This is a genomic window from Mucilaginibacter sp. BGA-UO-ETr-C110, assembly GCF_059567985.1.
Window position 1 is genome coordinate 863,909 of record NZ_JCAQPB010000002.1, and the last position, 57,671, is coordinate 921,579.

The 57,671-nt window shown below is 44.0% G+C and carries 39 protein-coding genes (1 of these 39 cut by a window edge); 31 read left to right on the forward strand and 8 right to left on the reverse strand.

Annotation, left to right across the window (positions count from 1 at the left end; genetic code table 11):
• From AC57BQ_RS05050 to AC57BQ_RS05070, 5 genes are all read left to right on the forward strand, one after another.
• Window positions 1-1,852 carry the 3' portion of a SusC/RagA family TonB-linked outer membrane protein gene (locus tag AC57BQ_RS05050; protein WP_496405227.1) on the forward strand. It extends 1,460 nt beyond the left edge of the window, so 1,852 of the gene's 3,312 nt are visible here — the last part of the coding sequence; the start codon falls outside the window, past its left edge; its stop codon occupies window positions 1,850-1,852.
• Between the two features lie 16 nt (window positions 1,853-1,868).
• Window positions 1,869-3,635 carry a RagB/SusD family nutrient uptake outer membrane protein gene (locus tag AC57BQ_RS05055; protein WP_496405228.1) on the forward strand — a complete coding sequence of 589 codons (1,767 nt, stop codon included), beginning with the start codon at window positions 1,869-1,871 and terminating at the stop codon, window positions 3,633-3,635.
• Window positions 3,636-3,745: 110 nt separating this feature from the next.
• Entirely contained in the window at window positions 3,746-4,567 is an 822-nt protein-coding gene (locus AC57BQ_RS05060; RefSeq protein ID WP_496405229.1) for a glycoside hydrolase family 16 protein, read from the forward strand.
• Between the two features lie 136 nt (window positions 4,568-4,703).
• Window positions 4,704-6,953 (forward strand): glycoside hydrolase family 2 protein, encoded by a 2,250-nt coding sequence (locus AC57BQ_RS05065; RefSeq protein ID WP_496405230.1) that lies wholly within the window; start codon window positions 4,704-4,706, stop codon window positions 6,951-6,953.
• A 540-nt stretch (window positions 6,954-7,493) separates the two neighbouring features.
• Window positions 7,494-11,585, forward strand: a complete 4,092-nt coding sequence (locus AC57BQ_RS05070) for a hybrid sensor histidine kinase/response regulator transcription factor (protein WP_496405231.1) — start codon at window positions 7,494-7,496, stop codon at window positions 11,583-11,585.
• Window positions 11,586-11,644: 59 nt separating this feature from the next.
• Here AC57BQ_RS05070 and AC57BQ_RS05075 read toward each other — a convergent pair whose 3' ends face one another.
• Window positions 11,645-11,971: a YegP family protein gene (locus AC57BQ_RS05075; RefSeq protein WP_496405232.1), complete on the reverse strand. Its 327-nt coding sequence runs from the start codon at window positions 11,969-11,971 to the stop codon at window positions 11,645-11,647.
• A 520-nt stretch (window positions 11,972-12,491) separates the two neighbouring features.
• Between AC57BQ_RS05075 and AC57BQ_RS05080 the strand changes: the two genes are divergently transcribed.
• The 7 genes from AC57BQ_RS05080 to AC57BQ_RS05110 all read left to right on the forward strand — a co-directional run bounded on the left by AC57BQ_RS05080 (window position 12,492) and on the right by AC57BQ_RS05110 (window position 24,550).
• Window positions 12,492-13,112 (forward strand): hypothetical protein, encoded by a 621-nt coding sequence (locus AC57BQ_RS05080; RefSeq protein WP_496405233.1) that lies wholly within the window; start codon window positions 12,492-12,494, stop codon window positions 13,110-13,112.
• A gap of 313 nt (window positions 13,113-13,425) precedes the next feature.
• Window positions 13,426-16,002 carry a BamA/TamA family outer membrane protein gene (locus AC57BQ_RS05085; RefSeq protein ID WP_496405234.1) on the forward strand — a complete coding sequence of 859 codons (2,577 nt, stop codon included), beginning with the start codon at window positions 13,426-13,428 and terminating at the stop codon, window positions 16,000-16,002.
• Between the two features lie 275 nt (window positions 16,003-16,277).
• Window positions 16,278-16,871 carry an RNA polymerase sigma factor gene (locus AC57BQ_RS05090; RefSeq protein ID WP_496405235.1) on the forward strand — a complete coding sequence of 198 codons (594 nt, stop codon included), beginning with the start codon at window positions 16,278-16,280 and terminating at the stop codon, window positions 16,869-16,871.
• Window positions 16,872-17,048: 177 nt separating this feature from the next.
• On the forward strand, window positions 17,049-18,014 hold the full coding sequence (locus AC57BQ_RS05095) for a FecR family protein (RefSeq protein WP_496405236.1): 966 nt from the start codon (window positions 17,049-17,051) through the stop codon (window positions 18,012-18,014).
• A gap of 6 nt (window positions 18,015-18,020) precedes the next feature.
• Window positions 18,021-21,467 (forward strand): SusC/RagA family TonB-linked outer membrane protein, encoded by a 3,447-nt coding sequence (locus AC57BQ_RS05100; protein ID WP_496405237.1) that lies wholly within the window; start codon window positions 18,021-18,023, stop codon window positions 21,465-21,467.
• A gap of 11 nt (window positions 21,468-21,478) precedes the next feature.
• Entirely contained in the window at window positions 21,479-22,978 is a 1,500-nt protein-coding gene (locus AC57BQ_RS05105) for a SusD/RagB family nutrient-binding outer membrane lipoprotein (protein WP_496405238.1), read from the forward strand.
• Window positions 22,979-23,017: 39 nt separating this feature from the next.
• The gene (locus tag AC57BQ_RS05110; protein WP_496405239.1) at window positions 23,018-24,550 is read left to right on the forward strand and encodes a DUF5689 domain-containing protein; all 1,533 of its coding nucleotides are present in this window, start codon (window positions 23,018-23,020) and stop codon (window positions 24,548-24,550) included.
• A 56-nt stretch (window positions 24,551-24,606) separates the two neighbouring features.
• Here the strand turns inward: AC57BQ_RS05110 and AC57BQ_RS05115 are convergent, their stop codons facing one another.
• Window positions 24,607-25,380 carry an HAD-IIA family hydrolase gene (locus AC57BQ_RS05115; RefSeq protein ID WP_090469088.1) on the reverse strand — a complete coding sequence of 258 codons (774 nt, stop codon included), beginning with the start codon at window positions 25,378-25,380 and terminating at the stop codon, window positions 24,607-24,609.
• A 413-nt stretch (window positions 25,381-25,793) separates the two neighbouring features.
• On the reverse strand, window positions 25,794-26,396 hold the full coding sequence (locus AC57BQ_RS05120; RefSeq protein ID WP_496405240.1) for a class I SAM-dependent methyltransferase: 603 nt from the start codon (window positions 26,394-26,396) through the stop codon (window positions 25,794-25,796).
• Between the two features lie 57 nt (window positions 26,397-26,453).
• On the opposite strand from AC57BQ_RS05120, the gene AC57BQ_RS05125 reads away from it, so the two are divergent.
• From AC57BQ_RS05125 to AC57BQ_RS05215, 19 genes are all read left to right on the forward strand, one after another.
• Window positions 26,454-26,891, forward strand: coding sequence for a hypothetical protein (locus tag AC57BQ_RS05125; protein WP_496405241.1), 438 nt, complete (start codon window positions 26,454-26,456; stop codon window positions 26,889-26,891).
• A 7-nt stretch (window positions 26,892-26,898) separates the two neighbouring features.
• On the forward strand, window positions 26,899-27,228 hold the full coding sequence (locus AC57BQ_RS05130) for a hypothetical protein (RefSeq protein WP_090469076.1): 330 nt from the start codon (window positions 26,899-26,901) through the stop codon (window positions 27,226-27,228).
• Window positions 27,229-28,461: 1,233 nt separating this feature from the next.
• Window positions 28,462-28,635, forward strand: coding sequence for a hypothetical protein (locus tag AC57BQ_RS05135; RefSeq protein WP_496405242.1), 174 nt, complete (start codon window positions 28,462-28,464; stop codon window positions 28,633-28,635).
• Window positions 28,632-28,820 (forward strand): hypothetical protein, encoded by a 189-nt coding sequence (locus AC57BQ_RS05140; RefSeq protein ID WP_496405243.1) that lies wholly within the window; start codon window positions 28,632-28,634, stop codon window positions 28,818-28,820. Before AC57BQ_RS05135 ends, AC57BQ_RS05140 begins: the two co-directional genes overlap by 4 nt.
• Before the next feature lie 11 nt (window positions 28,821-28,831).
• On the forward strand, window positions 28,832-29,797 hold the full coding sequence (locus AC57BQ_RS05145) for a sterol desaturase family protein (protein WP_496405244.1): 966 nt from the start codon (window positions 28,832-28,834) through the stop codon (window positions 29,795-29,797).
• Window positions 29,798-29,899: 102 nt separating this feature from the next.
• Window positions 29,900-31,048: a formylglycine-generating enzyme family protein gene (locus tag AC57BQ_RS05150; protein ID WP_496405245.1), complete on the forward strand. Its 1,149-nt coding sequence runs from the start codon at window positions 29,900-29,902 to the stop codon at window positions 31,046-31,048.
• Window positions 31,049-31,233: 185 nt separating this feature from the next.
• Window positions 31,234-31,407: a hypothetical protein gene (locus AC57BQ_RS05155; protein ID WP_176852066.1), complete on the forward strand. Its 174-nt coding sequence runs from the start codon at window positions 31,234-31,236 to the stop codon at window positions 31,405-31,407.
• Window positions 31,404-34,493 carry a SusC/RagA family TonB-linked outer membrane protein gene (locus AC57BQ_RS05160; protein ID WP_496405246.1) on the forward strand — a complete coding sequence of 1,030 codons (3,090 nt, stop codon included), beginning with the start codon at window positions 31,404-31,406 and terminating at the stop codon, window positions 34,491-34,493. The genes AC57BQ_RS05155 and AC57BQ_RS05160 overlap by 4 nt, the downstream gene beginning before the upstream one ends.
• A gap of 10 nt (window positions 34,494-34,503) precedes the next feature.
• Window positions 34,504-36,060, forward strand: coding sequence for a RagB/SusD family nutrient uptake outer membrane protein (locus AC57BQ_RS05165; RefSeq protein ID WP_496405247.1), 1,557 nt, complete (start codon window positions 34,504-34,506; stop codon window positions 36,058-36,060).
• 75 nt (window positions 36,061-36,135) lie between these two features.
• Window positions 36,136-36,612 (forward strand): DUF6841 family protein, encoded by a 477-nt coding sequence (locus AC57BQ_RS05170; protein WP_496405248.1) that lies wholly within the window; start codon window positions 36,136-36,138, stop codon window positions 36,610-36,612.
• Between the two features lie 16 nt (window positions 36,613-36,628).
• A complete protein-coding gene (locus tag AC57BQ_RS05175; protein ID WP_496405249.1) occupies window positions 36,629-37,039 on the forward strand; it encodes a rhodanese-like domain-containing protein in 411 nt (136 codons plus the stop codon).
• A gap of 25 nt (window positions 37,040-37,064) precedes the next feature.
• Window positions 37,065-38,945 (forward strand): arylsulfatase, encoded by a 1,881-nt coding sequence (locus AC57BQ_RS05180; protein WP_496405250.1) that lies wholly within the window; start codon window positions 37,065-37,067, stop codon window positions 38,943-38,945.
• Between the two features lie 151 nt (window positions 38,946-39,096).
• Window positions 39,097-40,971, forward strand: a complete 1,875-nt coding sequence (locus AC57BQ_RS05185; RefSeq protein ID WP_090469055.1) for an arylsulfatase — start codon at window positions 39,097-39,099, stop codon at window positions 40,969-40,971.
• A 5-nt stretch (window positions 40,972-40,976) separates the two neighbouring features.
• Window positions 40,977-41,708 carry a thioredoxin domain-containing protein gene (locus AC57BQ_RS05190; protein ID WP_496405251.1) on the forward strand — a complete coding sequence of 244 codons (732 nt, stop codon included), beginning with the start codon at window positions 40,977-40,979 and terminating at the stop codon, window positions 41,706-41,708.
• Between the two features lie 263 nt (window positions 41,709-41,971).
• Window positions 41,972-43,555 carry an arylsulfatase gene (locus AC57BQ_RS05195; RefSeq protein ID WP_496405252.1) on the forward strand — a complete coding sequence of 528 codons (1,584 nt, stop codon included), beginning with the start codon at window positions 41,972-41,974 and terminating at the stop codon, window positions 43,553-43,555.
• A gap of 73 nt (window positions 43,556-43,628) precedes the next feature.
• On the forward strand, window positions 43,629-45,008 hold the full coding sequence (locus tag AC57BQ_RS05200; RefSeq protein WP_496405253.1) for a sulfatase-like hydrolase/transferase: 1,380 nt from the start codon (window positions 43,629-43,631) through the stop codon (window positions 45,006-45,008).
• Between the two features lie 11 nt (window positions 45,009-45,019).
• Complete coding sequence (locus AC57BQ_RS05205; RefSeq protein WP_496405254.1) at window positions 45,020-46,258, forward strand: DUF2264 domain-containing protein; 1,239 nt, start codon at window positions 45,020-45,022, stop codon at window positions 46,256-46,258.
• Between the two features lie 102 nt (window positions 46,259-46,360).
• A complete protein-coding gene (locus tag AC57BQ_RS05210) occupies window positions 46,361-47,188 on the forward strand; it encodes an MBL fold metallo-hydrolase (RefSeq protein ID WP_496405255.1) in 828 nt (275 codons plus the stop codon).
• A gap of 70 nt (window positions 47,189-47,258) precedes the next feature.
• Window positions 47,259-47,726 carry a hypothetical protein gene (locus AC57BQ_RS05215; protein WP_496405256.1) on the forward strand — a complete coding sequence of 156 codons (468 nt, stop codon included), beginning with the start codon at window positions 47,259-47,261 and terminating at the stop codon, window positions 47,724-47,726.
• Window positions 47,727-47,777: 51 nt separating this feature from the next.
• Here AC57BQ_RS05215 and AC57BQ_RS05220 read toward each other — a convergent pair whose 3' ends face one another.
• Genes AC57BQ_RS05220 through AC57BQ_RS05240 form a run of 5 tightly spaced genes read right to left on the reverse strand, consistent with a single transcriptional unit; the run spans window position 47,778 to window position 57,289 of the window.
• A complete protein-coding gene (locus AC57BQ_RS05220) occupies window positions 47,778-48,953 on the reverse strand; it encodes an alginate lyase family protein (RefSeq protein ID WP_496405257.1) in 1,176 nt (391 codons plus the stop codon).
• Between the two features lie 3 nt (window positions 48,954-48,956).
• Complete coding sequence (locus AC57BQ_RS05225; protein WP_496405258.1) at window positions 48,957-51,416, reverse strand: glycoside hydrolase family 2 TIM barrel-domain containing protein; 2,460 nt, start codon at window positions 51,414-51,416, stop codon at window positions 48,957-48,959.
• An 18-nt stretch (window positions 51,417-51,434) separates the two neighbouring features.
• Window positions 51,435-52,631: an alginate lyase family protein gene (locus AC57BQ_RS05230; RefSeq protein ID WP_496405259.1), complete on the reverse strand. Its 1,197-nt coding sequence runs from the start codon at window positions 52,629-52,631 to the stop codon at window positions 51,435-51,437.
• Window positions 52,632-52,637: 6 nt separating this feature from the next.
• Window positions 52,638-54,104, reverse strand: a complete 1,467-nt coding sequence (locus AC57BQ_RS05235) for a RagB/SusD family nutrient uptake outer membrane protein (RefSeq protein WP_496405260.1) — start codon at window positions 54,102-54,104, stop codon at window positions 52,638-52,640.
• Between the two features lie 26 nt (window positions 54,105-54,130).
• On the reverse strand, window positions 54,131-57,289 hold the full coding sequence (locus AC57BQ_RS05240; protein WP_496405261.1) for a SusC/RagA family TonB-linked outer membrane protein: 3,159 nt from the start codon (window positions 57,287-57,289) through the stop codon (window positions 54,131-54,133).
• Window positions 57,290-57,671 lie beyond the last annotated feature (382 nt).

The following is a 57,671-nucleotide window of genomic DNA, read 5'->3' on the forward strand; positions in this document are numbered from 1 at the left end:
GAACAATTCCTACCCCATTCCTTTTGAAAAATGGGATTTTTCGACCAATACCTTAAAACAAGCCGCCACCGCGCCATCGCAATTGAGCACTTATTATGATTTCAATAAGAATTACCTGATCACGCTCGATGCGGTTTTAAGATATAATACCACTATTGCTAAAGATCATACTATTGGGGCCTTAGTAGGTTATGACCAGTACGATTATAAATATTACTACTTCGATGCCACCAAATTAGGATTGATCGACCCCTCAATTACCACCCTAAACTCGGCAACAACACCAACAGCCGCAACCGGTGATGCTTATAATTATGCCTTACGATCATTCTTCGGGCGTTTGAACTACGACTATAAATCACGCTACCTGTTGGAGGCCGTATTCAGGTACGATGGATCGTCAAAATTTGCGCCTGCTAACCGCTGGGGCTTTTTCCCTGCCTTTGCCGCGGGCTGGCGTATCTCCGAAGAGCCTTTTATGCAAAACGTAAATGAATATGTAGGTAACCTAAAGCTGCGTGCTTCCTGGGGACAAACCGGTAATAACGTACTGAACTCTAATGCCGCTTTGGGTAATTATGATTACCTGGCGACTTACAATCCGACCGCTTATTCATACAACGGGGCTGCTGTAACGGGCCTGGCTCAAACAAAATTTGCCAATCAGAACCTGAAATGGGAAACTACCACTACCAGCAACATCGGTTTGGATGGAACCTTGTTTAAAGGGAAAATGAATTTTGAGATCGATGCCTATCGTAAATATACCACAGGTATCTTATTCACACCAACCATTCCATTAACCGTAGGTACGGCAACAGCGGCGACACAAAACATTGCCGAGGTATCAAACAAAGGTATTGAGGTTACCCTTGGCTATCGCGGCCAGGCTGGTGGTTTGAATTTTAGCGTATCGGGCAATTTTGCCTACAACTTTAACCGGGTCGAAAAATATAAAGGCACCTTGCAGGAAGGTTACACCACCGATGCCAGCGGAAATCGCGTTTATTCATCAAACATCGGCCAGGTTTCAAGCGGTGGTACTACAAGGGTTATCCAGGGGCATGCTATCAATGAGTATTATCTGTATCCGGTGTATAAAGGAAATGGAACCTATAATAATGCAGATGGTTCGGTGAATAAGAATGGCGGTCCTAAAGATGGTATGATCCGCACGCCACAGGATATGGCCTGGTTGCAAAGCATGATGAACGCCGGATACCAGTTTCAGCCAGCCAATGGCATCAGCAAAACCAAGATCTATTATGGCGACCTGATCTATGGCGATAGCAACGGCGACGGTATCTACGGCAATAGCTACGATGCTCAGCTTACCAATAAATCGTCAACACCAAAATACAATGCCGGTTTACAGTTCAATGTATCTTACAAAGGTTTTGACTGCTTTATGATATGGGCCGGAAGTTTTGGCATGTATTATTATTGGAACGATAGGGGCTATAACAATTCCATCGTTCAGTTGGGTTATGCAGTAAACAACCTGGTGGCGAATGATCACTATTATTATAATGATGCCAACCCATCAGACCCGGCCAATAATATTAACGGGCATTACCCACGCTTAAAAAATACATCCGATGCACAGAATAACTTAGCTAGCAATTTCTATTTGTACAATGCGTCCTACGTGAAATTGAAGAATGTTCAGTTAGGCTATACACTCCCAAAAAGCTTAACCCAGAAATGGTCTTTAAGTAAAATAAGGATCTATGTTGCAGCCGAGAATTTATTTACGATAACCAAGTATCCGGGACTTGATCCTGAAATAGGTGCGAGTGCTGGTTACCCAACCATGCGTCAATACTCTGTTGGTTTAAATGCTGCCTTTTAAGCTTAAATAAAAAACGATGAAAAAGATATTTATATTAATATTAACTGTGGCCATAGTAACGGGCTGCAAGAAAAACCTGCTCGATACATCGCCTTATTCTTCGGTTCCATCCACCAACATGTGGACAAACGATAATTTAACCGACCTGGGTGTTACCGGGGTATACCAGGCATTAAGATTAGGCGAAAACTCCGGTACCGATTCTGGTCTGGAGCTATATATGCTGGACCGTTTTGGTTTTACCGGCCAAACCCGCAATCTGGAATCCATGTTATCCGGTACCATAACTACCGGTAATGGAATTTACAGCAGTATATGGCAAAATTTGTATGAAGGTGTACAACGCTCCAATGATGCCATCAAAAACATACCCTTGAAATCGCCTTCCGATCCGGCAAAAAAAGCCCGTTATGTAGCAGAGTGTAAATTTTTGAGAGCCTATTTTTACCTGCGCTTAAACCAGCTATGGAAAGGTGTACCTATTTACCTGGAACCCTTTACTGCAGATCAGGCTATAAAAGCCAGGTCGTCCGAAACGGATGTATGGAATCAGGTAGTGGCCGATTTGACCGATGCCATCAACGAGCCGAGCCTGCCTTCTATCTACGCGGCCGGCGCGGGCAACTACGGCCATGTGACCAAAGGCGCGGCTTATGCGCTGCGTGGCAAAGCCTATATGTATTTACAAAAATGGGATCTGGCTGCGGCGGATTTCGCTATGGTAAAATCTGCCGGATATGCCCTGTTTGCTAATTATACCGCTTTGTTTAAAGCTGCAAATGAGCAATGCAGCGAAATGATATTTTCTATCCAGAACGTAGCTGTAGCCGGTGGCGGAACCACGGGATATGGTTCAACTACCCAATGGTTCTGCGGTACACGCTCATCTTTTGGTTCATGCTGGAATGATTACCTGGTATCGCCCAACCTAGTTGATCTTTATCAAAATCTGGATGGTTCGGCTTTTAACTGGGATTCGGTTTTACCAGGATATTCCGGCTTAACTCCGGCTCAGCGGGAAGTGTTTTTCTTAAGGAACAATCTTACCGATAAAGAAATAGCTGCCGCTACATCCCGGGGCGCCCAAATGAGCTTGTATTTACCAACGGGTAACGAGGCCCGGATATTGCAGGCATACACTAACCGCGACCCGCGTTTGGCCGCCAATGTGATCACTCCATATGCTACTTATAATGGGGTATTTGGTTCTATTAATGCCACGGTAACCGCACGCTGGCCATACCGGGGCGAGGCTGCTTTAGGTGGCGACCTGCGTACCGATACACAAAGCTATTTCTACTACCTGTACCGGAAATTCGTTTACGAGGGCAACGCCGAAATCGTAAACAGATCATACGGACCTACCGATTTTCCGCTGATCAGGTATGCGGATGTGCTGTTGATGTGGGCCGAGGCATTGAATGAGCAGGGCTTAACAGCCGATGCTGTAGCCAAAGTTAACGAGGTTAGGGCCAGGGCAGGTGTCGCTTTATTAAATTCAAGCACAGCTACCATGGTTGCCGGGCAGGCTGATCTGCGCGAGCGTATCAGGAATGAGCGCCGTGTAGAGTTCCCGAACGAAGGCATCAATTATTTTGATGAGCTCAGGTGGAAATCATGGAAAGATAAAGTGTTCTACACCGGTAATGGGGTAAAACAAGTTTGGGGTGCCAATGTGTATACCTATTCTTTCCAGGGCGATTATATCTATACCTGGCCCATCCCGCTGGTAGAAACACAAAGAAATCCCAACCTGAAACAAAATGCAGGTTGGACTAATTAAGCCGGTCTAAGTGGTTTTATGCTGGTTTAAGTGGTGTATAATGTATCCTGTCCGGTTCATCCGGGCAGGTGCATTGTACTTGTTTTAATGTATCTTGTAATACACATCCAATGAAAAAACTATTTTTATTAATTATCATCATCTTATCGGGACATATCATTTACGCCCAGGGATACAAAAAACTGGTTTGGGCCGATGAGTTCAATTACAAAGGTTTGCCCGACAAAAATAAGTGGACCTATGAAAATGGTTTCGTGCGTAACAACGAGCCCCAGTACTATACCATCAGCCGTTTGGAAAATTGCCGGGTTGAGGATGGTATGCTGGTAATAGAGACGCGTAAGGAGGAATATCCCAATGCTAAATACAAAGCCAGCTCGGAAAACTGGTTCGAAAAAGATCAGTTCGCGCATTATACCTCTGCAAGTTTGATCACCCAGGGCAAAGCCGATTGGCAGTACGGCAGGGTAGAGGTTCGTGCCAAAGTGCCTGGTGGGGCAGGTTCATGGCCCGCTATCTGGATGCTGGGTGCTAACCATGGCCAAACCAAATGGCCCGATTGCGGCGAGATCGACATTATGGAATACCTGGGCCGCGATCCATCAAAGGTTTATGGTACCGTGCATTATGCCGATTCGCTGGACAAAGACCAGCACCAGGGCGAAAGTCCGGCGGTAGGCGCACCTGCCGATGGTTTCCATATTTACGCCCTGGAATGGTACCCCGACCGGCTGGAATTTTATTATGACAACCTTAAATATATGGTTTTTGACATCAAAAAAGCACAGCAAAAACAAGGTAATATATTTCAGAAACGGTTTTATTTGTTGCTGAACCTTGCCTTAGGTCACCAGGGATCATGGGCAGGTCCGTTTAGCGACAATTTGCTGCCCTTAAAGTATTACGTTGATTATGTACGGGTTTATCAATAAAAAAGAGAGTCAAGCATTGAGCGTCAGGAATCAAGAAAAACACCCAGGTTGATCTTTATTCTTTGGCTTAAATCGGTAAATGATCTTGATTCTGGGTTCTTGACTCTTACTTCTAATCCTCTCTTTCTATCTTTTTATGAATAAATTACTATCGGGATATTTTTATCTCTTTTTTCTGGTGTTTGTTGGTACGGGTAATGCTATTGCGGGGGCCTTATCATTAGATGTGGCTCATCATATCGCGCGTTCGACTCACCCGACCATCGCTGCGCTCGGTCACCCTCTCTTCGCCTTTGGCGGAAAGAGGGGATTTAAAGAAAATAAAAGTTTTTCCTACCCTCTATGCGGCGAAGCCGGAGAGAGGGTCGTCCAGCGCAGCGCAGGCGGGGTGAGTCGAACCCGCGAAACCATCAGCTTTAACACCGGCTGGAAATTCCATCTGGCTTACGATGTACGCAAACAACCGGAAACTATCAATGTAACGTTACCCCATACCTGGAACGCGAAGGACGTATTATCCGGCAATGGCAATTATCAGAGGGAAAGCGGCATTTATGAAAAAAACTTTACGCTTGATCCCACCTGGAAAAACAAACGCCTGTTTTTATATTTTGAAGGCGCGAACTCCGTGGCAACCGTGTTAGTGAACAAGCATTTTGTTGCTGAACATAAAGGGGGCTATACAGCCTTTTGTGTAGAGATCACTGATTTTGTGAAGCCCGGCGAAGTAAACCAGGTAGAGGTGCAGGTGAGTAATGCATCCCGGACGGATGTATTGCCACTATGCGGCGATTTTAACGTGTATGGCGGAATTCACCGGCCTGTTTCCTTATTGGTTACGGCAAAGGATTGTATCTCGCCTTTAGATCATGCCTCGTCAGGCATTTATCTTACACCTCGTTCGGTATCTGAGCAGTTGGCCACGGTGAATATTTTAACCAAACTTTCGGTAACAGCTACAACTGGTTTAAAGATCAGGTCGGACGTTATTGATGCCCAACAACATGTTGTTGCTTCGGCCACAAACGTCGTAAGCAATAACCGGGATGCTACGCAAACCGTCAGCCTCCAAAAGCCACATTTGTGGAACGGAAAGGCTGATCCTTATTTATACACGGTACAGGTGAGTTTACTCAAAGGCGGGCAAGTGATCGATCAGGTGGTACAGCCTTTGGGTTTAAGATACTACCATGTAGATGCTGGCAAGGGTTTTACTTTGAATGGTAAATATCTTGATCTGCACGGCGTAGGTTTTCATGAAGATGTGGAAGGCAAGGGCTCGGCATTGGATACTGCAGATTATGATCAAGACATGCAATTGATCAAAGAGATTGGCGCTACCGCGCTCCGTTTAACGCATTATCCACATGGTAAATATTTTTATGACCTGTGCGACAGGAACGGCATGGTGGTATGGTCCGAGATCCCATTTGTTGGTCCCGGTGGTTATACCGGTGCCGGGTATCTGAAGAACCCGGAACTGGAACAGCAAGCCCGGCAGGTGCTGACCGAGATGATCCGCCAGAATTATAACCACCCATCGGTTTGTTTCTGGGGACTCTTCAACGAGTTGAAACTGGATCATGATGACCCTGTACCTTTTATAAAAGAATTGAACACCCTGGCTAAAAAAGAAGACCCAAGCCGGCCAACCACCTGCGCCACCTTTTTAGATAGCGACCGCTTTAATCAGGTATCCGATCTTATCGCCTGGAACAAATATTATGGCTGGTACGGTGGCGAATTTAAGGAGATAGGTGCCTGGGCTGATAAAACCCATCGCAACTATCCGCAAAAACCATTTGCCGTAAGTGAATATGGGGCAGGCGGTAGTCCGTTTAAACATACCGAGAATAATATTAAGCCGGATGCCGACGGAAAGTTCCACCCGGAAGAATGGCAAACGAGCTATCACGAAATGAACTGGTTGGAATTGAGCAAACGTCCATTTATCTGGGGCAAGTTTGTTTGGGCACTGGCCGATTTTGGCTCTTCTATCCGTACAGAAGGGGACACCTCCGGCATCAACGATAAAGGCCTGGTTACTTATGACCGGAAGGTGAAAAAAGATGCCTTTTATTTCTACAAAGCCAACTGGAACCCGGAACCCATGCTGTATATCACTGACCGCCGGAATGAGGTACGTACACAGCAGACCACAGTTATAAAAGTATACAGCACCGTGGCACATGTAAAACTAAAGGTTAACGGAAGCGCCATCGCCACCAGCGAGCCGGACGAGCTGCATATCATCCGCTGGGAGAATGTCGCATTACACAAAGGGAAAAACAAAATTGAAATTAGCGCCAACACCGACGGGAAAGTTTTACAGGACTCCTGTGAATGGATACTGGAAGATAAAAACGGGTTAACAAAGGGCAATTAATGGAGATGTTGGGCAAAAGCAACCAAATAAACCCCATGTCATTGCGAGGAGGTACGACGAAGCAATCTCGTAGCTATTCCATTAAACACATTTTGATGACTCAGAACTTTTATATGCCTAAAAATTTCGGTATATTTGTATATACAACGGCCCGGTTTCCTTTTTTTTAAGGGAACCGGGCCGTTGTGTTTAAGGAAATAAAGGCCCAAAAAACAACCGTTTTTTATTTAGTTATTTGATTTTCAATAAATTAATACTTTTTAAACCTTTCAAAACCCACCAAAAATTTGTTAAAAAGTGTTAAAATGGCGTTAAAACTTTGTTAAAATGGATAAAAATCAAGCTTTTTCAAGCTGTTTTGACTAAAAAAGTGTTAAAATTTAAGGTTTAAAAAGTTTTTGAATCAGCCGGCAAGCACATCGATGCTCTGACTCATTTGCAAAAAATTAACGACAGCCAGTACTTAAAGAAAATCGTTCTGATAATAAAAACTATTAATGTAACTGGAATTTTGTTAGTTTTATTTGACCGGTCAATCAAATGAAATTTACTATAACCATATTCCTGTTTTCCATAGGCTGTTACTCGGCTGCTTATAGTCAGCGTATCGCGTTTGAGAATTTGACGGTTGATAATGGCTTGTCGCAAAATTCGGTACTGGCCATAGTTCAGGATGGCCGGGGATTTATGTGGTACGGCACCCAGCATGGGCTTAACAAGTATAATACCCGCAGTTTCAAGATATACAAAAATGATCCTGCGGATAAATCAAGCCTTTCATCAGATTATATTACTGGTCTGTTGCTTGACTCACACAAGGCACTTTGGATAGGTACACGCAATGGACTAAACAAGTATAACCCCGAAACGGATAGTTTTGACAGGATTCTGTTAGGTACACCTTCACCAGCTAAGGGTAATCAAATTATCAGTTCGGTTTATCAGGACCGGCAAAAAAACGTCTGGGTATGGTCATCAAACGGCTTGCACATGCTGCCGGCCGGGAAACCAGGCAATTTCAGTTCGGTGGTCGTTCCTGATTCCGTTGCCGGTTTGTATGGAACCAATGTGCATACCATATACCAGGATCATGAGGGTGTGTACTGGCTAGGTTCGTCAGCCGGACTTACCAAAATGCAAAAACGAGGTAGCGGGTATACATATCAAATGTTCAGGCATAAGGAAAATAATCCCAATAGTCTGAGCGACAATTATGTGACCACCATTACCGAAGATCTGAAGCATAACTTATGGATCGGTACGGTGCATGGGGGTGTCAACCTTTATGATAAAAGCACCAACACCTGTATCCGGTTTTTGAGCAATAATGGTGTAAATGGCCCTGTGAATAATAACATACGGATACTGCAAACAGCCAGCTCCGGTAAAATATGGATCGGTACACAGGGTGGTTTAAGTATTCTTGATCCTGCAACAAAACAATTTTCATCCTATAAACATGATCCGGAGGATAAGAGTAGCCTGAGTCAGAATTCCATCTACAGTGTGTTCATGGATAACACCAATACGGTATGGATAGGTACTTATTGGGGAGGTATCAATATGGTATCCAGTAACAATACCACGTTTTTGACCTTTCAAACAACACGCTATCACTCCAATATCAATAACAATGTAGTGAGCGCAGTATGGGAAGATAATAAACATAACCTATGGATCGGTACCGAAGGGGGAGGACTAAATTATTTTGACCGTAAGGCCGATGTGGTAGTCACCTATCAAAATAAAGTAAACGACCCGACATCGCTTGGATCAGACCTGGTCAAGATGATATATATTGACAGGAGCGGAAATGTTTGGACAGGGACGCATGGCGGCGGCTTAAATCTGTTTAATCCGGTTACCCGTAATTTTAAGCGATATCTTTATAAGGAAAACGACCCGGTAACATTAGGTTCTGAAGTGTTAGGCATTTTGGAAGATTCGCGAAATAATTTCTGGGTTGGTACTCAAAACGGTTTGCTTGTTTTTAGGCGAAATAATACGGTACTACAGGCGGCTAACAATCCGGTTATTACTAAAATTGGCAAACGATCTGTCAAAACATTACAGGAAGATAAAGCAAGGAATATATGGATAGCGACAACTAATGGATTGTACTTATTAGATCATGTGCATGGTGGTTTAAAATTGTTCACTACTCGGGATGGCTTAAAATCCAACGATATCAATTGCATTTATCAGGACACGCAGGGCCATATCTGGGTGGGATCATATTATGGGGGACTGGCCAGGTACAATAACAGTCAGCAGAGATTTATCACGTATTCAGAAAAAGAAGGGCTGGCCAACAATAACGTGCAGAGTATTTTAGAGGATGCAAACCATAACCTTTGGATGGGTACTGGCAATGGTTTATCCAAATTCAATATCGCTTCGCAAACCTTTAAAAACTATAACAAAAGCGATGGCTTAGGGGGGAATACTTTTAATATTAATTCCTGTTTTAAAACCTTTGACGGTGAAATGCTTTTCGGAGGATATAATGGCTTAAGCAGTTTTTTTCCATCCAAAATTGAGGATAATAATATCGCACCACCTGTTATCATCACCGCTCTGAAATTATTTAATCAACCCGTCGGGATCAATCAGCCTGATGGAATATTAAAAAAAGATATCAGCCTGACCCCAAAAATAACCTTTACACATGCGCAAAATGTGTTCACTGTAGATTTTGCCGTGTTAAACTACATCAAGTCTGAAAAGAACAAATACGCCTATAAATTACAAGGCTTTGACAACGATTGGGTACATACCGATATCCCGTCGGCACCGTATACCAATCTTTCGCCGGGGGGGTATACGTTTTTAGCAAAAGGGGCTAATAATGATGGCGTGTGGGGGCGGGCCGCGGTTTTGCATATACAGGTGCTACCACCATTTTGGGAAACCATATGGGCCTGGTGTTTATATATATTGTTTATAGGCGGTTTGGTGTTTTTGATAGCCCGCTTTTTTATTCTCCGGTCGCTGTTACGCAGGGATAAGGAGCTTACCCAGTTAAAGCTGAATTTCTTTACCAACATCTCGCATGAGATCCGTACACACCTTTCTTTAATATTAGGGCCTTTGGAAAAATTAGTATTGTTCGGAAAGGAAGATGCCGAAAATACCAAACAATTGCAGATCATAAAGAAGAATTCCGATAGCCTGCTTCAACTGGTTAACGAACTGATGGATTTTCGCAAAGCCGAAAGCGGGAACCTAAAACTTCATGTGGCGGAATATAATATAGTAAACATCCTGCAGGAAATACTGACCTCGTTTTATGATAATTCCATATCAGGGAACATCACTACAGACCTGATCTCTTCCGCGGATGATATCAGGGTATATTTTGATAAAGAACAGTTAGAAAAGGTGTTTTACAATTTAATTTATAACGCTTTTAAGTTTACCAATTACGGAGGGCATATTGGTATTTTTATAGAAGAAAAGAAGGATGAAATTACCATTACAGTAACCGATAATGGTAAAGGTATAGCACCCGAAAATTTGAGTAATTTATTTGAGAACTATTTTCAGGAAAACGATCATGGAAAGCAGAATACGGGTTATGGTATCGGCCTGGCGCTGGCTAAAAGTATAGTCGAATTACATCAAGGCTCTATTACGGTGGAGAGTAAGTTATCATCCGAAGGTAACAAGACCGCTTTTGCGGTTAACTTGCGCAAGGGAACAGATCATTTTAGCCCTGAAGACCTGATCAGGCAACGGGTGGAGGATCCTTCGGTATTAGCGAAGCCTGTGGTAAGCTCCGATATGACTATAATTAGTCCCGTGATCGGTAGCAAACTTGCTGAAAGTAAAAAATACCTCGTTTTGTTGGTGGAGGATAACCCTGATGTACGAGCATTTATAAGTGGGTTTTTACAGGATCATTACGAGGTGATCACGGGTGATAACGGATTAAAAGGATGGGAATTAGCTGAAGAGAATATCCCGGATATCATCATTAGTGATGTGATGATGCCCGAAATGGATGGCTTTACTTTGTGCAATAAGCTAAAGGCAGATGAAAGGACAAATCACATCCCCATTATTCTTTTAACTGCCAGGGCCTCTGATTCAAGCCATGCCGAAGGTCTAAAAATGGGAGCGGATGTTTATTTGTCAAAGCCATTCAGTATCGAGATATTATTATTGCAGTTAAATAATCTTTTAACGGCCAGCGAAAGGATACGTCAAAGCTTCAATCGTCAGCTTAAACCTGTTCCCGAAAGTGAAGGAGAAATTGCTGTTCAACATGCAAACAACGATCAGAAGGTAAAAAAGCTGGTTGATTCTATTGATAACGATTTCCTGGGTAAAGTGATCAGGATCATAGAGGCAGATATTGATAATTTAGAGTTTGGAGTGCCAGAATTGGCAAAGGCGGTAGCTATGAGTCAACCGATATTGTATAAAAAGTTGAGTGCGCTCACAGGAATGTCTGTCAATGAATTTATTAAGTCCATCAAAATGAATAATGCGACCATACTTTTGCAAAGTAAACGATATACCATCAATGAGATAGCGTATATGGTCGGCTTCAGCGATCGTAAGTATTTTAGTAAGGAATTTAAAAAGCAGTATGGCAAAACTCCGAGTGAGTTTATAGAAGAGGCTTAAATGAAAAATGCCCCGGAACAAAGTCCGGGACATTTTTACTATTTAATTAAAAAAATAAATTACTCTTCTACTGTTGGAGCATCAGGTGCATTCTTTTTAACAGATTCAATGCCGTTGTCGCGACTGGCTACACTTTCATACATTTGGCTTTTGCCGATCACCTGACCGTTGGAGGCCTTCAAATTAAAGTAGAATTTTCCATTTTTGGAGTCTGCTCTTTCAAAATGCTTATCGTCAGGAGCGTTCTTTTTTACAGATTCGATACCATTATGCATAGCGGCGGCTGTAGTATACCCTTCGCTGGAAAGAATAACCTGACCATTAGTAGCTAAAAGGTTAAAATAATGTTGTCCGTCTTTACCTGTTTTAGTTGCAAATTTTCCCATGGTTGTAGATTTTTGATTTATACGAATATACATTTTTTTGGATAAATGAAATAAATCATAAAGCTTGTATTTAATAAAAAATGAACTAGTCTGCCAAGAAAACAGATATCATTGAATCATTAGAAGTATATTAATTTTGAGGTTACATGATGATTTCTTTAAGACCTTACACAGGGTTTAGTTTTTGAAATAATAAGCAGAATCGATTAATTCTTTATTTATTTTTTTTAAATTTAGATAATCATTACTGAACCTAAAATCTATTATTATGGAAGAACTCACTCAAGAGGTATCAACACAAACACAACCATTTCGACAAACCTGACAAAGGAAGCATCGAATGCAACAAAACAATTAAATCATCTGTTCGGGGAGTTTGTTCATCGATTAAGAAATATTTTAATATCATGGAAAACAAATTGAATGGCTGTTTTAAACCTATTGATATAGTATCTAGTCAAAACTGTTAAACTTGTAAACCAAATTTCAATTAGTTCGTTACAACTAAAATTATTTTAACATGAAAAAATTATTTGTATTATTATTCTCAGTATTATTAGTAAGTGCCAATACGTTTGCACAGACAACTGACGCTGCTGTAAAAAAAGCTAAAAAGAAAGCTGCTGACAAAACAGAAAAAGCAGCAGACAAAGCAAAAGCAACAGCCGACGACAAAGCCGATAAAGCTGCTGCAAAGGCAAAAGCCAAGGCCGATGCAAAAGCCGATAAAGCTGCCGCAAAGGCAAAAGACGCCAAGTCAAAAGCTGATGATAAAGTAGCAGCAGCAAAAGACACCAAAGCAAAGGCTGAGGATAAAGCTGATAAAGCCACTGCCAAAGCAAAAGACGCCAAGTCAAAAGCTGATGATAAAGTAGCAACAGCAAAAGACGCAAAAGCAAAAGCCGATGATAAAGCAGAAAAAGCTACTGCCAAAGCAAAAGATGCTAAAGATGAGGCTACCGCAGCTGTTAGCACTAAAAAAGCAAAAGCAACTAAAACTGTTACCGAAGCCGCAAATAAATCTGAAGATAAAGCCATTGGAAAAGACGACAAAGGCAGAACTATTTATTTAGGCCCAAGAGGAGGTAAGTATACTTTATCTCCAAGTGGCAACAAACAGTATATCAAAAAAACAGAATAATCTTTCTCAAGTAGAAAGGTTGATTCTTGAACCCTGTAAATCATTTGATTTACAGGGTTTTGTTTTATACAGCTATAAAAACTACAGATCAATAGTATATTTTATCAGTTCGATCATTTATAAGGTGACTATGCTTTTGCTGTTTGTAATTTTTAATTAAGTTTAATTTAAGCTAAATTCGTCGTAGATATTATTCATAGATGCTTCGCTTAATACGTTTGCCCATATAAGTAAATTGTTTTATCAGCTATTCAATAATTTATATTCATTAATTTAATTCTTAGCTAAGTATATTCAGTATAAAAATCAACCTATGATAAAAAAGATACCTTCTCTGTTTGTTTGTTTAGCCTTTGTAATACCCTTGCAGGCTCAGGAAATTGCTCCATCTGCCTGGCAAAAGTTTCCGGATAGCACAATCGTTAAAATTCACCCTTCTTATGATGATGTTACCGGTGTACATCGCTGGTTATTTGGAACCAATTTTCGTAAAGAGTGGGCCATGTCTGTTAAATTACCAGTGATCAGGTTATCGCAGGTAAACGGGGGCTTAACAACCTTAAAGCAAGGTGGTGGCATGCAGTCAAAATCATTGCGACTGGAAGATAAAACAGGCAGGGAGTGGGTATTAAGGAGCGTTGAAAAAGTACCTGATAAGTTATTACCAGAGGGTTTACAAGGTACGTTTGCTGTTGATTGGGTGGCTGACGAATTTAGCGCCCAACACCCGTATTCAGCCCTTATCGTCCCTCCGTTGGCTGTAGCTGCAAAAGTACCTCATGCTAACCCGGTTATTGGTGTGGTTGCTGATGATCCGGCCCTGGGTGAGTATAGCAAAATATTCACCAATATGGTATGCTTACTGGAAGAACGCGAACCCATAGGTGAATCTGACAATACCTTTAAGATGCAGCGTGAACTAACTAAAAACTACGATAACCGGCTTGATGGCGAGGCGTTTTTACGGGCTCGAATGCTTGATCTGTTAATAGGTGATTGGGACAGGCACGAAGACCAATGGCGCTGGGCAGTGACCAAAGATGATAAAGCAAGACATTATGTAGCTGTGCCACGTGACCGTGACCAGGTATTCCATGTTAACCAGGGTTTGTTTCCATCTATAGCCGCGCTTCCCTGGATCGATCCTTTGTTAGGGAATTTTAAGGGCGACCTCTCCGGTGTAAAATATTCCTTGTTTAAAACAAGGTTTATGAAGCAATTTCCCGATGCGCAGATAAGTTATGATGATTGGATGCGGATTGCCAATGAGTTTGTTAAGGCTGAAACGGATGAGGTCTTAGAAGCAGGTTTAAAACGATTACCAAAAGAAACGTATGATTTTCGACATAAGGAACTATTATCAATACTAAAAAAACGCAGAGATAATATACCGGCGGCCATGGCCGAGTATTATCGTTTTATAAACAGGATTGTCGATTTGCACACCACTGATAAGGATGAGCAGATCACTGTTAGTGACGCGCCCAACAATGGCCTGCGTGTAACGGTGGAAAGCCTTAACAAAAAAGGAGAGGTTAAAAACACCATATGGGACATGACCTATCAGCCAGATATAACCAAAGAACTAAGGTTATACACTGCGGCAGGTAACGATCATATTTTAATCAATAAGGCTTCGTCACCCATTAAACTACGCATTATTGATAGTGTTGATGATAAAACTTTCGATATAAAACAAGCCAACAGCAGTGTGAAAGTTTACGGGCCAAAAGATAAGACAAGTTTTACAGGTAATGTTAACCAGGTAAGTAAGCATTTATCTGCCGATACGCTAAATGGCCGGTTTGTGCCAACTAACCTTTACAATGTTTGGATGCCGCTAGCAACGGCAGCTATTAATGCCGATGATGGCTTCTTATTAGGACTGGGCTTTAAATATAAAGGTGTGGATGGGTTCCGGAAGTTACCTTATTCCACTATCCAGCAGGTAATGATCACTCATTCGTTTGCTACAGATGCATTCAGGATCAAATATAACGGTGAATGGATTCAGGCTATAGGTAAAGCCGATTTTACAATGCAGGCTTATATTCAGGCACCGGACAATACGATGAACTTTTTTGGGCGTGGTAATGAAACCAAGCTCGACAAATTTCCGGGATACCGCCGGTTTTATCGAGCCCGTTTTGATACTTACCAGTTTGATCCTGCCTTGCGCTGGCATACAGGCAAAGGAAGTACATTTAGTGCAGGCCCGTCAATACAATTTTATCATATGAACCCTGAGGATAATGTTGGCAAGTTTATCAGCCTGCCAACCACTCATACCAATTCTTATGATAGTGCCACTTTAAATAAAGATAAAGTGCACGTCGGTTTGATTTTAAATTATATCAGCAACCGCCGCAACAATAACATACTGCCATCCGGTGGTTTTTATTTTAATGTATTGGTTCAGGGATATACCGGGCTTAACAACTATTCCAAATCATTTATGCAGATCAAGCCGGAGTTTACCTATTACCAGAAATTAAACTCAAAGGGCACCATAGTACTGTCAGACCGTGTTGGCGGAGGCATAACTGTTGGCGATCCTGCGTTTTATCAATCCCTGTTCCTGGGTGGGCAGGGGAATTTGCTTGGTTTTCTTCAAAACAGGTTTGCCGGTCAGCAAATGGTATTTAACAATCTTCAGGGCAGGGTAAAAGTAGCCAAGATAGCCAGTTATATATTACCGGGCGAGCTGGGCTTAACCGGATTTTATGATGCGGGCAGAGTTTGGATAAAAGATGAACATTCAACTACATGGCACCAGGGTGTTGGTGGAGGGTTATACTTTTCGCCTGCCGGCTTAACTATTGTGCAGCTACTGGCCGGGCACTCTAATGAAGGGTGGTATCCATATTTTTCTTTAAACTTTAGAATATAATTTAACCGGGTCATTTTGTTACAAAGTGGGTTTACATGGTTTACACAATTCAGGGTTAATGTTGGTTTAAATAATTGATAATAAGTTAATTAAATAAAATTTGCTATAAATTGTGTAAACCATCATTTTGTGGGTTTACATTAGCAAAAATAAAAAGACCTGTAGTTTATGTTATCATAGGCTACGGGTCTTTTCAGTTTGAATAGGTGTTGTTAATATAAATTTAACATGGATGTTTTGTTATATAAACATGCCTGGGCTTAATTTGCAATCCGATGATGGAAACAGTAAATATGCCCCTATTACATACATTGGATGGATTTGAACGCATATTTAGGGAAAATTATGCTCCTTTGTTCAGTTATGTAAATGCGATGATCAATGATGAAGATCTGGCAAAGGATGTACTTTCCGATCTGTTTCTTAATCTGTGGCAACAAAAAGACAAATTGCAAATTAATGAGCTGAAACCATATTTATTCCGCTCGGCAAAAAATGGTACTTTAAAGGCCTTGTCATCGCGCTATCAAACAGCACAACTGCCCGATGATGCTTTTAACATCCCGGAGAATACCTACAATCCGTTTGAAAAATTTGTAGCCAAACAATCTATAAAAATTGTTGAAGAACTGATCAATAAGCTGCCATCTCACCGAAAAGAAATGATCGAGCTGAGACTTCTTGGTCTTAAAAATGCCGAAATAGCCCAGGTATTGGACATCACCGAGAGAAAGGTAGAATACCACATGCGCGAAGCTATTGAGCAGCTGGGGCACGCTATCCATAATGGTAATTTTGATAAAGCTACTATTGCTGGTGGGTTGATGTTGGTTAATATGATACTTACCGTAAATAGCCACCTACTCTAATAATTTCACTACCTGCCCATATGATCAAGTAACCATATAAATATTAAAACATCAAAAAGCCGGGCCATTGTCCGGCTTTTTACGTTTTGGAGTATTTAACAAAAAGTTAACAAACTCGTAATTATTTCTTTAGGTGGAAACCGCGCCTGTAACGCTCTTTAAATAAAATTAAACAGCGTGAACTGGGAAACAATACTAAATTATGTAAATGATGAATGCAGGCCCGGCGAAGCTCAGACAGTTATTGACTGGGCTGATGAGCAAACCGAACATCGCTACCTGCTTACTTATCTGGAACGCAGAAAACAGCAGCTGGAGCAACCTTTAAAGCAAAGCGATATTGACGAACAATGGCTGCACCTGCTCGACAGAATTTTTGAGCTATCAAAGCCAGGCAATAAAAAAGCCGGCCAAAGACCATATTGGTATTCCGGTATTGCTGCCAGTTTAGTGCTATTCTGCTTTTTAGGCTGGTTTTATGTACAGAAGGCCAAACAGGCAGGTAATAATTTACAAACATTGCAAAGTGCACAAAATGTAGGCGGCCGGCTTACTTTGCCCGATGGTACGCAGGTATTTATGGCTCCTGATTCAAAGATCAGCTATGCAAACACATTTGATACTGATAAACGTGAGATCCAATTAACCGGCGAAGCTTTTTTTGATGTTAAGCACGATCCCCGAAAACCTTTCATCATTCGTACCCTGAACCATTTGGCGGTGACCGTATTGGGTACCTCTTTTAATGTTTATTCGCGTCCCAAATCAAATATCGAGGTTAAGGTAGCTACAGGCCTGGTAGGTATAACTGCCAATAATAAAACCAATTATTTAAAGGCCGGCCAGCAGCTTACTTATCAAATAAGTAACCAGCAAGTGATCGTTACGAAAGTAAATACACATGAGGCTTCGTCCCTCCAAAATCAAACCCTGTTTTTTAATAATAACAATGCCGATGAGATAGCCGAGAAATTACAACGCAGGTACAATATAAAAATTGAAGTGCATCCATCAGCCCGTAAACGTGCACGTTTTAGCGGCGAAATGAAAGATACCGGCATTAACAATCTTTTACCGGGCTTAAGCTATGCCACCGGCCTCAATTATCGATATAAAAACCCTCACACTATCATCATATTCTGATTAAGCATGAAACAACTAAAACTCTCATTTTTTGTCCGGAAAAAGCTATACCCGGTTTTACTCCTTTTACTTTTTGCGGTGATGGCACATGCGCAGGTAAACACTTCGGGGCAATACAGCTTTGAAAAAAAACGCATCAGCGTACAAGCCATTGTAAATACGCTCAAAGCTAAATATGGCTATAAAGTTTCTTTTGATGCCAATGTAAGTATGAGCAGCATGGTCACATTGCCTGATGAAAATTTATCTTTTGACAGGCTCGCGCAAGTATTGCAGCAGCAAGCAGGTATCGGCATCAAAAATATCGACGGTAACCTGGTGATCAAAAAGCTGGATGTGGTTATTGTAAGTGGTACCGTAATATCAGTCGAAGATAAATTGCCGCTTGCAGGTGTCAGTGTAAGCGATGAAAACAAGAAACTGCTCACCTTTACCAATAATGATGGTCAGTTTTCTGTACTGGTAACAAGCGGCGGCTCATTAAATTTCTCCACTGTAGGTTTCGCCACCCAAAGCCAGGTTTTTAATAAAGCCACAGCCGGCATTACTATTACTATGGATAAATCAAATGCTACATTGAACGAAGTGGTTGTTACTGCGTTGGGTATTAAACGTGACGAAAAGGCACTTGGTTATGCAGCAACGGTTGTACAAGGAAAACAACTTACCGATGCGATTTCCAGTAACTGGAGCGATGCACTTTCGGGTAAAGTAGCGGGTTTAAACCTTGTCAGGTCAAATTCTGGCCCTACCGGATCAAATAAGATCATATTACGTGGTGAAAATAACCTTACCGGTGATAACGAAGCGCTCATTGTAGTTGACGGTGTGGTGATCAATAACGGCAGTGGACGGCGTACAGGTATATCCGGAGAAACGGTTTATGGTACTGGAAGCGACAATATGCCTGCCGATTATGGCAGCAGTATCAATGATATTAACCCCGAGGATATCGAAAGTGTATCGGTTCTAAAAGGACCTGGAGCCTCCGCTTTATACGGTCAGCGCGGCGCGAATGGGGCTGTTATTATTACCACAAAATCGGGCAGTGCCAAAAAGAAAGGGTTGGGGATTACCGTTAACTCCAATGCTTCTATCGAAAAAGTAAACCGCTGGCCAGATCTTCAGTATGAATACGGACAGGGCTTGGCCGGCGCATCTTATTATTCCTATGGCGCAGGTCCGGATGGTGCAAGCACCAGTGGCACAAGTTCGGCTTACGGCCCACGATTTGACGGACAAATGTTTTACCAGTTTGATCCTATAACCCAAAAACAATCCACCGTCAGAACGCCCTGGGTACCTTATAAAAACCAGATGCGCGAGTTTTTTGATACCGGCCAAACCTTTACCAATTCAGTAAGTATCGACGGTGGAAGCGATAAAACCACTGCCCGGTTTTCGGTAACGAATGTTGATAACAAATGGATAGTGCCCAATACCGGTTATGGCCGTAATACGGTAGCCTTATCTGTAAACTCCAAGATCAACGATAAACTGACCATAAGCTCCAAAGTAAACTATCAGAACAAATTCAGTGATAATTTACCCGGCGCGGGTTATGGCAATCAATCGCTCATGTACTGGTTTATTTTCTGGCAGCCCAGCGCCGATCTGAACTGGCTTAAAAACTATTGGAAAAACGGACAAACAAACCGGGCGATCGAATATCCGTTCAGCTCATTTCCTGAAAACCCTTACGCGGTTTCGTACGAGTTTATAAACAGATCCAGCCGTAACGCGGTAACCGGGAACGTTCAGGCCACTTATAACATTACCAGTGAACTTAGCCTGCAGTTAAGAACCTCGCTGGATATGAGTTATGAGCAGCGTGCCCAGGAACGCCCATATGATGCCGGAACAAAGTTTCCAAAAGGCTCTTATCGTACCCAGAACATTTTTTCGCAGGAGGTAAGCGGCGATTTCCTGTTACGGTATAATAAAAAGATAAACAAAGATGTTACGCTAACCGGTACTGCAGGGGGCAGTATGCTTAGAAATACTTATAGGGTAGATGAAGTAAGGGCCGATTCACTGATCAATCCGGGAGTGTACACTATGGCCAATACCGCCGGTACATTGATAACCATACCCAACAGCAGCAAATACGCGCTAAATAGTTTTTATGGTCTGTTATCAACCAGTTTTAAAAACTATTTGTACCTGGATATTACCGGTCGCGAGGATTGGAACAGCGTTTTGGCAACACCCAGAAGAAGTGATAAAGCAGGGTTCTTCTATTCTTCGGCAAGTGCCAGTTTTATTTTGTCGGATGCCGTTAAGCTGCCCGAAACCATCAGTTTTGCCAAGTTCAGGGCATCGGTTTCAAGCGTTGGCAGCGGGGGACTTATAGCATACACCACAGCATATTCTTATCCCTCGGCAGGCAGTACATATCCGGGCGGAGTAAAAAATCCTACAACACTGCCCGATGAAAACCTGGAACCATTAAGAACCAATACCATTGAAATTGGATCGAACATGCAGTTTTTTAAAAACCGCCTGGGCTTTGACCTGGCGCTATATTCGGGTGTTACCAAAAATCAGATCCTTAACCGGGTTGTTGATGCCTCATCTGGTTACAGCAGACAGGTGCTTAACATCGGAAAGGTTGCTAACAGGGGTATAGAGCTGGCGATAAATGGCAGTCCGGTATCAAACCCTAAAGGATTTACATGGACAACTAATTTTACATTCTCGGCCAATCGTAATAAAATAAAAGAGCTGGCAGACAGCGCGGTTGTACTTCAGTCGGGTCCAACCGGTGGCGGTCAGCTGGTAGCCAAAGTAGGCGGCAGTATGGGCGATCTGTATGGCAGAGGCTATCAGCGCGCACCCGACGGGCAGGTTGTTTTTGATTCTAAAACAGGTTTTGCACTCATCTCTCCCGATATTTTATACCTGGGTAATACATCGCCCAAGTGGAAAATGGGTTTCAATAATGATTTCAGATATAAGCAGTTCCATTTCAGCATATTGTTTGATGCCCAATATGGCGCGGTAGCATACTCGCTTACTTCGTATAAAATGGCCGAGCAGGGAAAAACTACCAATACGCTACCCGGCAGGTACAATGGTATTATTGGTAATGGCGTGGTGCAAAACCCAGATGGAACCTATCGTAAAAATGATGTGGTAGCCACAGATATTGACCAGTATTACCAGTCAAATTATGGGGCTAACAACGCTGAAGGCGCCACCTACAGTACCAATTTTATCAAACTGAGGGAAGCCCGGTTTGATTACACCCTCCCGCCAAGGTTAACCTCCAGATTAGGCATACAACGGGCTACTATCGGTGTTTATGGCCGCGACTTGTTCATCTGGACAAAATGGCCCGGTTTTGATCCTGAATTTGGTACGCTTAGCGGCTCTGATATTACACAGGGCTTTGAGATAGGACAGTTTCCATCAACCAGAACCATGGGCGTTAATCTCATTATCTCACTTTAATTTGCTGAACAATGAAAAGAAATATTTATAAAATTATTGGTGTTGTAATACTGTTTGCTATTATACAAGCATCGTGCAAAAAGGATTTTGAAAAAATTAATACCGATCCTAATACCTCGCCAACAGCATCACCAAAACAACTACTGGCACCGGCGCTGGTTAGTATTTTAACTACCAATATGCTGCAAAGCCGTAAATATAATAACGAGCTGATGCAGGTTACCGTAAACCAGAGTGATTCGGAAGGGCAGGTTTTTAGGTATGATATTAAAAATGTATGGGGCGATTATACCTGGAACAACTGGTATCTGCAGTTAACCAACTTTAAGGCTATCCAAACCATAGCCAGCGATTCACTTACACTGGATAAAGGATATCAGGGCATATCGCTCATCTGCCAGGCCTGGATCTATTCTATGCTTACCGATACCTATGGTGATGTGCCGTATTCACAGTCAATCCAGGGAAGAGAAGGGAATTTAACACCGGCCTTTGACAAGCAGAAGGATATATACCAGGGCATATTTAAACAACTGGAAGAAGCAAATACATTGCTGAATGGTGCTGTTAACGTACCAGCATCAAGTGACCCGGTTTTCAACGGAAACACCACGCTGTGGCGTAAATTCGGCAATTCGCTATACTTAAGATTATTGCTGCGCATTTCGGGTAAAGCAGAGGTTGCTGCTGATTGCATCGCGAAAATTAAAGATATTGTAGATAACAATCCCAGTACCTACCCAATTATGGCAAGTAATGCCGAATCTGCCGTTTTAAAATGGACAGGGTCTGGTTATTTAACTTCGCCGTTTATTGCCGGTGTACGGGCGCAGGATTTTACAGCTCCTTCATTGTGCTCATTTTTTATTGACAATTTAACCAAATGGGCTGATCCCCGTTTGTACGGTAACAGTTGGGCAATAGCTACATATGGCGGTGGATATGTTGGCGTACCAAGCGGTTATGCCCCGGGTAACGCACCTGTAAAAAAATCTTATTTTATCTCAACCAGTACAACTGCAACAGTAAAAACATTAATGACCGAGCCATTGATGGGTAATATGATGAATTATCCCGAATTGCAGTTTATCCTGGCTGAGGCCGCCGCAAAAGGCTGGATATCTACACCCGCAAAAACCTATTATGATAAGGGAGTTATCAACGCGATTACTTTCTGGCTTCCTGCTTTTACTACCTCCGTGGCAGATTATGAAAAAGCGGCTGATATTGAATGGGATGATACCCTGCCACTTGATGACAAAATGGAGATGATACATGTGCAAAAGTATTATACCCTGTTCTGGACCGATTTTGAGCAATGGTTTGAATACCGCCGCACTGGTCACCCGGTGTTGCCAAAGGGGGCGGGTTTGCTAAATGGTGGTATAATGCCTGCCCGTATCGTTTATCCGGTTTATGTACAATCGGCCAATCCAACAAATTACAAAGCAGCGGTAGCCTCACAAGGGCCTGACTTGCTGAATACCCAGGTTTGGTGGCAAAAGCCTTAATTGTTTTAACTGAATGATTTATCACGATATCCATTGAAAATGAAAAAGATATTATTTTACAATTTATTGTTGCTTTTTTCAGCCATAATCATGCAGGGCTGTACCAAAGCGAATAATTACCCGGGCGGCGTGCTGGCGTCTGTTATTGCTGTAGCAGACATCAGAACCATATATAAAGGGGCCGACGTTACCCTCGATACCAAAAACATGTTTGGCGCTCACCAGATGGCCGGCATTGTGATTTCAGATCCAGTTGGTGGTAATATGCCAGCCGGTTTATTAGTTGTTCAAAATAGCCGTCGCGCAAAACTAAGAGGCATATCTATACCATTGGGCGCTGCAGCCGCCAGTTATGTTCCCGGCGATTCGGTGGTGATCGACGTGACTGGCGGGGTTTTAAAGCGCGTTAACGGTACTTTGCAGATAACCGGTATCCAGGCAAACTCGGTCACTAAAATTTCTTCAAACAATGCTTTAACCAGTCAAAAAGTGGCAACCAATACGTTAAGGGCCAATCAGGATAATTATGAAAGTACCCTGGTAACTGTTTCTAAAGCTGGTTTTGATCCCTTGCCAACATCCACGGATACTTATGCCGGCGACAAAGTGATAAGCGACGGATATGGCAGAGTTACCTTACATACAGAAGCCGCAGCCACATCTGCAGGTAAAAATTTACCATTGAGCGCTAACTTTACAGCTATAGCATTTGGTGCTGATAGTAGTAACACGGTGATACCCCAACTACGTATGCGCAATGTTGATGACGCGTTTATCCTGGTAACCGATATTGCGCCTATGGTGATCAGTGGTTTCCTAACCGATCCGGCTGGTACTGATGCCAATTATGAGTACATACAACTGCTGGCTACACGTGACATTGATTTCTCTGTCGAAAATTTCACGGTGATTACCACCAATAATGCGGGTGCGTCAACACCTTCTGGTTACCCGGTCAACGGTTGGGCAACAGGCGATCTGCGGACTTACAAAATTGAACTTAAATCGGGTACGGTTACAAAAGGTACCTATTTTTATGTCGGCGGAACGGGGCAAAAAATAGATGGTTCAGCATCAACCAGTATGAGTTCATCAAACTGGATAGGGGCGTTCAACTATTCAACCGCCAACAGCCCTAACTTTAATAGCGATGCATCATCGGCTTTTGGTACCAAAACAGCCAATCTATTGGCTAATAGTGGCAATGCAGCAGGTATAGCCGTATTTGCCGGTACCAATATTACAGCAGCCAGCAAACCTGTTGATGTTATATTTTACGGAACTGGCGGTAACCTGTATGACGCTAATACTAACGTAGGCTATCGCATTACCAACAATGATTTCTACGACGTAAAGAACCCTGTAACCCAAGCCGATCAGCCATTTAACAGGCAGGGAACTAATACCGGGGCTTGCACGCTTCCTCCATCAGGTAGTTTTGATGAGTTGGGCGGCGAATATAACCCGGTGATAGGTCGCTGGACGGTTGGCAGAAGCACAACCAGTTTACCATTATCCAATAGTTCGGTGATTACAGATATTGAGGGCGATAAAGCTACCAAGCTCAAGTAGTAAATCTCTTCATTTGTGTTAGCCCCGGTAAATCCTGTTTGCCGGGGCTTTTTTTATTACCACCATTTCAGTGGGAACTCGATCTTATCAACCGAACCAACTATCAAATCTGGTTTAAAGGCGTAATGGCTCAACTGATCTTTAGAAGATATCCCGGAGAGTACCAGAATGGTTTTGTAGCCCATTTGTACGCCACCCTGTATATCGGTTTCCATCGTATCGCCAACTACGGTAGTTTCGGCTGTTTCCAGGCCCAGGAATTTGCGGGCCGACCGCATCATCACCGGACTTGGTTTGCCGGTTACAAATGCCTTACGGCCGGTAGCTTCTTCGATCATGGCGGTGGTGGCGGCTATGCCCAGGTTGTTCCACCCCGGTTTTTTGGGAGAGGGGTCACGGTTGGTGGTGATGAATTTGGCACCGGCCAATATCATATCTACCGCGCGTTGAACCATTTCCAGGGTAAAGTTGCGGCCTTCGCCCAGAACCACAAACTCCGGATCGGTATCAACCAGGGTTATGCCGTTTTCGTGCAGGCTGGTGAGCAAACCGCCCTCGCCCAATACATAGGCGGTACCATTAGGGCTTTGGTCGCCCAGGAATTTTCCGGTAGCCATGGCGCTGGTATAGATGTGTTTAGCCTCTACGGTTATGCCCAGCCTCTTCAGTTTACGTACCACTTCCAGGCTGGTTCTCTGGCTGTTGTTGGTCATAAAGGCAAAGGGGATCCCTTTGGTAAGCAGGTGGTTAATAAATTTATCGGCGCCATATATCAGCTCTTCGCCGCTATATATAACACCGTCCATATCAATGAGCAGTCCTTGTTTCATTTTTTTGAGATTATAGGTTGTTGGTTTTATCCAACAAGGTCAAATGTAATATTAACATGTTTAATGATCGAATAAAAATTGCAGAACATATTTGAGGATGAGGTGTTGGTCTAAAAACTTTTTAAACCTTAAATTTTAACAATTTTTTAGTTAAAAGAGCTTGAAAAAGCTTGGTTTTTAGCCATTTTAACAAAGTTTTAACGCCATTTTAACACTTTTTAACAAATTTTTGATGTGTTTTGAAAGGTTTAAAAAGTATTAAGTTGTTGATAATCAGTTGAATTAATGAAAAATGGCCTGTTTTTGTGCCCTTTTGCTCCTTAACAAAACAGCCCGGTTTTCCTTTTGATCAGAAAAACCGGGCTGGTGCATATACAAATATACCGAAAATTATCGACAGGACAGGTGACAATCTACCGGTACATAAAAACCGTGAAATCCTCATTACTGTAATCATTTTTTACAACTACCTGCGGGCATATCTGCCGGCAATACTCCATAATCACATCAGGATTATAGGCTGCTAACAGGCCGTTGGGAATGATGTGGCTTAGCAGGTTAAAGGCAAGGCCTTTTCTGCAATGTTCATACAGGCGGGTAATGGCCTTAAAAATAAAGTCGGGATCGGCATTGTAATAATTGAGCGAACCGCTGGCCATTACATAGTCAGCAACAGGCATAGCATTGATCATAAAATCACCGCGGATAAATACAGTTGCCTCCCAATCCTGGTAACGGCGTGTTGCCTCGTCAATCAGCTCGGGGATCTGTTCCATCCCATAATAAATAATGTCGGGATATAAGCGGTGCAGATAGGAGCGGAGGTCGCCATGCCCGCAACCGGCGTCCAGCAGGGAATGACCGTTCAGATCGGCCATATCAGCCAGGGCATCAAAACGGATTACCTGGCTTTCGGTATCGCGCCAGCCCAAAGCTTCGGGTCCCCGGTTGCCGTGCAGTGCTATCATATAGCGGTGATAACCAAATACAGCAGCAGAATCGGGCGAAATACTCATGGGTTTACTTAATTATATCGAAAACTCTTTTTACTTTTACTTAAATATTACCTACCTATGAAGATCACACGCCTTTACCTCGCGCTATTATTACCGCTTTGTCTGCTTTTGGGCTGTAGCCCAACCATTTCAACCTTCGATCAAACCGCGTACGCGCAGGTTACCTCTTTAAAAGTGGATGCCCTTGATTTGATGGATAAAGCTACCGAAAATTACACAACTCATGAAAGCGAGGTAAAAACGCTTCAGCTAAATATAGATAAGGCCATTGAGTACGACAAGCACCGACCGCATAATGAGATCACCACACAAATGTGGACGCTCTTAAACAATCCGGAAGGCCATTTATTTGGCGGGTTCCTGGTAAAATGGAAAAAAGATGGCAAATGTAACGCGGCTTACATCGTAGATAAAAAGAAACAGATCAGTAACTCCTTTGATCAGATAGCCGAACTGGAAAGTAAAAAAATAAAACCCGCACAGGTAACCCAATAATTGAATCATGGCAATAAATTTTAAAAACGTATTGGCTACGCTCAAACAGGGTATAGCAGACCTGGCCGGAAACACTTTAAAGGAATTCGTTACCCAGGCAACGGCCGACGGGCAGGCTATCCTGAATGAATTAAAAGACGACCTGAAAACCTGGACAAAACAGTTAGCCAAAGGCGATATCAGCAAAGATGACTTTAGTGACCTGGTACTGGGGCAAGCCGATGAAATAAAAATGATAGCCCTGAAACAAGCCGGTCTGGCCGAAGTAGCTGTTGATCAGTTTAAAAGCGATGTTTTTAATTTGATTATTAATACGGTGGTGGGGTTGATCCCGTAAAAGAGCCTCAGAATCTACCCCATCAAAAATCGTGTCATTGCGAGCACAGCGTGGCAATCGCATACTATACAGAGCGAATAATGCAATTGTAGAGCGCAAGTAGAACTGGACTTTCTCTCCACGTGTCATTGCGAGCACAGCGTGGCAATCGCATACTATACAGAGCGAATAATGCAATTGTAGAGCGCAAGTAGAACTGGACTTTCTCTCCACGCGTCATTGCGAGCGCAGCGTGGCAATCCCCTTTATACAGGGCGGCTTTGTCTGGCGTATACCCGCTCTTGGCCGCGGGAGGGCCAGTCACTTTTGTCGCCACAAAAGTAACCAAAAAGGCTGTCATCAGAAATGCTTCTTTGCCGCACAAGGCCTTTGCCCTGCAAAGCAGTCAGAATCACGGGCTGCAAATCCTTGCCTCCACTTTGTTCGCAGATGCCCTCGCTTCAGGCAAGGTTTGCTAATGCCCCTGCCACCGCACAGGCCAACATATTCTGCCCGCTTTCATCCGAAGCTGTTCTGCTGACGGAGGAAAGAAAATATTAAACTATGCCATTGAGGTTTAGCATTTCTCCCACGCGTCATTGCGAGGAGGAACGACGTGGCAATCCCCTACTTACAGAGCGGACCTGCTCATCGGGGATTGCCACGCTGCGCTCGCAATGACGTTGTTTTTTGTACCCCCTCTTTCCGCCGCAGGCGAAGAGAGGGGCGGCAAGCGAAGTGATGCCGGGGTGAGTCTTCTGCGCTGTTCTATACGCTATCCAGTACCTTCTCATTTGCAAATACTCAATTTTCGTAGATTTAAACGCCTCTAACTTTAGTTTTCTACCATTTTTAGCTAATAACACTACGAATTTCATAAAAATGTATAATTTATATATAAATTCTATAGAATTAGTAGTAATTATAAAAACAATTATATACATTTGCCGGAGAGATAAAAAAATACAACGTAAAACAGTTTTAAAAGCTCCAGAAAATGCAACCCGACCCAACCACCAGCCCCGGCTTTGCTGCTTATCAAATGCAAACTGATTTTTCCCGTCGTTTTTGTTGTTGCTGTTGATCCGGGCATCAAGGGATCCTCTTTCTCTGTGATCGTTACCTGCCGGTACTGATCTGATTTCTAAAAATTATTCTTATTCAATTTTATATACGGCATGACCATCTGTGCACAGTTGGTTTTGCCCTTTTTACCTGCTTTTTAATTACCATATATAAAAAAATACTACTATTATGACCCTCAACGACGTTTCCTTGCTGGGAAAAAAGATACTGGTAGGGGTGATCATCACCCTGATTCCCTTTGTTATCATTTTTGGCGGTTTATGGCTTACACAAAAGCTGCTTTCTGATAACCATAAGTCTGCCCCGGCTCCCGCAACACAAACTAAATCAACCGCATCATGAAACTGGAAGAAGCTAAAAAAACGCGAATCATTAAAAACGCATTCCTGAGCCTGCTGCTTTATGCGCTGCCTTTGGTGCTCATGTTTGCCACATTTTACTTTACCGGGCAGCGCCCATGGGAAAAGAAAAAACAGGTGCAAAAAAATGCACAGCCCGCCTCAAAAACTAAATCTGAAAATCCTTAAACATAAATACCATGATTGAACTGATAAAAAAAGTAATTGACAACCTGAATGGATATGGTTTTTCCGTTCTGGTACTGGTACTCGGGGTGCTGGAGTTTTCGTTTGGCCTGTATAAAAAACGCTGGAACAAAAACGAACGCTGGGTAGATATTGCCTGCTTTACCATCCCCAAATTGGTTGTTAAACCGGTTGTAGCCTATTATGGACTGAAAGTTTTACCATCCATATTGCCAGGTTTTAAAGATGTTTTTGATTGGGTACCGTTTTTCTGGGGCTTTATCATCATTGCTGTGGCAGATGACCTGACACAATACTGGTATCACCGCCTGCACCATGAAGTACCATGGTTATGGCGTTTTCATCGTACGCACCACTCGGCATCGTACATGGGTATGGCAATGGCCAGCAGGCAAAACGTGATCTATACCTTGTTTTTTTCGCAAACCTATTTAACTACCGCGCTGGTTTACCTGGGCCTGGGCATCCCTGCTATTATAGTAAAAGGTATTAAAGGTACTATTACCACGCTGGCACACTCCAGTATTCCATGGGATAAACCTTTTTATCAGTATAAAATATTACATCCGCTGGCCTGGGTGTTAGAGCGTACTATATCTACACCAGCAACGCACCATGCGCACCATGCTGCTACTACAGATGATGGCGTAGGCTATTATAAAGGCAATTTTGGCAACATGTTTTTCTTGTGGGATGTGATCTTCGGCACGGCGCATATCTCGCGTCAATATCCAAAAGCCTATGGCATATCACACTATGAAGGCGACCAATGGTACGCGCAGCTGTTATGGCCCATTTTTAAATCAAAAGTACCGGGAAGCGAGTTGGCTGCTGACGGCCAAATGGTGAGAGCGGATGTGCCTTTACAGGAGCATCAGCTTTATCGCCCGGAAAAACAGGAAAATGTGGAGCAGGAAATTTCTGAAGAAACATATAACTTACAGCCGGTAAAAGCTTAGAGAGAATCAAGATATAAGAATCAGGAATCAGGACAAAAATGATTGTTGTAGGTTAATTTCTCATCTTGACTCTTGATTCTTTGCTCTTGACTCTATATAAATATGAATCTTAAAAGAATTTCCCCGGTACTGTTGATCATGATTGCTGGTCCGATGATTTTTTCGGCCTGCAAGCAAAAAGAAAAAGCAAAGACGGCTGTTGTATCCAGCGTTGTTCCGCAGAAAAAAAAGGCGGTATGCTGTGAGTCGAACATTCCCAGCAGGTTTAAGCCAACCCCTTTAGCGGGTGCGGCGGTGCTGGCCGGGCCGGATACCAGTCATAGCGGAATGGTTTGGATACCGGCCGGTACTTTTAGGATGGGGGCGGACAACAGCCAGGCCGAAAAGGATGAATATCCGAAACACCAGGTTACTGTTGATGGCTTTTGGATGGATCGTACCGAAGTAACCAACGCGCAGTTTGAAAAGTTTGTAAAAGCTAGCGGGTACATAACCACAGCCGAGCAAAAGCCGGATTGGAATGTACTTAAAAAACAACTGCCTCCAGGTACCGAAAAGCCTGCTGATAGTTTGCTGGTAGCTGCCTCGCTGGTGTTTGTACCTTCTAAACAACCGGTATCACTAAGCGATTACAGCCAGTGGTGGACCTGGAAAAAAGGTGCAAGCTGGAAACATCCGCACGGTCCGGGCAGTGATATCAAGGGAAAAGGCCATTACCCGGTAACGCAGGTGTCTTATGATGATGCGATAGCTTATTGCAAGTGGGCCGGTAAACGTTTGCCAACCGAAGCGGAATGGGAACATGCCGCCCGGGGAGGATTGAAGGATAATATATATCCATGGGGCAATGAAAAGGTGACCGATGGTAAACCCAAGGCAAATATATGGGAGGGTGATTTCCCGTACCGGAACACTCAGCGCGATCAATTTTATTATACCGCGCCGGTAAGTTCATTTGCGGCCAACGGTTATGGTTTGTATGATATGGCCGGGAATGTTTGGGAGTGGTGTGCCGACTTGTATGATTACCGGTATTATAATACTATCAATAAGCCTGAAGGAGTTAAAAACCCAAAGGGGCCATTAAAATCATACGATCCGGATGAGCCTTATGCGATAAAACGGGTAGTAAGAGGCGGCTCGTTTTTGTGTAACGACAGCTATTGCTCGGGCTTCAGGGTATCCCGGAGAATGAAAACCACCGAAGACAGCGGTATGGAACACCTGGGTTTTAGATGCGTAAAGAATTAAATAATGAATACCCCTAAATAAATAACAAGATATCAACAGGAAGGCATATGAAAAAATAATAACAAAACCGGCTCTATAAATAAGGGAAAAGCATTCGCTTTTCCCCTCCAGAATTAAAACAACGAAACAGGGATCGATTGGCGTTGAGCCTGTTTCAATGGTGTCATTTTAAACTATTCAAATTTATGCAAAATATTGCAAAAGTTGGGCAGGGCTTTCTATTGCCTCAATCCCGGCTTGTTCACCTGGTCACGGCCATAGCCGCCGACCTTTACTACCGGTACACCGGTAGCGGGCTTGTACTAAAAGCCGCTATATCGTCCAGTTTATTCACCAACTTAAACTACCAGGCGATATGAAAAAACTTTTATTCATCCCCATATTAGCTTTATTGCTTCCCGTTATTGTTTTTGCGCAGCAATCAACACAGCCCATTATCAATTCAAAATTAGTAGGCAGGGTATTGGATGGTTCCACCAAAGAACCATTGCCCGGCGCAGTAGTACGTATTGAAGGCACAACTCACGTAGTTTCTACAGATGTGGAAGGAAAGTTTAGTTTTGTTACCGGTCAGAAGTTTCCATATAAGCTTATTATCACCTTTATAGGTTACGAAACAAAGTCGTTCATTGCCGATGGCAGCCCTGTGGAGATCCTGATGAAAGACGCGCAAAGCCTGCTAAACCAGGTAGTAGTTGTTGGTTATGGATCACAAAAACGTAAAGACATTACAGGTTCTGTAGCCTCAGTACCACAACTGGCGCTGAAACAACCCATTCCCTCATTAGACCGGGCCCTGCAGGGTACCATATCGGGCATACAGGTAACACAAGCCACCGGGCAACCGGGAGCTGGCGTTAGTGTGCAAATCCGCGGTGTGAACTCCATTAACGCGGTAGCCGAACCCTTGTATATTATTGACGGTTTCCCTACATCCAACAGCAACTCGCTTACTGATGCTGGTGTAACCAATGGCCCTAAGATCAATCCTTTGGCTTCGCTTAGTACCTCTGATATCGAAAATATCGAAGTGCTGAAAGATGCTTCGGCCACGGCCATATACGGAACGCGCGGCGCTAACGGTGTAATTATCATCACTACCAAAAAAGGTAAATCGGGTGTGTCATCCATCAATTACGATGGCAGCTATGGCTGGCAAAATGTGATCAAAACCCTGCCATTGCTCAATTCCGATCAATGGGGCGCCTTGCGTAACGACGCGCTGGTTAATTCGGGTAAAAGCCCACAAACTGCCGCCCAGTTGAATCCTTATAATGTAAATACCGATTGGCAAAATGCCGCTTTCCGGGAAGGGAATACACAAAATCATAACCTGTCTATCCTTTCGGGTACAGATCGTACCAGGATCGCTTTTTCGGGCAATTATATGAAGCAGGATGGGATATTGCAAAATACCAATTTTGAACGCTACGCCGGTCGTGTGAACATAGAGCACGATTACAACGATAAACTTAAAATATCCTCCTATATCACCGGCAGCCGTATCAGTGCTCAAGTAGCGCCGGCAGGTGTTGTACCGGCGATATTATTGATGACGCCGACCACCCCGATATATAATACAGATGGATCCTTCTTTATGAAGAATATATTTGAGGGTAGTTATGGTAACCCCATCAATACGTTGTATAACCAAACCAATACCACTACTACCAGCAGGGTTTTGGGTAATATCTCCGGCGACTACAAGATCACCCCAGACCTGACTGCACGTGTTTTAGCTGGTGTGGATCTGATCGACAATAAACAAAACCGTTATTTGCCATCCACCGTTTATGAAGGCCAGGGCTATTCGGGTATTGGTGAAGTAGGTACGCTGAATTCCTTTAACTGGTTGAACGAAAACACGCTGACCTATACCAAGAAACTGGGCAGGAGTAACCTGAATATACTGGCAGGCTTTACCCAGCAAAAGTTTAAAGCCGAAGGTGCTATTACCGGTTCATCGGGTTTTGTAAGCGATTACGATACGTATAACAACCTGGGCTCGGGTAGTATCACTTCCGTTTCTGGCAGTGGCTTTGCTATAGCGCCATCCTCTTCCTCCAATATCTGGGCGCTAAAATCATACCTGGCCCGTGTTAACTACGGCTTCGACAGCAAATACCTGTTAACATTGACCCTTCGCGCCGATGGTTCTTCCAAATTTGCTCCGGGTCATCAATGGGCATCGTTCCCATCGGCGGCTATCGCCTGGAATGCTTCGAGCGAAAATTTCCTGAAAAACGTGGAGCAGATCAGTCAGCTTAAATTCAGGCTGAGCGCCGGGCAAACCGGTAACAGCGATATCCCCGCGTACCAGTCGTACTCGCAACTGGGTTATTACCGCTATAACTTTGGTAATACTACCGTGGCTGGTTTTGCACCAAACAGTTTGGCTAACCCCAACCTTACCTGGGAAAAAACAACCCAATATGATTTTGGCTTCGACCTGGGCCTGCTGAAAGACAGGATCACGCTTACTGCCGATATCTACTATAAAAAGACAACCAATTTGCTGCTGTATCTGCCATTACCGGCTACAAGCGGGCTTACCATTATTACCAATACAGCTATCACTAATCCGCAGCAGTATGAGAACGTGGGTTCGGTACAAAATAAAGGCTTTGAGCTAAGCCTGAACTCGCATAACCTGACCGGTTCATTTGTATGGAATACCAGCCTGGTGTTTGCTGTGAACCGTAATAAAGTACTGAGTTTGGGTGGTAACGGTGTAAACCAGTTTATTCCGGATTCGTCCCTGCCATCTATTTTAAAGGTAGGCGAACCTATTGGTTCATTCATAGGGTATAAAACCAATGGACTGATCCAGGCCGGTGGACCTGCGCTTACCCCGGCAGCCAATACTTCACCAGGTGGTCAGGCTTATGTAGACATCAATGGCGACGGCAAGATCACGCAATCAGCCGATCGTGTGATCCTGGGCAACGCGCAACCTAAGTTTACAGGCGGCCTTACCAATACGTTCTCTTATAAAGGTGTCGACTTGAGTATCTTCCTGCAAGGTTCATACGGTAACAAAATATACAACCAGCAGCGCAACGTACTGGAACTGGGCACGGGCTATACCAATGCCACCACTACTTTACTAAACCGCTGGACACCAACCAATACCAATACCGATGTGCACAGCGCCTTCCAGGATCCTGCACCAACCATTTCTGACAGGTTTATCGAAAACGGCTCATACCTGCGCTTAAAAAGCCTGAGTTTGGGTTATACTATCCCAACATCGGTTGTATCCAAGTCGCCTATTAAAAAGATCAGGATCTACATAACCGCGCAAAACCTGGCCACCTGGACCAAATACACCGGGTATGATCCGGAGGTAAGTAGTAACGAACAGTCGGCTATTACTTCGGGTGTCGATAACGGGGCTTACCCCAACAGTAAATCCATTATTGCCGGGTTAGGTATCACCTTATAATATGATCAACATGAAACTCCATAATATCAAATATCTCATTATACTGTTTGCCTTTGGCGCTACTTCCTGTGCCAAGCTGAATGAAGATCCGCGATCTTTTATTCCGGCAAACCAGTTCTATAAAACACAGGCCGACGCAGTAGCCGCGGTTACGGCTGCATACTCACTGTTAAACGCTGGTTCCAACGCTGTCCAGACACCATATAACACGCTGTTTAATACCGGCATGAACTTTATGGCCGATGATGAAGGACCCGGTCCGGGCGCTACCAATGCCGATGTGCGTTCACAGGCGGTACTGGGGCATTCATCAGCAGGTTTACGGATCCTGCAGATTTGGCAGCAGCATTACGCCGCTATAAAAAAAGCCAATATCGCTATTGATACTATACCGCACATCCAGTTTGATGCCACGCTGAACAAAAGATTGGTGGCCGAGGCTAAATTTTTGAGAGCACTATTTTACTTTAACCTGGTGCGTTTGTATGGCGATGTACCATTGGTGCTGCACGATCAAACTTCCATTAATTTATCGGATCTCCAGGTACCAAGAACAGCCGCCGCAACGGTTTACAAACAAATAGAAACCGACCTGACAGCTGCCGCGACCGATCTGCCAAATACTTACACCGGTGCCGATGTGGGCAGGGCAACCGCGGGTGCTGCCAATGCGCTGCTGGCCAAAGTTTATCTGACCGAGCGCCAGTGGGCCAAAGCAGTAACCCAGGCCGAAACGGTGATCAATGGCCCTTATGGCTATGATTTGTTTACTAATTACGCCGATGTGTTTTTACCGGCTTCTAAAAATGGTAGGGAACATATCTTTTCGGCTCAATTTAAAGCCAATTCGCAGGGGCAGGGTAATAACCAGGCACCTCGGGCCATCCTAAACGCTATACCGGGTATGGTAAGCAGTTATGCCGATCAGGTAGTATTTTACTCGGTGCCCGATGCTACCAAGCCAAGCGGAACAGACAAATTTTTCAGTATCTATAAATTGTATCCGGCCAACGATAAAAGGAAGCGTGTAAGTTTTGTGACCCGTTTCCAGAGCCCCAGCACCAACCTTTGGTATGGCAAACTGAATGATAACAGCATCCCGGGTGATTCTACACCGTTTTTTAATAAATATTACGATCCCAATGTGGTTGCCAATGAGGCCGAATCTGGTGCCAATGTGCCTATCATTCGGTTTTCGGAAGTGTTGCTGATCCATGCTGAGGCCGAAAATGAGCTCAATGGACCGACCACAAAAGCATATGCCTCAGTAAATAGGGTACGCAAACGCGCCGGACTGGATGACCTTTCTGGCCTTACACAGGCGCAGTTCCGCGATGCAGTTTACCTGGAGCGCCGACTGGAATTTGTGTTCGAGTACCAGCGTTGGTTCGATCTGATCAGAGAGCGGGACGCCAGTGGTAATGGTATACTGGAAGCCAGCTTGCTCAAAGTAGGTAAAACCAATGTGACCAAAGGGGCCGCGGGTAAATTTTACCTGTTCCCCATTCCGCAGCAGGAAATTGATAACAGTAACGGTAAGCTTACCCAAAACCCGGGCTGGCAGTAATCATCGGCCTCACCCAACCCTCTCCAAAGGAGAGGGCTTAAAATTGGATAGTTAAACGATTAAAATATCAATGCTATGAAAAGAACATTTTTCGTTTTTTTAATGCTCATCGGAGGGGTAACCGTGGTTTTCGGACAAACATCTGCAACTGATCAGGGTTCGCACGCGGTTGACCCAAGGGTAAGTGCTGCTGTGTTCCAGGTGCTCGACGAGTATATGGCCACTTTTAACGCCAAAGATCTGGCCGGTTGGGAACGTACCTATCAGTTTCCGCATTACCGGTTGGCCAGCGGTAAAATGTCGGTACTGGAAAAAGCAGGCTTGCGCGACCCAGCTAAAGTGTTTGGCGAGCTGCAAAAGACCGGCTGGGGTCATAGTCAATGGGATCATCGAAACATTATCCAGGCATCGGCAGATAAGGTACATGTTGATACGGAATTTTCACGCTACCGCGCTGATGGCAGCCTGATAGGTCACTATGAGTCGCTGTATATCCTCACCAAAGAAGATGGCCGTTGGGGTATCAAGTTCAGATCAAGTTATGCCGAATAATACTTAAACATTAAACATGAAAAAGTTCATCATCATCATTACGCTGTTACTATTTTTTGCAAGCTCTGCTTTACATGCACAGCAAATGTACGTACAAACTCATTCTGACAAAATCGCGGTAACACCCGCGATCGAAAAAAAACTGCTTGACGATATAGCACAAGGTAAAGCATACCTGGTAGATGTACGTACGCCAGAGGAGTATAACCTGAAGCATTTAAAATATGCCGCAAATATCAATATCAAATCGGCCGATTTTGCGGATCAGGTTAAAAAGCTGGATAAAAACAAACAAGTATATCTGTATTGTCATTCTGGTAACAGAAGCGGCAGGGCTACCGATTCCCTACAAACGCTGGGTTATCATTTAAGCTATAACATTGGCGGGCTTGACAGTTTAACCAAAGCCGGTTTCCCGGTACAATAAAACTAATACATAAACCAAACAGATCATGATAAATTTAAAAGAACTCAGCCAAAAGCTCCCCGCATATTTTAAAACGGGTAGCAGCAAAATATGGCCGGTTGTCCTGGCTATCGGCATCTTCGGGTCGCAAAGCCTAAAAGCGCAAAATACTCAGCCATTTGGTGGCACGGTAGGGAAAACGCTTAATGATTCAAAGGAGTGGTGGCCTGAGCCTCATAAAGCGCCTGCCGGCGCGCCAAACGTGCTGTGGATCATATTGGATGATGTAGGCTTTGGCGCCACAAGCACCTTTGGCGGTATCATCAAAACACCAAATTTTGATACGCTGGCTAATAACGGCTTGCGGTATACCAATTTCCACACTGCAGGTATCTGCGCGCCAACACGTTCGGCCCTGCTTACCGGGCGTAACCATCATTATGTTCACGAGGGCGGATTTTCGCATGTGGTTTTATCGGCCGGATTCCCGGGTTATGATGGTCGTATCCCATCTGATAAAGGAACTGTTGCCGAAATATTACGCGAGAATGGTTACAATACTTTTGCTGTGGGCAAATATGGTTTAACGCCCGATGAGGACGCCACCGATGCTGGTCCGTTTGACCGCTGGCCAACTGGTAAAGGTTTTGATCATTTCTTTGGATTCCTGGGTTCAGCAACGGATCAGTACAAACCCGATCTGGTAGAAGACAACGCCCATGCCACACCCGATGGTCGCCACCTTAATGAACAGATCACCGATAAGGCTATCTTTTATCTTACCCGTCAGCATAAAGTAGCACCTGATAAACCTTTCTTCCTGTACTATGCGCCCGGGGCAACCCATTCACCGCACCAGGTAGCCAAGGAGTGGAGCGATCTGTACAAAGGTCAGTTTGATTCTGGTTGGGATGATTTCCGCGAAAAAGTGATCGCGCGGCAAAAAAAGCTGGGCATCATACCGGCTTACGCTAAATTGCCAGAACGCAATACCCGTATCCCAGCCTGGAAATCGCTTCCACCGGCCGAACAAAAACTATACGCCCGTTTTATGGAAGTGTATGCCGGTTACCTGACCTATACCGATCATGAGGTTGGGCGTTTGTTGGGTTATCTGAAACAAAGCGGTCAACTGGATAACACCCTGGTATTTGTGATCATCGGCGATAATGGCGCCAGTAAAGAAGGTACCTTACACGGAGAGATCAACCCTAAAAAGAATTCTGCCAAATTGCTTGCCGAGGCTCCTTATCTGAAAACCAATATCGAAGATATTGATGATATAGGCACGCCGCAGGCCTCAACTAATTATCCATTGGGCTGGGCACAGGCAGCCAATACGCCATTTAAATACTGGAAACAGGATGCCAATTCTGAAGGCGGTACCCGTAACCCGCTTATTGTTTACTATCCAAAAGGCATTAAAGACAAGGGAACCATCCGCACGCAATACGGCCATGTGATCGACGTGCTGCCAACTACATTGGAATATACCGGCGTTAAATTGCCAGAGTATATCCGGGGGATTAAACAGGATACGCTGCAAGGCACATCGCTGGTTTACTCCTTTGATCATCCGGAAGCAGCCAACAAGCATAAAATACAGCATTACTACATATTTGGCTCGCGCTCCATTTATAGTGATGGCTGGAAAGCCGAGGCGGCGCATCACCCGGATTATGTGGAACTGAACGACTTTACCGTTGGCAAAGAGGTACCCGATATCAGCTTTGATAATGATGTATGGGAACTGTATAACTTGAATGACGACTTTAACGAGCGTGTTGACCTGGCCAAGAAATATCCCGAAAAGCTAAAAGAACTGAAAGCGGTATTCGAGGAGCAGGCCCAAAAGAACAACCTGTATCCGTTTATCGACTGGTACGATGTTTATCACCGGAGGATTCATCAGAATTATAAGAAATAATTTGAGGGAGCAAGGATTTTTGGAACAAAGAACAAGGATCCTTTGGAACATGGATAAATAGAGCAAAGAAAAAGGACAAAAAATAAAAAACGCGTCATTGCGAGGTAAATTCGATCAGAAGGTATTAATCCAATAATATAAACCTATCCATATGAAACAAGATCATAAAAAAACGTTCGTGGCAATAGTAATTGCCCTGGGTTTTGCGCTGCCAGCCGTGGCGCAATATGGACCCGTAGCCCCGGCGAACATTCCGCCATCAACGCCATCAACCTACAAAGGGATTGTGGGCAAAACCCTGGCCGAATCAAAAGAATGGTGGCCCAAGCCGCTTAAGGCCCCTAAAGGCGCGCCAAACGTGGTGTGGATATTATTGGACGATGTTGGCTTTGGCGCTTCGGCCACATTTGGCGGATTGATCAATACCCCCAACTTTGATACGCTGGCCAACAATGGTTTGCGTTATACCAATTTCCATACAGCGGGTATCTGCGCGCCAACACGGTCGTCCTTGCTAACGGGGCGTAACCATCATTATGTGCATGTGGGGAATTTTTCGCATGCCTCAACCGCGGCAGGTTTCCCGGGTTACGATGGTAGGATCCCGGCAGATAAGGGTACCATTGCCGAAAATCTGCGCGAAAATGGTTACAGCACTTTTGCAGTAGGCAAGTGGGGCGTAACACCCGATGAGGATACTACGGCTGTTGGTCCGTTTGATCGCTGGCCAACAGGTAAAGGTTTTGATCACCACATCGGTTTCCTGGAGTCGGCTACCGATCAGTATAACCCACCGCATTTGGTGGAGGATAATTTCCATATCAAACCCGATGGACGTAACCTGAACGAGGTGATCACCGATAAGGCTATAGCCTATATTGATGCGGCCCATAAAGCAGCGCCCGACCGGCCTTTCTTTTTATACTATGCGCCGGGTGCCACCCATGCGCCGCACCAGGTTAGCAAGGAGTGGAGCGACCTGTACAAAGGTAAATTTGACGAGGGCTGGGATGTATACCGCGAAAAGGTTTTTGAAAATCAGAAAAAGGCCGGTTATATTCCCGCTTATGCCAAACTGCCTGAGCGCAACGAGCGCATACAAGCCTGGAAGAGCTTGCCAGTCGATCAGCAAAAACTGTATGCCCGTTTTATGGAGGTTTACGCGGGATACCTTACCTATATCGACCACCAGGTTGGTCGGGTGATCAGCTATCTCAAAGCATCCGGTCAGTTTGATAATACATTGGTGTTTGTGATGATAGGGGATAATGGCGCCAGCAAGGAAGGAACCTTCCATGGGGTGATAAATCCCAAAAATTCAGCATTGACCACACCAGAAGCTGATTATATCAAAAAGAATGAAAGTGATTACGAGTCCATCGGCACGCCAGAGGCTTCAACCAACTATCCGCTGGGTTGGGCGCAGGCAGCCAATACACCGTTCAAATATTGGAAATCTGATGCCGACGCCGAAGGTGGTACGCATAACCCGTTGATCGTTTATTACCCTAAGTTGATCAAGGAGAAAGGTGGCATCCGCACGCAATACGGCCATGTTTCGGATATATTCCCAACTACGATTGAAGCCGCAGGTTTAAAATTGCCGGAGTATATCAAAGGGATTAAGCAGGATACATTGCAGGGCAAATCCTTGTTCAGTTCGTTTAATAACGCGCAGGCACCAACGCTGCATACCAAGCAGTATTACTACATCTTCACTTCCCGCTCTATTTATAAAGATGGCTGGAAAGCCGAAGCCGCGCATCGTCCGGATAATATCGATCTGCTCAATTTTCCGCAGGGCAAAACCTTGCCAGAGCGTAATTACGACAAGGATGTATGGAAACTATACAACCTGAACGAAGATTTTAATGAGCGTGTTGACCTGGCTAAAAAATATCCCGAAAAACTCAAAGAGCTGAAAGATCTTTTTGATGCCGAGGCCAAAAAGAACAACATCTACCCCTTTATTGACCGCGATGATATCAACAATAAAAGGATCCATCATTTAGAAAACAATAATTAATGATCATGAAAAAATTAAAAAGCTTTTTACTGGCTGTAATAGTTACAGCCACAGGCGTTGTCCATGCGCAAACCGCTAAACCCCTGTTGTCATTGGAGGCTTTTGCCGCCAAGCTTAACCAGTCTAAAAACGTGCAGATACTGGATGCACGTTCGGCCGAAGAATTTGTACAGAACCACATCAAGGGGGCTGTTAATGTTGATGCGAAAGCCGCCGATTATCAGCAACGCCTGGATGCTCTTTCTAAAGACAAGCCAACCTTTGTTTACTCTATAGCGAATGGTCGCAGCAAGGTTTTATCCAATGAATTGCGTGCAAAAGGCTTTACGGATGTAGAGGAACTTCCGGGTGGTTTAGCCAACTGGATAGGTTCTGGTTACCCTATTATTTCGACCACTAAAAAAGGTGTTTCTTTAACCAAAGCACAGTTTACCGAGCTCACCGGATCATCGCAGTTGGTACTGGTTGATTTTGGTTCGAGATATTGCGGCGCCTGCAAAAAACTGGTACCCGTACTGGATTCGCTGAAAGCAAAAACAGGTTTTACGCCAAAGATCATCAGTATTGAGGTATATGATAATACAGCCCTGGCCAAAGAATTGAAAGTAAACGTACTGCCAACCCTGGTACTATATCAAAACAAAAAAGAGGTCTGGAAAAAGCAAGGTTTTTCGTCGGTTGCCCAGGTTGAAGCCGTGGTGAATCAAACCAAAACCGGTTTAGCGAGCGTGAAATAGTTTTATTGTTTTAGCGACGCCGATGCCACAACAAATAAAATAAAGCTCGTCATTGCGAGCGTAGCGTGGCAATCCCCGATATACAGAGCGTCTCTGTAAGTCGGGGATTGCCATGTCGTTCCTCCTCGCAATGACGGGTATTAATATTAATTTTTCACCCTCTTTCCGCCGCAGGCGAAGAGAGGGTCGATAAGCGCAGCGATGTCGGGGTGAGTCCTCGCCGTCCTGCAGTTTCGTGTTTATATATCCCACCACCAACCACCATGTTAAAACGTATAGCTTACCTTGTTTTATTCCTGCTTCACGGCAATATAGCCTTCGCCCAAAAACAACCCACCAAACCCAATATCGTGATCATTTTAGCCGATGATATGGGCTTTGCGGATCTGGGTTGTTTTGGCTCCGAGATCCATACGCCCAACATAGATAGGTTGGCAAAGGAGGGTTTAAAAATGACCCAGTTTTATAATGCCGGCAGGTGCAGCCCATCACGCACATCGCTATTAACCGGTTTATACCCGCACCAGGCCGGAGTAGGCGATATGGTAAAATATAAAGGATCGCCGGCGTACCAGGGTTATCTGAATGATCATTGCGCCACCATTGCCGAATTGCTGAAAACACAAGCAGGTTATAATACCATCGTATCGGGCAAGTGGCATGTAGGTTTGCCGCCATCGGCCCTGGCCTTTAATCGCGGATTCGACAGATCATTCACCATGCTCAATAATGGCAGCAGTTATTTTAATTCTGCCCCACTTTATAATGATGGCAGTAAGATCACCTTTATGCTGAACGATAAAGAGATCACGCGAAACGATACTTCCAAATATCTCACCCAAGCCATTACCGATTTTGCTACGCAATCATTGGAGCAGATCAAAGGTGATAAAGCCCCGTTTTTTTTATATGTGGCTTACAATGCTCCACATTGGCCCATTCAGGCATTGCCGCAGGACATAGCCCGTTATAAAGGCAAATACCTCAAAGGCTGGGACAAGCTGCGCAAACAACGTTACGAAAAACTATTGGCCAGCGGCATCATCAAAAAATACTGGAAACTATCAGCCCGCGATAGCCGTGCTCCCAGCTGGGATTCATTATCGCCCGAAGAAAAAGATAAATGGGATACCCGTATGGCCATTTATGCGGCTATGATAGATAGGATGGATGCCGGAGTAGGTGAGATCATGAACAAGCTGAAACAATTGGGAAAGGATAAAAACACTATCGTGCTTTTTGCATCAGATAATGGTGGTAGCGCCGATGAGGTAAAAAGTCTGGCCACCGTGATACAAAAGAATGGCACGCCCGGTTCAGTAAATTCTATCGACAGTTACGAGATCCCCTGGGCCAATGTGAGCAATACACCGTTTAGGTTATTTAAAAGAAATACGCACGAAGGCGGCATTGCCACGCCCTTTATTGCCTGGTTCCCGGATGTTATAAAAGCAGGTAGTACCAATATGCAGCCTGCCCATTTTATCGATATCATGCCTACCTGTCTTGATCTGGCCGGAGTTACTTATCCGCAGGAATTTAAAAACAGGCAATTGACGCCGCTGGAAGGCTTTAGCCTGAAAAACGTACTACTCAACAAGCCCTGGAATGGCCACGACGCCATCTTTTGGGAACATGAAGGCAGCCGCGCTATCCGAAAAGGGAACTGGAAACTGGTTGCCGAAATTGATCAGCCCTGGGAGCTTTATGATCTTGATGCCGATCGCTCGGAGACTAATAATCAGGCAAACCAATATCCGGATAAAGTAAAAGCATTGGAAGCCGAATACCTGCAATGGGCACAAAAAGTTGGCGTGGTTGACTGGAACAAGATCAAGTCATTGTAACAAAAATAATAACAGATACGGCTTGCAAAGTAAAATGGCAATCGGTTACTTTGGATAAATTACATAAACCTGTATGAGACCTTTCCAGGGCAAATTATCTACTAAGCTGATATGGCTTATATTACTTTTTTCCACACTAAATGCCAGGGCGCAGCAACGGCCAAATATCATTTTTGTACTGGCTGATGATATGGGCTACTCCGATCTGAGTTGTTATGGAAGCCCGGTCATCAAAACGCCTTTCCTGGATAAAATGGCCCAAAAAGGGGTACGCGAAACCAATTATGTAGTGTCCAGCCCAAGTTGTACGCCATCAAGAGCATCATTACTGACGGGGCGTTATGCTTCGCGGATGAATCTTCCTTATCCTATTCCCCCGGGATCGGAGTTGGGGCTGCCCGATCAGGAAGTAACCATTGCCGAAATGCTGAAGGCTGTGGGTTATAAAACCGCCATGATAGGTAAATGGCACCTGGGCGATCATAAGCCTTATAATCATCCCATGGCACAGGGTTTCGATTCTTATTATGGTCTTTTATATAGCCATGATTACAGGGCTCCATATGTAAAAACAGATACCACACTTAAAATATTCAGGGGGCATAAACCAGAGGTAATCAAGCCTGCCGATTCATCCCTTATTGATCTGTACAAGAACGAGGCCATCAGATACATTAAAGAACAAAAGAAAGGCAAACCGTTTTTTCTGTACCTGGCGCATAACGTGCCGCATTTGCCGGTTGCTTTTGCTTCCTCGCAACAGAATAAAGGCCGTTCAGATGGTGGTCACCTGGGTGATGTGGTAGAGCAACTTGATGCCAGTCTGGCCGAGGTTTGGGCACAGCTGGAAAAACAAGGCCTTGCCGATAATACCATATTTATGTTTTCAAGCGATAACGGACCGTGGATCGAGTTTCCGTCGCGCATGTCTGGTGATGGCGCTACCAAACCCTGGGATGCCGGTACTGCAGGCGTTTTCCGCGGCAGCAAGGGGCAAAGTTATGAGGGCGGCGTTCGCGAACCGTTTATCGTTTACTGGAAAAATCATACCCTGGTTGGGGCATCTATCACCAGCATGGTGAGCAACCTGGATGTATTGCCAACCCTTGCCCAATGGGTAAATGCGCCATTGCCAAAAGGTCGGGTGCTCGATGGTCAGTCTATCTCGGATGTATTATTGGGGAAAGGCGGTCGTCACCCTAAACACAGGGAGATCTATTATGTAAACAACGGTATTTGTGAGGCTGTACGGCAGGGGGATTGGAAGTACCGGGAAGTAAAATCGGCCAATACTAATACAGGGATATCCAACCAGGCACAGGAATCTAAAATAGAATTGTTTAACTTGTCATACGATCCAAGCGAACGAACCAATGTTATTCAGGAATACCCTGAAAAAGCAAAGGAACTGAAAGTTTTATTCGATAAGTTCCCTGGTAAAACGGAGAATTAAAAATGATAAAGATGAACATCAATCCTGCAATGCGTTATAAATTTCTCTGTTTGATATTATCCCTGCCCTTATCAGGTATGGTGATGGCTCAGTCCCCGGCAAATAATGATGCCGGTCAAAAAGAGCGGACTTACCTGGTTAAATCTTTGGTGAGGATAGCCGATCCGGTATTGACCGCCTTGAGCAAAAATCAACTCAAGCAGCAAATGCCGGTAGAAGCAAAAACCGGCGACCGTAAAAATTATACGTACCTGGAAGCGTTTGGTCGCCTGCTGGCGGGCATGGCTCCCTGGTTGGAATTGGGCCCCGATCAAACTCCCGAAGGCATATTGCGCAAAAAATATATCGAACTGGCACGTGTGGGACTTCATAACGCCACAGATCCAGGCAGTCCCGATTTTATGAATTTTAACAAAGGCGCCCAACCCGTGGTTGATGCCGCTTTTTTGGCCCAGGCTTTATTGCGTGCGCCGCATCAATTATGGGATCCTTTAGATGCAGTGACAAAAGCAAATATTATTGCCGCGTTTAAATCCTCGCGGGTTATTACACCCGAATATAATAACTGGCTGCTGTTCAGCGCTACTATTGAGGCTGCCTTGCTGAAATTTGATAATTATGGCGACAGGATGCGGATGGATTACGCCATCAGGCAGCACCAACTTTGGTACAAAGGTGATGGCTTGTATGGCGATGGCGCCGATTTTCATTGGGACTACTACAATAGCTTTGTGATACAGCCTATGCTTCTGGATGTGTTACAGACTTTACAAAATGTAGGCATCGATCAAAAATCAACTTACGACACTGCCTTGAAACGCGCCCGCCGTTATGCCGCTATTCAGGAGCGATTGATATCGCCCGAAGGTACTTATCCGCCTATTGGCCGTTCCCTGGCTTATCGTTTTGGTGCGTTCCAACTTTTATCAAAAATTGCTTTGATGCACGCTTTGCCTGATGCGGTTAAACCTCAACAGGTGAGAGCGGCTTTGTATACGCTGATCAAAAGACAGTTGGAAGCTCTTGGTACTTTTGATGATAAAGGCTGGTTGCAGGTCGGGTTATACGGTCATCAGTCCAATATTGGCGAAGGATATATATCGACAGGAAGCCTTTACCTTTGTTCCGAAGCTTTTCTGATACTGGGTTTACCACCATCCGACGAGTTTTGGCAAAAGACCGACGAGGACTGGACCGCCAAAAAGGTGTGGAAAGGAACGGATGTCGAAACGGATCATGCAATTGACTGATCGGAGATCTTGTCAATTGCTGGCCTGTTTTGTTTGTAATATCTGGACTATTTGAGTAGTCCAATAATGTCTGAAATTAGATGATAATTAATCTAAGCAGACATGAAACTTATGGAACCAGTAAAAAACACTTGCTGTACCTGTGGTACACAATATAAAGCAGCCCTGTCATCACCAGAGTGTTGCCCGATATGTAATGACGATCGGCAATACCTGACCGAAGATGGTCAAACCTGGACTAATTCCGCCGAAATTTTGGCCAATCACCAGGTATTGATCACAGAGCTTAGCCCGACTCTTTTCTCTTTACAGGTAACACCTTTATTCGCGCTGGGAAACAGGGCTTTACTAACACTTTCGCCTGAAGGAAATATTTTGTGGGATTGCATTCCGTTGCTTAACCAGGAGGTCATTGATTTTATCAGATCAAAGGGAGGAATAAAAGCCATCGCATTTTCGCACCCACATTTTTACAGCAATGTGAACGAGTGGGCGCAAACCTTTGATTGCCCGGTTTATATTAATGCTGCTGATGAGCAATGGATGCTTAACAAAGGGCCGCGTATCACATTTTGGGAGGGAGCCGAACAACAACTGTGGGATGGTATCTCCATCATCAACACCGGTGGGCATTTCCCGGGTAGTAGCGTGTTGCGGGTGCCGGGCTTATCAGCAGAAGGCGCATTGCTTACCGGTGATAGCATCTATGTGGCCAAAAGTAAAAAACATTTGGCCTTTATGTATAGCTATCCCAATGTTATTCCCTTGCCAGAAAAAGAACTGGCTGAGGTGATTAAACGGGTTGAACAGATAAGGTTTGATACTATTTATGGCGGTTTCGAATGGCAGAATTTAACGCAGGTAGCCAGGGAAGTTTTCAAATCATCTGTGAAACGATATGGGATTAGTTTAGAAGCCCCGGTATATTAATGAACTGAAAAGTATAAGTGGTTGTAACGAAATGCTTTGGTGTGCCGTAAGGGTTATAAACCTGCATTTTATGAAATCACTTAAACCCAATTTTATCAGTACTTTATATGGCATGTTGATTTGTACCGTACTGATCACCGGGGCATGCAAAAAGGAAAAGAAACCGGTAATTGAGCCTGTTAAAAATCTTGTTGGAGGATGGGTAGATATAAGCCAGACGGCCAATTTTGAGACTCACTTAAATTTCGGGGGACTTGGAGAATTTACCTATACGTTAGTCCATTATGGCAACCCAACTACTCAAACTTCATATACCGGGACTTATATAATAAAAGGAGATAGTTTAAAAGTTACGATCAAAGAAATGGCTGAGCAAAATGGCCAAAATCCTGTAGTTAAAACGCCAAGTAATGTCAAGCTTTATGATAATGCCACATTTACGCTTGATGCGAACCTATTAACCTTAAAATATATCACCTATCCGGCCGACGCCCCCGTATTAACTGAATTTAAATTTCACAGGCAGTTACCTGATTAATGATACAACATAAAAAAGGCCTGCTCAATTGAACCGGGCCTTTTTTATGTGTTAATTGAGCCAAATAAGCGGATGCCTTACCGGTAAGTTTCTGATGATCTCTTCATCGGTAGGTGCATGATCCAGCTTTTTCCAGGTATCAAGCCACTCGGCATCGCCATAGGCGGCTGCCCCAAACACTAAGGAGGGTTGTGCCACCGGCCAGCTTTCCCAGTGCATTACATCATGTGCATATGGCCATGCGTTTTTATCTTTTAAAAAGGGATGTAAAAATTCTATCCCTTTTTTGATAGAGCGGCCATCTGGTGTTTGATAGGTCCACAAATTATCGTTTTTGTCGCTCAATATCTGACACAACGTGGTCATGGCATCCAGGTTAAATATCGAATAGCCATAAGGTTTCGTGCGCTTAAGCTCTAAAGGGAAACTACCATCGGCAGCTATCTGGCTGGGTAGTAATACTTCTTTAAAGCGGTTACGGCAAAAATCCATCACCTCCTTATTGCCCGTAAATTTGGCAAAGCAAGCGGTTTGCATAGCCCAGCAAGTACCATGATTGTTTTTGGCGTTCATTTCGTCCTTGCCATATGGATGAGTGGTAAGCCAGGTGATATATTGGCTAAACCATCCTTTGATTCCTTTTAGCGTTTGCTGATCTATCAAGGGAGAATTTTGCATCGCTTCCAGACCCTGAACCACCTCCATTAATTGTATGGTATCAATAATACCTATACCGCGACCGGTGGCCACGCCTTTGATGGCTTGAGCATATTGAAGGTTAGGGCTCATCATGGTTTCGGGGGTAATGAACCAGGCTTTCAGGTGCCAGAGCGCCTGCTTCACATACTTTTTATCGCCGGTGATCTGATAAGCCGATGCCAGGGCGCCAATGATACGGCTGAAACGGATCATAGCCAGGCGGTGCGCCACAAAATTCTGCGGATTGGTCAATCCATCCTTTTGTATGTACGGACCATTTGGGTCCTGCGGATTTGGCCACCAGTAATCCCCTTCGGAATAAAAATCGTGCTTGCCTCCTGAGCTGCGCGGACAGGTTTCGGCGGTAACTGTTACCGGGTCCTGTTTAAGCGCCCATGTGGCTTCTTTTAATATATCGGCCTTTAATGTGGCTGTTACCTGTTGTTTAACAGGCAACCCTGTGTTTGTTTGCCAGCTTAGCAAAAGCAGGGGCAAACAAAGAAGTAATAGATACCGTATTTTAAACATAACTTATAAATTAATGAATGCTGTCGGTAAGCCCGGCGATTGTACACCCACCACGCTTTTGCCGTTATTTGTTTTTATACTGATCAAAGCACGACCATTATACGCCTGTACTTTGCGTGAACCTCTTGAAGTACCCAGATCGTCTATCAAAGTACCGTCGCCGGTCAGTGAAAATGCGATCCAGTTTACCGCATCAAGGCATTGTACACCTTTGTTGTCCTGCAGTTTTATCTGTATAGTAGCCTCGCCGTTTTTATCTTTTACTTTTTCGATCACTATTTTGGCCGGTTTGCCCCATTTCTCGGTCTGGTATTGCTGACTGACCTGGTCGGTAACGGTTTGTTTGCCTTTATGGGCAATTACTTTGATATCGTTATTGCCTGCTTGTAAAGGTACCATCCAACGCAAACCCGCTGCCGGGAAATCCTGGCTGTTGCGTTTTTTTACACCATAGCTTTTGCCGTTCACAAAAAGCTCAGCATTATCGCAGTTGGAGTATACTTTTACCATTTTTTCTTCACCGGCATCACCCCAGCGCACGGGCCAGCTGTGTCCATAGATGTGGGCCATAGGTTTATCGGTCCAATAGGATTGAAATACGTAGTAAGACTCCTTGGGGGTAAGATCACGTTCAACCACGCCCTTTTGGTTCATGTAGGGGATAGGGTTATCCGGGCGGATAGGGGTCGAGAAATCTTTAAAGATCCAAAACGCCGAACCCGTAAGCCATGACATGGTTTCCTGTTCTTTGAGGTGCCAGTCGAACAGGTTACAGATATAGCTTTCGCTCCAGTCACCGTCTTTTGATGCACGGGCTGCACCACCGTATAAAGAAGCGTCGCCCAGGCGTTCGTCTGTTCCTGTTCCTGCTTTAATGGTGCTCAATGCTTTATCAGGATTTTCTGAATGGCGCAAGGCATGACTATCACCACCCCATTCGGCATGGAAAAAGTGTTTTACTTTTTTAAATTCCTCTTCGGAGGTGGCTTTGTACTCAGTAAATAAGCCACGGTACCAGCCCGCCCAGATGGAAGGGGAGTACACATCGGGTATATCTTTACAAAAATCACAACGCCTGATGGTAGTTTTGCGCGAAGGATCCAAACGATGAGCCAGATCATTCTGGGTTTTCATGAACTCGCGGATCTTTTCTTTATCAAATACCGGGAAATCACCTTCCCAGTCGTTCTCGTTACCTAATCCCCAAAGAATAATGGCCGGATGATTGAAATGCTGCTCGATCATGTTGGTCATCATTTGTTTGGCTAGGTTCTGATAGACTTCGCCCCCAAGACCGCCACGGCACCAGGGCTCTTCTTCCCATACCAAAATGCCCAGGCTATCGCATAAATTCAATATGGTTCTGGATTGTTGGTAGTGCCCCAGACGGATAAAGTTTACACCCATATCCTTCATCAATTGCATTTCCTGACGCATCATGCTATCGGTCATAGCTTCGGCTACGCCTGCTTGATCTTCATGACGATGAGTACCACGTAATAACAAGCGTTTTCCGTTCAGATAAAATGGCCCGTTATCGGCAAATTCAAAATTACGGAAACCTACTTTTTCGGTTTGCACATCAACCTGGTCGCCTGATTTTACGGATACCTCAACCGTGTACAAAGCCGTAGCGGCTGGCGACCATAATTTTGGTTTCTTAACCTGGAATGAGCCAATAGAAACATCGCCGGTTAAACTGCTTAATTGAAAAGTTTTATCAGCCACAACTTTACCTTGTGGGTCGATCAGCTTAATTAAACCATCGGCAGCGAAGCTATTAGCCGGATTATAAAACCTGGCTTTAACTTGAAGCTCGCCCTGTTTACCTTCTTTATCTGTTTGTGCCGAAGCAAATATTTTATCCAGTGAAACAGCAGGCACATACACCAGGTTCAGGTAACGATAAAGTCCGCCATAAACATTAAAATCAGATAATTGCGAGGGAATGGTTTCCAGATCACGAGAGTTATCACACCTGATCTCAACCGGGATGCGCCCCTTAAATCTTTTTTGATAAACATCCGTCTTTTTAAAATCCTCTACAGCCTGGGTTATATCTACAGTCCACTCATCATAGCCACCCAAATGAGCGCCTACTTTGGTGGTGTATACATACACTTCAGTTTTTTGCCCGGCACCTTCAAAATGGAGCAGGGTACGGCCATTGGTATAAGGATTTCTGATATCCAGTTGGGTACGGTACCAACCCGGTCCCTGGTAATAGTTTACATCCGGATCAACCGCATCACGTGCGTTAAAGCAATGGGGTAGTGTAACTTTTTGCCAAACCGGCACACTTTCAGGGTTACCGGGTGTAACCGGCCGTACGGCTTCCCATGCACCGCCAATGTCCTGCTTTAAAAACTCCCAGTTAGCGGTTAACCTTGTTTTTTGCTGAGCATAACTCAACTGGCCCAAAGCACAGATAAAAGTTAAAAGGGATAATATTGATCTTTTCATAAGTATATTAAAAACCTGCTAATTGATATCGTTTAAGCGATTTTTTAGCGGATGCTCTTTTAAATATTGTTTGAAGATATCATCGGGATAAACAGCAGCAGCAGTATGAACAATACGGGTGAATGTACCATAGGTAAAGGGTTCAATTTGCTCGTGCGTCCATGCTTTTTGCTTTAGCGCATATGGCATGAGCCAGCTGATAGCTGTTTTGATGCCTTTGCCGTCGATGGTTTGTTCGTGCCAAAGATCTACGTTGACTAAAGCCGCCATTTTAGCCAGGCGGCACCAGCCCCAAAGGTTCATGTTGGCATAACCCCATGATTTGGTACGGATGAGTTCCAGCGGCATAGCGCCATCAGGCGTAAACTGCTGATCGATCCTGGCGATGGTGGTTTGCTGTAAGGTTTGTTTTGCCAAAACATCATTACCGGTAAATAGGGCAAAGTCGACTACCTGCAAGTCATAGTAGGTACCATGATTATTGATCTGGCTATGTTCTGATTTACCGTTTTTACTGGTTACCAGCCAGTCCAGGTATTGTTTGTACCATTGTTTTACGCCGCTTACCAAACTGCTGTTGATGTTTTGGCTTGATCGCAGCAAGGTGAGCATGTCCGGGATAACCGTTAAACCCGTAGTTTCGATAATGCCAATACCGCGGCCATCATTAAGCCCGGGAATATATTGTGCATAGTTTAAATTGGGGTTCATTCGGGTAGCTGCATCTATGAACCAAACTTGCAGTAAACTTTTAACTTTCTGTGTATATTTTTCGTTACCTGTAAAGTACCAGGCCAGCGTGAGTTGCTCCACACTATTGCATAAGCTGCCCATCTGACTGCCGTCATGCAATAAGTAAATTTCGGGGTTTCGCCTGCCATCTTTGCGGATGTAGGGTTTACCATCTTTTTTGGAGGAGTCGGCCCACCAATAGGGCGCCTGGCTTACATAGTCGTGCTTATCATTACTGGGGGCCAGTTTAGTTTTGTGATAAGTTACCGAATAGGGGCCAGCACTCAGGAGACTATCAGCGTGAGTAATCAGGTTGTTAACCTGCGCTACCATGGCCGTGTCTTTATTTTGATACTGTTGTTTACATTGCCCAAGCGTTTGTTCATCAAGCAGTATAAAAACAGTTTTACCAGCCTTGCGTTGTGCAAAGCTGGTAAAATATAGGGGTATTAACAGAAATAGGGTGATATGTCTGTATGTCATAATGGGTTAGTATCCTGGGTTTTGAGATAAATTCGGGTTTACGTCGCGTTCGGGCTGCGGTATAGGCAACAGCAACAGATTGTCGGGAAGTGTAAAACCGTTTATAGTCTGTTCAACTTGTTTAATGCGCCCCAGCCTGATCAAGTCCCAGCGACGATGACCTTCCACACAAAGCTCCCGGGCGCGGTCTTTAACCAACGTATCAATAAAAGCGGAAGGTGTAGGGGTATTAGCCAAATCAAGGTGTGATGCAGATAAGCCAGCCCTATCCCGTACGGTGTTTAAGCCGTTAAATTTGGCAGGATCACCTGGGTTAAGATTATTCATCGCTTCCGATTGCATCATCAGTACGTCGGCATAACGTAGTATGATCCAGTTCATACGGGAGTTATTGCTTCCCTGTACCCACTGTGGATCTTTATACTTACTGATCCATGGAGAAACGGTTGTGGTAACTCCTTTTGAATCGGTTACCTTGTTGGTTACGTTCCATGCTTTCCTAACGTCAGCTCCAAAATAAAGACTATTGAATACATAAGGGTTAGCCACAAATGATCCGGAACCACCACCTGCCAGCGGCGTAAACATGCGCACGGTTATATTTTGCGTGGTAGTAGTGTTATTGCTGCCAAACTGCACATCAAAAATATGTTCTGTTTGTTGCGGGAAATATTTAATATCCCAGTTAAACACATCAGTATAATTTGGCATCAGTTTATAAATGCCGGAGTTGATCACCTTATTACATTCGGTAAGGGCATTCTGATTATCAGATGGATCAGCAAAAGTGGTGCTTGCCCTTTGCAGATAAACACGGGCCAGCATGGCCGATGCCGCGCCTGATGATACCATGCCTTTATTGGCCGATGAGATCTTATCTTCGGATAAGCAGTTTGCTTCGGCAAACAACAGATCGGCTATGGCTTGTGCATACACCTTGCTTGCAGCCGTTCTCGACGGCGAAAAATCAGGATCGCTTTTGTCAATAACAGGATGGGTAATCAATGGAACATCACCAAAGCTTTTCGCCAGGTCAAAGTAGGCCATGCCGCGTAAAAAACTGGCGTTACCCAAGAGGTTGTTCTTAGTAGCAACATCCATGGTGATCTTGGGCACGTTAGCTAAAATATCATTAGCCCTGCTGATTAGTTTATAGCTATTTACCCACCAGTTGTTTATTTCGATGTTTGATGGGGTGTAAGTAAGCTTGTACATATCAATACGCTCCTGGTTTTGCGTAAGCAAGGGGATAAGGCAATCGCCCGAAAGTTCACCCATGATATAAACCGTACGCTGATAATAAGCCTGGGGTTGTAATTGACTTAAAGCACCCACAACCGCGGCCTGCGCATCGGCAGCACTTTGGTAAAAGTTGGTATTGGTTAAAACGCTGGTTGGTTTTTCGTCTAACAGCTTGTTGCAGGAAGAAAGGATTAACCCCGCTAAAGCACATAGTATATATATTTTTTTCATGATTTCTCTATTTAAATAATTACCGGTTACATGCCTAATCTTAAGCCCAAGGTGTAGGTTTTGATATTTGGATACGGATTATAATCGGTACCTAATGAAGTATAGTTACCACTTGAGGTATCATAAGTATTTACTTCCGGATCATAACCTGAATATTTGGTAATGGTGAACATGTTTTGACCTGTTACATATATGCTGGCTGATTTAAATATCTTACTAACCTTTGGCAATGGCAGATTATAGCTTAAGGTGATGGTTTTAAATCTTAAATAGCTGCCATTTTCTAAAATGTCGCTGGTTGGACCTAAACTGCGGCGCAAAGTACTGCCTACGCTTGGCAACGAATTATCAGAGCCCGGCATACCAAAGCTTTTGGTTAACACATAGGCCAATTTATTATCGTTGGTGGTTCCGTTTTCGGTCTCAATTTTATTCTCGTTCATGATCTTGTTACCGTAAACGCCTTGTATCAAAACAAACAGGTTAAACTGACCTACCGTTAAATTACTGTTAAAGCCGTAAGTGAATTTTGGCAATGCATTACCGATAATGGTTCGATCTGACGCGTTGATGATATGGTCGCCATTCAGGTCTTTATATCTCGGATCACCTGGTTTAAGCGTATTGGTAATTCCGCTTGCCGCAATTTGCTGGGTTGATTGCCATATGCCATCATATACATAGCCATAAAATGAGCCGATAGGTTTACCCACCTGTAATATAGATGAGTTTTGACCGCCTGGATATAAGCTGGAACTTACGGTGCCAGTAAGTACACTTTGAGGACCTCCCAGATCTAATATTTTATTGATGTTTTTGGCAAAGTTGATACCGGTGGTCCACTTTATAAATTGCCCGCTGATGTTGGTAGTATTTAGGGCAAGCTCGATACCGCGGTTACTCATGGCACCCAGGTTGTCCTGGAAAGTGGTAAAGCCGGTTGTTGAAGGCACAGGGCGCTGGAACAATAATTTAGTGGTTTTTTTATCATAAACATCGGCATTAAAGGTAATGCGGTTGTTTAATAAACCCAGATCTAAACCAATATTGTATGACCGGGTCTGTTCCCACTGTAAATTATCATTGGGTATATTATTGGGTGAAAAACCAACATTACGGCCGCCGTTAAGCACATAGCTATTTAAGGCGTACTGTGCATAAGGTGAATTGACAGGGATGCTCTGGTTACCCACAATACCATATCCTAAACGTAATTTCAGATCGCTAACGGTTTTGATGTTCTGCATAAACTCTTCGCTTGATACCCTCCAGGCTAATGCACCTGATGGGAATGTACCCCAACGATTATTAGCACCCAGAGCCGAAGAACCATCCCGGCGTACGGAAACGGTTAATAAATATCTGTCCATCAAACTGTAATTTACCCTGCCGATAAATGATGCCAGCCTGCGTCCATTTGCGGTTGATGTTGCATTGAGGCTTGTACCTGCACCCAAACCGTCAGTACCTAAATTATTGGTAGTTAATGATTGTGCGGTTGCCGTACTGGCCCTGTATTGGGAGTTTTGGTAAGTAAAACCTGCTAATGCCGTTATCGTATGTATTTTATTGAAAGTGGCATTATAGGTTAATGTGTTTTCATTTAACCAGTCGAGATTGGAAGGATTAATGATTGATGAATAACCATTGGTGGTTAAGCCCAGGTAGGTAGTGTTCGGTCTAAAGATCCTTTCTTTTTCGAAACGGTCATCTGTACCAAAGCTCGACCTGAATTTCAGGTTTTTTGTTATCTGGTATTCGCCATAAGCGTTAATGAACAAGCGCAGCGAATTGTCAACATCGGTATTTAAGGTAGCTGCCGCAATAGGGTTACCTAATATATCGGCATATCCGGTAGGTCCATTTTGAAAAGTAAACGCGCCCGTAGCATCATAAACTGGTACAGTAGGACTTATGCGTAAGGCATCAAGCAAAGTACCACCGCCGGCACCACCGCTGGTATTTACGTTAGCGATATTCTGCTGGTCATAAGATACCTGGGAATTAATACCAAATGATAGTTTTTTGCTGATATCATGGGTGAAATTAAAACGTAAAGTACCCCGTTTGTATCCGGAATTGAGAATGATACCTTTTTGATCAAAGTAGCTGAAACTTACCAGGTATTTGGTAAGCTCGCTACCACCGCTGATAGAAAGGTTAGCATTGGTAATAGGGGCTGTACGGAACAATTCCTTCTGCCAGTTGGTACCGGCACCTAAGCTATTGATCTGATCCTGGGTAAAAGGTAGTGGTTTGGGTGTTTTTGAGCCTACATTGTTATAAGCGGTTACCGAATCAAGATACACGGCAAATTGTGATGCATTCATCAGATCCAATGTTTTGCCAACTCTTTGAACGCCGGAATATACATCAGCCGAAACAATATTTTGGCCCGTTTTACCGGTTTTGGTAGTAATGATAACTACACCATTCGCACCACGGTTACCATAAATTGCTGCTGCAGATGCATCTTTCAACACGTCCATAGTAGCAATATCATTAGGGTTTATGGCTGATATATCGGCGCCGGCATAACCATCAACTACGTATAATGGCTCGCTGCTGTTAGTAATGGAGTTGGTACCCCTGATGCGTACACTAAAACTGGCACCCGGTTGCGCGTTGGTTTGTGTAACCTGCACACCGCTCACCTGGCCTTGTAATAACTGGGCCGTACCAAATACGGGGGTCTTAGTAACGTTGGTTAAATTGGTTGAAGTTACCGCGCCGGTTACATCGCGTTTCTTTTGAGCGCCATAGCCTACTACCACAACCTCATTCAGGTCTTTGGCGTTGTTTAATAATTGAACATCAATGGTTTTGCGTCCGTTAACCGGTATTTCCTGGGTGGTGTAACCTATGGTTGTGAATACCAGAACCGCATTATTATCTGGTACTGTAATAGAGTATTTACCGTCAATATCGGTAGTGGTACCTGCTTTTGTACCTTTTACCTGGATACTGGCACCGGGGAGGGCTAAACCCTTCTCGTCGGTAACACGACCGGTTATTTTTATATCAGCATCGGCCTTTAAGCTGCCGGCTGATTTGATTGTTTTCATTGGCGCAGCTCCTGGCCTTGCGCCAACGCTTGCAAAAGCACCGGTAAGCAAAAAGCAAATAAGCGCTAATTGCAATGATGTGCTTCTGAATACGCTAAAAAATAAAGCTTTTCTCTTCATATTCTTTGTTTATTGTATTAATTAGGTTAAAAATTGGCAATAGGATTCCTGTGCAACTTTCGTTACTTAATTTTTTTTGAGGAAACCTTAAATGAGGGAGAGGGGCGTCTGTCGCCAGACTTTTTTGTCTGTTATTCTTTCATATTCAATTTGTTTGGGTAAGTACTGGTTTTATTGCTTTTTAGGTGGTTATTAGTACGTTATAATTACACTGTCAATAAATTTCATGACCGTACGCGGGTATCCTATCATTAACACAAACGAGTATTGGTTACACTTACTATGTTTGGTGGCTGATCAATAGCATTTACAAAATATGAAGGTACAACCTGATACATACAGCAAACTTTAATAATTAATACAGGGTTTATAAATGGGTGAT

Bases quoted from the DNA above. Each gene is read 5' to 3' on its own strand.
- AC57BQ_RS05055 (WP_496405228.1), top strand. From the start codon at position 1,869: ATGAAAAAGATATTTATATTAATATTAACTGTGGCCATAGTAACGGGC.
- AC57BQ_RS05170 (WP_496405248.1), top strand. From the start codon at position 36,136: ATGAAAAGAACATTTTTCGTTTTTTTAATGCTCATCGGAGGGGTAACC.
- AC57BQ_RS05155 (WP_176852066.1), top strand. From the start codon at position 31,234: ATGCAAAATATTGCAAAAGTTGGGCAGGGCTTTCTATTGCCTCAATCC.
- AC57BQ_RS05225 (WP_496405258.1), bottom strand. From the start codon at position 51,416: ATGAAAAGATCAATATTATCCCTTTTAACTTTTATCTGTGCTTTGGGC.
- AC57BQ_RS05210 (WP_496405255.1), top strand. From the start codon at position 46,361: ATGAAACTTATGGAACCAGTAAAAAACACTTGCTGTACCTGTGGTACA.
- AC57BQ_RS05100 (WP_496405237.1), top strand. From the start codon at position 18,021: ATGAAACAACTAAAACTCTCATTTTTTGTCCGGAAAAAGCTATACCCG.
- AC57BQ_RS05220 (WP_496405257.1), bottom strand. From the start codon at position 48,953: ATGTTTAAAATACGGTATCTATTACTTCTTTGTTTGCCCCTGCTTTTG.
- AC57BQ_RS05235 (WP_496405260.1), bottom strand. From the start codon at position 54,104: ATGAAAAAAATATATATACTATGTGCTTTAGCGGGGTTAATCCTTTCT.
- AC57BQ_RS05115 (WP_090469088.1), bottom strand. From the start codon at position 25,380: ATGAAACAAGGACTGCTCATTGATATGGACGGTGTTATATATAGCGGC.
- AC57BQ_RS05110 (WP_496405239.1), top strand. From the start codon at position 23,018: ATGAAAAAGATATTATTTTACAATTTATTGTTGCTTTTTTCAGCCATA.
- AC57BQ_RS05205 (WP_496405254.1), top strand. From the start codon at position 45,020: ATGAACATCAATCCTGCAATGCGTTATAAATTTCTCTGTTTGATATTA.
- AC57BQ_RS05240 (WP_496405261.1), bottom strand. From the start codon at position 57,289: ATGAAGAGAAAAGCTTTATTTTTTAGCGTATTCAGAAGCACATCATTG.
- AC57BQ_RS05165 (WP_496405247.1), top strand. From the start codon at position 34,504: ATGAAACTCCATAATATCAAATATCTCATTATACTGTTTGCCTTTGGC.
- AC57BQ_RS05135 (WP_496405242.1), top strand. From the start codon at position 28,462: ATGACCCTCAACGACGTTTCCTTGCTGGGAAAAAAGATACTGGTAGGG.
- AC57BQ_RS05060 (WP_496405229.1), top strand. From the start codon at position 3,746: ATGAAAAAACTATTTTTATTAATTATCATCATCTTATCGGGACATATC.
- AC57BQ_RS05120 (WP_496405240.1), bottom strand. From the start codon at position 26,396: ATGAGTATTTCGCCCGATTCTGCTGCTGTATTTGGTTATCACCGCTAT.
- AC57BQ_RS05185 (WP_090469055.1), top strand. From the start codon at position 39,097: ATGAAACAAGATCATAAAAAAACGTTCGTGGCAATAGTAATTGCCCTG.
- AC57BQ_RS05160 (WP_496405246.1), top strand. From the start codon at position 31,404: ATGAAAAAACTTTTATTCATCCCCATATTAGCTTTATTGCTTCCCGTT.
- AC57BQ_RS05200 (WP_496405253.1), top strand. From the start codon at position 43,629: ATGAGACCTTTCCAGGGCAAATTATCTACTAAGCTGATATGGCTTATA.
- AC57BQ_RS05190 (WP_496405251.1), top strand. From the start codon at position 40,977: ATGAAAAAATTAAAAAGCTTTTTACTGGCTGTAATAGTTACAGCCACA.
- AC57BQ_RS05085 (WP_496405234.1), top strand. From the start codon at position 13,426: ATGATAAAAAAGATACCTTCTCTGTTTGTTTGTTTAGCCTTTGTAATA.
- AC57BQ_RS05140 (WP_496405243.1), top strand. From the start codon at position 28,632: ATGAAACTGGAAGAAGCTAAAAAAACGCGAATCATTAAAAACGCATTC.
- AC57BQ_RS05070 (WP_496405231.1), top strand. From the start codon at position 7,494: ATGAAATTTACTATAACCATATTCCTGTTTTCCATAGGCTGTTACTCG.
- AC57BQ_RS05075 (WP_496405232.1), bottom strand. From the start codon at position 11,971: ATGGGAAAATTTGCAACTAAAACAGGTAAAGACGGACAACATTATTTT.
- AC57BQ_RS05130 (WP_090469076.1), top strand. From the start codon at position 26,899: ATGGCAATAAATTTTAAAAACGTATTGGCTACGCTCAAACAGGGTATA.
- AC57BQ_RS05080 (WP_496405233.1), top strand. From the start codon at position 12,492: ATGAAAAAATTATTTGTATTATTATTCTCAGTATTATTAGTAAGTGCC.
- AC57BQ_RS05125 (WP_496405241.1), top strand. From the start codon at position 26,454: ATGAAGATCACACGCCTTTACCTCGCGCTATTATTACCGCTTTGTCTG.
- AC57BQ_RS05215 (WP_496405256.1), top strand. From the start codon at position 47,259: ATGAAATCACTTAAACCCAATTTTATCAGTACTTTATATGGCATGTTG.
- AC57BQ_RS05195 (WP_496405252.1), top strand. From the start codon at position 41,972: ATGTTAAAACGTATAGCTTACCTTGTTTTATTCCTGCTTCACGGCAAT.
- AC57BQ_RS05150 (WP_496405245.1), top strand. From the start codon at position 29,900: ATGAATCTTAAAAGAATTTCCCCGGTACTGTTGATCATGATTGCTGGT.
- AC57BQ_RS05105 (WP_496405238.1), top strand. From the start codon at position 21,479: ATGAAAAGAAATATTTATAAAATTATTGGTGTTGTAATACTGTTTGCT.
- AC57BQ_RS05230 (WP_496405259.1), bottom strand. From the start codon at position 52,631: ATGACATACAGACATATCACCCTATTTCTGTTAATACCCCTATATTTT.
- AC57BQ_RS05145 (WP_496405244.1), top strand. From the start codon at position 28,832: ATGATTGAACTGATAAAAAAAGTAATTGACAACCTGAATGGATATGGT.
- AC57BQ_RS05090 (WP_496405235.1), top strand. From the start codon at position 16,278: ATGATGGAAACAGTAAATATGCCCCTATTACATACATTGGATGGATTT.
- AC57BQ_RS05175 (WP_496405249.1), top strand. From the start codon at position 36,629: ATGAAAAAGTTCATCATCATCATTACGCTGTTACTATTTTTTGCAAGC.
- AC57BQ_RS05180 (WP_496405250.1), top strand. From the start codon at position 37,065: ATGATAAATTTAAAAGAACTCAGCCAAAAGCTCCCCGCATATTTTAAA.
- AC57BQ_RS05065 (WP_496405230.1), top strand. From the start codon at position 4,704: ATGAATAAATTACTATCGGGATATTTTTATCTCTTTTTTCTGGTGTTT.